60 protein-coding genes (1 of these 60 only partly in view) are annotated in these 55,462 nt (G+C 59.0%); 37 read left to right on the top strand and 23 right to left on the bottom strand.

Going from position 1 to position 55,462, the window contains the following annotated elements:
- The 9 genes from sucC to lpdA form a co-directional block, all read left to right on the top strand.
- Positions 1-328, top strand: partial view of an ADP-forming succinate--CoA ligase subunit beta gene (sucC, locus tag J1W56_RS14055; RefSeq protein ID WP_223613895.1) — the end only. It extends 866 nt beyond the left edge of the window; only the last 328 of its 1,194 coding nucleotides appear in the window; the start codon falls outside the window, past its left edge; the stop codon is at positions 326-328.
- 11 nt (positions 329-339) lie between these two features.
- Positions 340-825 (top strand): DUF1579 family protein, encoded by a 486-nt coding sequence (locus tag J1W56_RS14050; protein ID WP_223613894.1) that lies wholly within the window; start codon positions 340-342, stop codon positions 823-825.
- Positions 826-837: 12 nt separating this feature from the next.
- Positions 838-1,752, top strand: coding sequence for a succinate--CoA ligase subunit alpha (gene sucD, locus J1W56_RS14045; protein WP_105734202.1), 915 nt, complete (start codon positions 838-840; stop codon positions 1,750-1,752).
- A gap of 182 nt (positions 1,753-1,934) precedes the next feature.
- Positions 1,935-4,937, top strand: coding sequence for a 2-oxoglutarate dehydrogenase E1 component (locus tag J1W56_RS14040; RefSeq protein ID WP_223613893.1), 3,003 nt, complete (start codon positions 1,935-1,937; stop codon positions 4,935-4,937).
- Between the two features lie 47 nt (positions 4,938-4,984).
- Positions 4,985-6,265 (top strand): 2-oxoglutarate dehydrogenase complex dihydrolipoyllysine-residue succinyltransferase, encoded by a 1,281-nt coding sequence (gene odhB / locus J1W56_RS14035; RefSeq protein ID WP_223613892.1) that lies wholly within the window; start codon positions 4,985-4,987, stop codon positions 6,263-6,265.
- 119 nt (positions 6,266-6,384) lie between these two features.
- On the top strand, positions 6,385-6,834 hold the full coding sequence (locus J1W56_RS14030) for a VOC family protein (protein ID WP_223613891.1): 450 nt from the start codon (positions 6,385-6,387) through the stop codon (positions 6,832-6,834).
- Between the two features lie 2 nt (positions 6,835-6,836).
- The gene (locus J1W56_RS14025; protein WP_223613890.1) at positions 6,837-7,487 is read left to right on the top strand and encodes a LysE family translocator; all 651 of its coding nucleotides are present in this window, start codon (positions 6,837-6,839) and stop codon (positions 7,485-7,487) included.
- Positions 7,488-7,495: 8 nt separating this feature from the next.
- On the top strand, positions 7,496-8,026 hold the full coding sequence (locus J1W56_RS14020; RefSeq protein ID WP_223613889.1) for a hypothetical protein: 531 nt from the start codon (positions 7,496-7,498) through the stop codon (positions 8,024-8,026).
- Positions 8,027-8,059: 33 nt separating this feature from the next.
- Entirely contained in the window at positions 8,060-9,466 is a 1,407-nt protein-coding gene (gene lpdA, locus J1W56_RS14015) for a dihydrolipoyl dehydrogenase (RefSeq protein ID WP_223613888.1), read from the top strand.
- Between the two features lie 68 nt (positions 9,467-9,534).
- Here lpdA and J1W56_RS14010 read toward each other — a convergent pair whose 3' ends face one another.
- The 3 genes from J1W56_RS14010 to J1W56_RS14000 form a co-directional block, all read right to left on the bottom strand.
- Entirely contained in the window at positions 9,535-9,780 is a 246-nt protein-coding gene (locus J1W56_RS14010) for a hypothetical protein (RefSeq protein WP_223613887.1), read from the bottom strand.
- Between the two features lie 139 nt (positions 9,781-9,919).
- Entirely contained in the window at positions 9,920-10,987 is a 1,068-nt protein-coding gene (locus J1W56_RS14005; RefSeq protein ID WP_223613886.1) for a TraB/GumN family protein, read from the bottom strand.
- Between the two features lie 245 nt (positions 10,988-11,232).
- Complete coding sequence (locus J1W56_RS14000) at positions 11,233-12,189, bottom strand: tyrosine recombinase XerC (RefSeq protein WP_223613885.1); 957 nt, start codon at positions 12,187-12,189, stop codon at positions 11,233-11,235.
- A gap of 154 nt (positions 12,190-12,343) precedes the next feature.
- Between J1W56_RS14000 and rimM the strand changes: the two genes are divergently transcribed.
- The 7 genes from rimM to leuC all read left to right on the top strand — a co-directional run bounded on the left by rimM (position 12,344) and on the right by leuC (position 18,243).
- Entirely contained in the window at positions 12,344-12,922 is a 579-nt protein-coding gene (gene rimM, locus J1W56_RS13995; RefSeq protein ID WP_223613884.1) for a ribosome maturation factor RimM, read from the top strand.
- Positions 12,919-13,635, top strand: coding sequence for a tRNA (guanosine(37)-N1)-methyltransferase TrmD (trmD, locus tag J1W56_RS13990; protein WP_223613883.1), 717 nt, complete (start codon positions 12,919-12,921; stop codon positions 13,633-13,635). The genes rimM and trmD overlap by 4 nt, the downstream gene beginning before the upstream one ends.
- Positions 13,636-13,648: 13 nt before the next feature.
- Entirely contained in the window at positions 13,649-14,176 is a 528-nt protein-coding gene (locus J1W56_RS13985) for a GNAT family N-acetyltransferase (protein ID WP_223613882.1), read from the top strand.
- A gap of 193 nt (positions 14,177-14,369) precedes the next feature.
- Entirely contained in the window at positions 14,370-14,822 is a 453-nt protein-coding gene (gene rplS / locus J1W56_RS13980) for a 50S ribosomal protein L19 (protein ID WP_223613881.1), read from the top strand.
- 248 nt (positions 14,823-15,070) lie between these two features.
- Positions 15,071-15,823 (top strand): transporter substrate-binding domain-containing protein, encoded by a 753-nt coding sequence (locus J1W56_RS13975; RefSeq protein ID WP_404928140.1) that lies wholly within the window; start codon positions 15,071-15,073, stop codon positions 15,821-15,823.
- Positions 15,824-15,831: 8 nt separating this feature from the next.
- The gene (locus J1W56_RS13970) at positions 15,832-16,650 is read left to right on the top strand and encodes an amino acid ABC transporter permease (RefSeq protein WP_223613879.1); all 819 of its coding nucleotides are present in this window, start codon (positions 15,832-15,834) and stop codon (positions 16,648-16,650) included.
- 183 nt (positions 16,651-16,833) lie between these two features.
- Entirely contained in the window at positions 16,834-18,243 is a 1,410-nt protein-coding gene (gene leuC, locus J1W56_RS13965; protein WP_223613878.1) for a 3-isopropylmalate dehydratase large subunit, read from the top strand.
- Positions 18,244-18,339: 96 nt separating this feature from the next.
- Here leuC and J1W56_RS13960 read toward each other — a convergent pair whose 3' ends face one another.
- From J1W56_RS13960 to J1W56_RS13935, 6 genes are all read right to left on the bottom strand, one after another.
- Positions 18,340-18,765 (bottom strand): OsmC family protein, encoded by a 426-nt coding sequence (locus J1W56_RS13960; protein WP_223613877.1) that lies wholly within the window; start codon positions 18,763-18,765, stop codon positions 18,340-18,342.
- A gap of 25 nt (positions 18,766-18,790) precedes the next feature.
- Positions 18,791-19,225: a preQ(1) synthase gene (gene queF, locus J1W56_RS13955; RefSeq protein ID WP_374042705.1), complete on the bottom strand. Its 435-nt coding sequence runs from the start codon at positions 19,223-19,225 to the stop codon at positions 18,791-18,793.
- 23 nt (positions 19,226-19,248) lie between these two features.
- Positions 19,249-19,635 carry a 6-pyruvoyl trahydropterin synthase family protein gene (locus J1W56_RS13950; protein WP_223613875.1) on the bottom strand — a complete coding sequence of 129 codons (387 nt, stop codon included), beginning with the start codon at positions 19,633-19,635 and terminating at the stop codon, positions 19,249-19,251.
- 54 nt (positions 19,636-19,689) lie between these two features.
- Positions 19,690-20,349, bottom strand: coding sequence for a 7-carboxy-7-deazaguanine synthase (gene queE, locus J1W56_RS13945; RefSeq protein WP_223613874.1), 660 nt, complete (start codon positions 20,347-20,349; stop codon positions 19,690-19,692).
- Positions 20,346-21,056: a 7-cyano-7-deazaguanine synthase QueC gene (queC, locus tag J1W56_RS13940; RefSeq protein WP_223613873.1), complete on the bottom strand. Its 711-nt coding sequence runs from the start codon at positions 21,054-21,056 to the stop codon at positions 20,346-20,348. Before queC ends, queE begins: the two co-directional genes overlap by 4 nt.
- A gap of 67 nt (positions 21,057-21,123) precedes the next feature.
- Complete coding sequence (locus J1W56_RS13935) at positions 21,124-21,528, bottom strand: hypothetical protein (protein ID WP_223613872.1); 405 nt, start codon at positions 21,526-21,528, stop codon at positions 21,124-21,126.
- 192 nt (positions 21,529-21,720) lie between these two features.
- On the opposite strand from J1W56_RS13935, the gene J1W56_RS13930 reads away from it, so the two are divergent.
- From J1W56_RS13930 to J1W56_RS13910, 5 genes are all read left to right on the top strand, one after another.
- Positions 21,721-22,194 carry a GNAT family N-acetyltransferase gene (locus tag J1W56_RS13930; RefSeq protein WP_105734225.1) on the top strand — a complete coding sequence of 158 codons (474 nt, stop codon included), beginning with the start codon at positions 21,721-21,723 and terminating at the stop codon, positions 22,192-22,194.
- A gap of 381 nt (positions 22,195-22,575) precedes the next feature.
- Positions 22,576-22,974: a succinate dehydrogenase, cytochrome b556 subunit gene (gene sdhC, locus J1W56_RS13925; RefSeq protein WP_223613871.1), complete on the top strand. Its 399-nt coding sequence runs from the start codon at positions 22,576-22,578 to the stop codon at positions 22,972-22,974.
- A 13-nt stretch (positions 22,975-22,987) separates the two neighbouring features.
- Positions 22,988-23,371: a succinate dehydrogenase, hydrophobic membrane anchor protein gene (sdhD, locus tag J1W56_RS13920; RefSeq protein ID WP_223613870.1), complete on the top strand. Its 384-nt coding sequence runs from the start codon at positions 22,988-22,990 to the stop codon at positions 23,369-23,371.
- A 2-nt stretch (positions 23,372-23,373) separates the two neighbouring features.
- Positions 23,374-25,221 carry a succinate dehydrogenase flavoprotein subunit gene (sdhA, locus tag J1W56_RS13915; RefSeq protein WP_223613869.1) on the top strand — a complete coding sequence of 616 codons (1,848 nt, stop codon included), beginning with the start codon at positions 23,374-23,376 and terminating at the stop codon, positions 25,219-25,221.
- 14 nt (positions 25,222-25,235) lie between these two features.
- Entirely contained in the window at positions 25,236-26,015 is a 780-nt protein-coding gene (locus J1W56_RS13910; RefSeq protein ID WP_105734229.1) for a succinate dehydrogenase iron-sulfur subunit, read from the top strand.
- A 78-nt stretch (positions 26,016-26,093) separates the two neighbouring features.
- Here J1W56_RS13910 and J1W56_RS13905 read toward each other — a convergent pair whose 3' ends face one another.
- A complete protein-coding gene (locus J1W56_RS13905; RefSeq protein WP_223613868.1) occupies positions 26,094-26,531 on the bottom strand; it encodes an OsmC family protein in 438 nt (145 codons plus the stop codon).
- 291 nt (positions 26,532-26,822) lie between these two features.
- Between J1W56_RS13905 and J1W56_RS13900 the strand changes: the two genes are divergently transcribed.
- Positions 26,823-27,860 carry an aldo/keto reductase gene (locus tag J1W56_RS13900; protein ID WP_223613867.1) on the top strand — a complete coding sequence of 346 codons (1,038 nt, stop codon included), beginning with the start codon at positions 26,823-26,825 and terminating at the stop codon, positions 27,858-27,860.
- A gap of 15 nt (positions 27,861-27,875) precedes the next feature.
- Here J1W56_RS13900 and J1W56_RS13895 read toward each other — a convergent pair whose 3' ends face one another.
- Positions 27,876-29,129 carry a ubiquinone biosynthesis hydroxylase gene (locus J1W56_RS13895; RefSeq protein WP_223613866.1) on the bottom strand — a complete coding sequence of 418 codons (1,254 nt, stop codon included), beginning with the start codon at positions 29,127-29,129 and terminating at the stop codon, positions 27,876-27,878.
- Between the two features lie 121 nt (positions 29,130-29,250).
- Between J1W56_RS13895 and tesB the strand changes: the two genes are divergently transcribed.
- The 6 genes from tesB (at position 29,251) to J1W56_RS13865 (ending at position 36,776) form a co-directional block, all read left to right on the top strand.
- Positions 29,251-30,120, top strand: coding sequence for an acyl-CoA thioesterase II (gene tesB, locus J1W56_RS13890; protein WP_223613865.1), 870 nt, complete (start codon positions 29,251-29,253; stop codon positions 30,118-30,120).
- A 253-nt stretch (positions 30,121-30,373) separates the two neighbouring features.
- Positions 30,374-30,712 (top strand): P-II family nitrogen regulator, encoded by a 339-nt coding sequence (locus J1W56_RS13885; protein ID WP_105734234.1) that lies wholly within the window; start codon positions 30,374-30,376, stop codon positions 30,710-30,712.
- Between the two features lie 26 nt (positions 30,713-30,738).
- Positions 30,739-32,115: an ammonium transporter gene (locus J1W56_RS13880; RefSeq protein ID WP_223613864.1), complete on the top strand. Its 1,377-nt coding sequence runs from the start codon at positions 30,739-30,741 to the stop codon at positions 32,113-32,115.
- A gap of 218 nt (positions 32,116-32,333) precedes the next feature.
- Positions 32,334-34,961 carry a DNA translocase FtsK gene (locus J1W56_RS13875; protein WP_223613863.1) on the top strand — a complete coding sequence of 876 codons (2,628 nt, stop codon included), beginning with the start codon at positions 32,334-32,336 and terminating at the stop codon, positions 34,959-34,961.
- A gap of 210 nt (positions 34,962-35,171) precedes the next feature.
- Positions 35,172-35,840 carry an outer membrane lipoprotein carrier protein LolA gene (locus J1W56_RS13870; protein ID WP_223613862.1) on the top strand — a complete coding sequence of 223 codons (669 nt, stop codon included), beginning with the start codon at positions 35,172-35,174 and terminating at the stop codon, positions 35,838-35,840.
- Between the two features lie 129 nt (positions 35,841-35,969).
- Positions 35,970-36,776 carry an exodeoxyribonuclease III gene (locus J1W56_RS13865; RefSeq protein WP_223613861.1) on the top strand — a complete coding sequence of 269 codons (807 nt, stop codon included), beginning with the start codon at positions 35,970-35,972 and terminating at the stop codon, positions 36,774-36,776.
- A gap of 15 nt (positions 36,777-36,791) precedes the next feature.
- On the opposite strand, the gene J1W56_RS13860 is transcribed toward J1W56_RS13865, so the two are convergent.
- Together J1W56_RS13860 and J1W56_RS13855 are read right to left on the bottom strand one after the other, a co-directional pair.
- Positions 36,792-37,250, bottom strand: a complete 459-nt coding sequence (locus tag J1W56_RS13860) for a cyclic nucleotide-binding domain-containing protein (protein WP_223613860.1) — start codon at positions 37,248-37,250, stop codon at positions 36,792-36,794.
- A gap of 38 nt (positions 37,251-37,288) precedes the next feature.
- On the bottom strand, positions 37,289-37,972 hold the full coding sequence (locus J1W56_RS13855) for a response regulator transcription factor (RefSeq protein ID WP_091879514.1): 684 nt from the start codon (positions 37,970-37,972) through the stop codon (positions 37,289-37,291).
- 129 nt (positions 37,973-38,101) lie between these two features.
- Between J1W56_RS13855 and J1W56_RS13850 the strand changes: the two genes are divergently transcribed.
- Entirely contained in the window at positions 38,102-38,635 is a 534-nt protein-coding gene (locus tag J1W56_RS13850) for a L,D-transpeptidase family protein (RefSeq protein WP_223613859.1), read from the top strand.
- 7 nt (positions 38,636-38,642) lie between these two features.
- Here J1W56_RS13850 and J1W56_RS13845 read toward each other — a convergent pair whose 3' ends face one another.
- Genes J1W56_RS13845 through tsaD form a run of 5 tightly spaced genes read right to left on the bottom strand, consistent with a single transcriptional unit; the run spans position 38,643 to position 42,144 of the window.
- Positions 38,643-39,314 carry a class I SAM-dependent methyltransferase gene (locus tag J1W56_RS13845; protein WP_223613858.1) on the bottom strand — a complete coding sequence of 224 codons (672 nt, stop codon included), beginning with the start codon at positions 39,312-39,314 and terminating at the stop codon, positions 38,643-38,645.
- 9 nt (positions 39,315-39,323) lie between these two features.
- The gene (locus J1W56_RS13840) at positions 39,324-39,752 is read right to left on the bottom strand and encodes an EVE domain-containing protein (RefSeq protein ID WP_223613857.1); all 429 of its coding nucleotides are present in this window, start codon (positions 39,750-39,752) and stop codon (positions 39,324-39,326) included.
- A gap of 8 nt (positions 39,753-39,760) precedes the next feature.
- Positions 39,761-40,051, bottom strand: coding sequence for a YciI-like protein (locus J1W56_RS13835; protein WP_223613856.1), 291 nt, complete (start codon positions 40,049-40,051; stop codon positions 39,761-39,763).
- A 30-nt stretch (positions 40,052-40,081) separates the two neighbouring features.
- Complete coding sequence (locus tag J1W56_RS13830; protein WP_223613855.1) at positions 40,082-41,068, bottom strand: NAD(P)H-dependent glycerol-3-phosphate dehydrogenase; 987 nt, start codon at positions 41,066-41,068, stop codon at positions 40,082-40,084.
- Positions 41,065-42,144 carry a tRNA (adenosine(37)-N6)-threonylcarbamoyltransferase complex transferase subunit TsaD gene (gene tsaD / locus J1W56_RS13825; protein ID WP_223613854.1) on the bottom strand — a complete coding sequence of 360 codons (1,080 nt, stop codon included), beginning with the start codon at positions 42,142-42,144 and terminating at the stop codon, positions 41,065-41,067. Before tsaD ends, J1W56_RS13830 begins: the two co-directional genes overlap by 4 nt.
- A gap of 96 nt (positions 42,145-42,240) precedes the next feature.
- Here tsaD and hemC point away from each other — a divergent pair, with 96 nt between their 5' ends.
- The 6 genes from hemC to J1W56_RS13795 all read left to right on the top strand — a co-directional run bounded on the left by hemC (position 42,241) and on the right by J1W56_RS13795 (position 48,403).
- Positions 42,241-43,170 carry a hydroxymethylbilane synthase gene (hemC, locus tag J1W56_RS13820; protein ID WP_223613853.1) on the top strand — a complete coding sequence of 310 codons (930 nt, stop codon included), beginning with the start codon at positions 42,241-42,243 and terminating at the stop codon, positions 43,168-43,170.
- Positions 43,170-43,895: a uroporphyrinogen-III synthase gene (locus J1W56_RS13815; protein WP_223613852.1), complete on the top strand. Its 726-nt coding sequence runs from the start codon at positions 43,170-43,172 to the stop codon at positions 43,893-43,895. The genes hemC and J1W56_RS13815 overlap by 1 nt, the downstream gene beginning before the upstream one ends.
- Before the next feature lie 91 nt (positions 43,896-43,986).
- Entirely contained in the window at positions 43,987-45,321 is a 1,335-nt protein-coding gene (locus J1W56_RS13810; RefSeq protein ID WP_223613851.1) for a COG4223 family protein, read from the top strand.
- Positions 45,322-45,327: 6 nt separating this feature from the next.
- Complete coding sequence (locus J1W56_RS13805) at positions 45,328-47,019, top strand: heme biosynthesis protein HemY (RefSeq protein ID WP_223613850.1); 1,692 nt, start codon at positions 45,328-45,330, stop codon at positions 47,017-47,019.
- Between the two features lie 162 nt (positions 47,020-47,181).
- Positions 47,182-47,658 carry a tellurite resistance TerB family protein gene (locus tag J1W56_RS13800; RefSeq protein WP_105734250.1) on the top strand — a complete coding sequence of 159 codons (477 nt, stop codon included), beginning with the start codon at positions 47,182-47,184 and terminating at the stop codon, positions 47,656-47,658.
- A 10-nt stretch (positions 47,659-47,668) separates the two neighbouring features.
- The gene (locus J1W56_RS13795; protein WP_223613849.1) at positions 47,669-48,403 is read left to right on the top strand and encodes a glutamine amidotransferase; all 735 of its coding nucleotides are present in this window, start codon (positions 47,669-47,671) and stop codon (positions 48,401-48,403) included.
- A 4-nt stretch (positions 48,404-48,407) separates the two neighbouring features.
- Here J1W56_RS13795 and J1W56_RS13790 read toward each other — a convergent pair whose 3' ends face one another.
- On the bottom strand, positions 48,408-49,649 hold the full coding sequence (locus J1W56_RS13790) for an MFS transporter (RefSeq protein WP_223613848.1): 1,242 nt from the start codon (positions 49,647-49,649) through the stop codon (positions 48,408-48,410).
- Positions 49,650-49,963: 314 nt separating this feature from the next.
- Here J1W56_RS13790 and J1W56_RS13785 point away from each other — a divergent pair, with 314 nt between their 5' ends.
- Together J1W56_RS13785 and J1W56_RS13780 are read left to right on the top strand one after the other, a co-directional pair.
- Positions 49,964-50,254, top strand: a complete 291-nt coding sequence (locus J1W56_RS13785; protein WP_223613847.1) for a YggT family protein — start codon at positions 49,964-49,966, stop codon at positions 50,252-50,254.
- A 15-nt stretch (positions 50,255-50,269) separates the two neighbouring features.
- Positions 50,270-50,593 (top strand): DUF167 family protein, encoded by a 324-nt coding sequence (locus J1W56_RS13780; RefSeq protein ID WP_223614132.1) that lies wholly within the window; start codon positions 50,270-50,272, stop codon positions 50,591-50,593.
- Position 50,594: 1 nt separating this feature from the next.
- On the opposite strand, the gene ppa is transcribed toward J1W56_RS13780, so the two are convergent.
- The 4 genes from ppa to mgtE form a co-directional block, all read right to left on the bottom strand.
- A complete protein-coding gene (gene ppa / locus J1W56_RS13775; protein ID WP_105734254.1) occupies positions 50,595-51,131 on the bottom strand; it encodes an inorganic diphosphatase in 537 nt (178 codons plus the stop codon).
- Between the two features lie 221 nt (positions 51,132-51,352).
- On the bottom strand, positions 51,353-51,859 hold the full coding sequence (locus tag J1W56_RS13770; protein WP_223613846.1) for a GNAT family N-acetyltransferase: 507 nt from the start codon (positions 51,857-51,859) through the stop codon (positions 51,353-51,355).
- A 134-nt stretch (positions 51,860-51,993) separates the two neighbouring features.
- Positions 51,994-53,823: a translational GTPase TypA gene (gene typA / locus J1W56_RS13765; RefSeq protein ID WP_223613845.1), complete on the bottom strand. Its 1,830-nt coding sequence runs from the start codon at positions 53,821-53,823 to the stop codon at positions 51,994-51,996.
- A gap of 198 nt (positions 53,824-54,021) precedes the next feature.
- Entirely contained in the window at positions 54,022-55,407 is a 1,386-nt protein-coding gene (mgtE, locus tag J1W56_RS13760) for a magnesium transporter (RefSeq protein ID WP_223613844.1), read from the bottom strand.
- Positions 55,408-55,462 lie beyond the last annotated feature (55 nt).

Raw genomic sequence — 55,462 nt, 5'->3', positions numbered from 1 at the left:
TGGTGCAGAGCCTGCGAACTTCCTCGACGTTGGCGGCGGCGCCAGCAAGGAGAAGGTGACGGCCGCATTCAAGATCATCACGGCCGATCCTGCGGTTGAAGGCATCCTGATCAACATTTTCGGCGGCATCATGAAATGCGATGTGATTGCCGAGGGTGTGATTGCCGCGGTCAAGGAAGTGGGCCTGAAGGTTCCGCTGGTTGTCCGTCTTGAAGGCACCAATGCCGAGCTCGGCAAGAAGATCATCAATGAAAGCGGCCTCAATGTCGTTTCCGCCGATGATCTCGATGACGCCGCTCAGAAGATCGTCAAGGCAGTCAAGGGCTAAAGAGCACGCCGATGACCACCCCATCGCCCCTTCGACCGGAGCATCAACGCTTTCAGGCCCTTCTGGGTTCGTTTGAAGGCGAAGAGCAGGTTTCGGCGACGCCCTGGACACGTGCCGGGGCGGCCAAGGGATATCTTTCCGCCGAGACCGATCTCGGCGGATTGTTTCTGAACCAGACCTATCGTCAGGTTCGCGATGGCCAGACGACATTCGAAGCCCGGAACATTTTCGGCTTCGATGTCAATGACGGCACCTATAAGCTGTATCAGTTCGATACCGTCGGCTTTGTCCCGCCCGCTCCGGCGACGGGGACTTGGTCCGGCGACGAACTGGTTCTGGAAAAGTCGTCACCGCGCGGCAGGGCCCGCAGCCGCTATCAATTCGAAGATCAAGACCGGTTCCGGTTGCGTGTGGAATTTGCACCGGCCGGAAGCGACATCTGGCAGGACGTTGTCAGCGGTGTTTACCGCCGCATCGTGCCTGTCGATCACCAATAGAAAAGGTCTCGTATGTCCATTCTCGTCAACAAAGACACCAAGGTTCTCGTGCAGGGCCTGACCGGCAAGACCGGAACATTCCACACCGAACAGGCTCTGGCCTACTACGGTACCCAGATGGTTGGTGGTATCCACCCGAAAAAGGGCGGCGAGACCTGGGAAGGCAAGTTGCCGACCGGTGCCGGTGCCCAGCTGCCGATCTTTGCGTCGGTTGCCGAAGGCAAGGATCGCACCGGTGCCAACGCCTCGGTCATCTATGTGCCGCCGGCAGGTGCTGCCGAAGCCATCATCGAAGCGATCGATGCGGAAATCCCGCTGATCATCTGCATCACCGAAGGCATTCCGGTCATCGACATGGTTCGCGTCAAGGCCCGCCTCGAGCGTTCCGCCTCACGCCTGATCGGCCCGAACTGCCCTGGTGTCCTTACCCCGGAAGAATGCAAGATCGGCATCATGCCGGGCAATATCTTCCAGAAGGGTTCGGTGGGTGTTGTATCGCGCTCCGGCACACTTACCTATGAGGCAGTGTTCCAGACAACGAATGAAGGCCTTGGCCAGACAACCGCAGTCGGTATCGGCGGCGATCCTGTAAAGGGCACCGAGTTCATCGACATCCTGGAAATGTTCCTGGCTGACGAAGCCACCAAGTCGATCATCATGATCGGCGAGATCGGCGGCTCGGCCGAGGAAGACGCAGCCCAGTTCATCGCGGATGAAGCCAAGCGCGGCCGCAAGAAGCCGATGGCCGGTTTCATTGCCGGGCGTACGGCTCCTCCCGGACGCACCATGGGCCATGCCGGCGCGGTTATCTCCGGCGGCAAGGGCGGTGCGGAAGACAAGATCGCAGCCATGGAAGCGGCTGGCATTCGTGTTTCGCCATCGCCGGCACAGCTCGGCAAGACATTGGTTGAAGTCCTCAAGGGCTAAAACCCAAGCGGGCGGATTTCCGCCTGCAGCAAAGACCAAGACGGATCGGGGCGGCTGTTCGCCCTGATCAATTCAGGGGGATTTCCCGGCAAGGGCCGGAAACCTCAACCCAGAGTGTTCCGGGGCACGATCTCCTGGACGCTCTCATCAAGGGAGACGGAGCGGGTGCTCCGGTCACACACATGGCACGTCAAGAACAGGCCAACGACATTTTCGCGCTCACATCATTTCTCTATGGTGGCAATGCTCACTATATCGAGGAGCTGCACGCGCAGTATGAGCAGGACCCGGGTTCGGTTGGTCCCGAGTGGCAGGAATTCTTTGCCAATCTCAATGACAGCAAGGCCGATGTCATCAAGAACGCGCAGGGCGCGTCCTGGGAGAAGCCGAACTGGCCGATTGCCGGCAACGGCGAACTGGTTTCGGCGCTTGACGGCAACTGGGGTGAAGTCGAAAAGCACATCACCGACAAGCTGAAGGCAAAGTCGGCCAACGGCGCGGCTGCACCTGTTGCCAAGGCTGCTTCCGATGCGGACATCATTCACGCCGCCCGCGACTCGGTGCGCGCCATCATGATGATCCGCGCCTATCGCATGCGCGGCCACCTGCATGCCAAACTTGATCCGCTGGGCCTGGCCGAGGTCAAGGAAGATTACAACGAGCTTTCGCCCGAGAGCTACGGTTTCTCGCCGGCCGACTATGACCGCAAGATCTTCATCGACAATGTGCTGGGGCTCGAATATGCGACGATCCCGCAGATGCTCGACATCCTGCAGCGCACCTATTGCTCGACCATCGGCGTCGAGTTCATGCACATTTCCGATCCCGTGGAAAAGTCATGGATTCAGGAACGCATCGAAGGCCCGGACAAGGGCGTCGCATTCACGCCCGAAGGCAAGAAGGCCATCCTTTCCAAGCTGGTCGAGGCTGAAGGTTTCGAACAGTTCATCGACGTCAAGTACAAGGGCACGAAGCGTTTCGGCCTTGATGGCGGCGAATCGCTGATTCCGGCCCTCGAACAGATCGTCAAGCGTGGCGGATCGATGGGCCTCAAGGAAATCGTTCTCGGCATGGCGCATCGTGGCCGCCTGAACGTGCTCAGCCAGTTCATGGCCAAGCCCCACCGCGCCATTTTCCATGAATTCAAGGGCGGCTCCTATACGCCTGACGATGTCGAAGGTTCGGGCGACGTGAAGTACCATCTGGGTGCGTCGTCGGACCGCGAATTCGATGGTAACAAGGTGCATTTGTCGCTGACCGCAAATCCATCGCACCTCGAAATCGTCAATCCGGTTGTCATGGGCAAGGCGCGTGCCAAGCAGGATCTCCTTGCCGGCCGCGAACGTGATGACATGGTGCCTTTGTCCGAGCGCGCCAAGATCATGCCGCTGCTGCTGCATGGTGATGCTGCCTTTGCCGGCCAGGGTGTGGTTGCGGAATGTCTTGGCCTTTCCGGCCTGCGCGGGCACCGCGTTGCCGGTACGGTGCATTTCATCATCAACAACCAGATCGGCTTCACCACCAATCCGCGCCTGTCGCGTTCCTCGCCCTATCCGTCCGATGTGGCGAAGATGATCGAGGCGCCGATTTTCCACGTGAATGGCGATGATCCGGAAGCCGTGGTCTACGTGGCAAAGATTGCTACGGAGTATCGCATGACGTTCCACAAGCCCGTGGTCATAGACATGTTCTGCTACCGCCGCTTCGGCCACAATGAGGGCGACGAGCCTGCGTTCACGCAGCCGCTGATGTACAAGACGATCCGCGGCCAGAAGACCACCGTACAGCTCTATTCGCAGAAGCTGATCGATGAAGGTCTGGTCAATCCGGCGGAAGTCGATGCCATGCGTTCCGCTTGGCGCGAAAAGCTCGAACAGGAATTCGAAGCCGGACAACACTACAAGCCCAACAAGGCCGACTGGCTGGATGGCGCCTGGAGCGGTCTGCGCACGGCCGACAATGCCGACGAGCAGCGCCGCGGCAAGACCGGGCTCCCGTTGAAGACAGTCAAGGAAATCGGCAAGAAACTGTCCGAGGTTCCCGGCGGTTTCAATGTGCACCGGACGATCCAGCGTTTCCAGGACAACCGCGCCAAGATGATCGAGTCGGGCGAAGGGTTCGACTGGGCAATGGCCGAGGCTCTTGCCTTTGGCTCGCTGGTTATCGAAGGCCACCCGATCCGCCTTTCCGGCCAGGATGTGGAACGCGGTACGTTCAGCCAACGTCATTCGGTTCTCTATGATCAGGAAACCGAGCAGCGCTACATCCCGCTCAACAACCTGCAGAAGGGTCAGGCCATCTACGAAGTCATCAATTCGATGCTTTCGGAAGAGGCCGTGCTTGGTTTCGAATACGGCTATTCGCTGTCCGATCCGCGCGCACTGACCCTGTGGGAAGCCCAGTTCGGCGATTTCGCCAACGGTGCGCAGGTGGTGTTCGATCAGTTCATCTCCTCGGGTGAGCGCAAGTGGCTGCGCATGTCCGGTCTCGTCTGCCTGCTGCCACATGGCTACGAAGGCCAGGGTCCGGAACATTCGTCGGCCCGCCTCGAGCGTTATCTGCAGCTCTGTGCGGAAGACAATATGCAGGTGGCGAACTGCACCACGCCTGCCAATTACTTCCACATCCTGCGCCGCCAGATGAAGCGTGACTTCCGCAAGCCGCTGATCCTGATGACGCCGAAGTCGCTGCTGCGCCACAAGCGTGCCGTGTCTTCCATCAGCGATTTCACCGGCGATTCTTCGTTCCACCGTCTGCTGTGGGACGATGCGCAGCTGCTGAAGGATCAGCCGATCAAGCTGCAGAAGGACTCCAAGATCCGCCGTGTCGTGCTCTGCTCGGGCAAGGTCTACTACGACCTCTACGAAGAACGCGAAAAGCGCGGCATCGATGATGTCTACCTGCTGCGCGTGGAACAGCTGTATCCGTTCCCGGCCAAGGCGCTGATCACGGAACTGTCCCGCTTCCGCAATGCGGAGATGGTCTGGTGTCAGGAAGAACCCAAGAACATGGGTGCCTGGGCCTTCATCGACCCCTATCTGGAATGGGTTCTGGCGCATATCGATGCCAAGCATCAGCGTGTCCGCTATACCGGACGTCCTGCCGCTGCATCGCCTGCAACGGGCCTCATGTCCAAACACCTTGCACAGCTCGAAGCATTCCTTGAAGATGCCCTCGGCGCCTAAACCACAACAAACAGAAGTCATCTGAAGATCAACGGAAGAGCAAGATCATGGCAACCGAAATCCGCGTCCCAACGCTGGGCGAATCCGTTTCCGAAGCAACCATTGGCAAATGGTTCAAGAAAGTCGGCGATGCGATTGCCGTCGACGAGCCTTTGGTGGAACTCGAGACCGATAAGGTAACAATCGAAGTTCCGGCCTCCGCTGCCGGTTCCCTCGAGGAAATCACCGCCAAGGAAGGCGATACGGTCGAAGTTGGCGCCTTGCTCGGCATGATTGGCGGCGCCGGTGCCGCTTCTGTGAAAAAGGAAGAGGCCAAGCCCGAAGCCATCGCCCAGGCATCGGGTGCCGCCGGTGCGTCGTCAACGGCAGAAGCCGAGGACAAGGCTGCTCAGGTTGCCGGCAACACGCCGATCACGGAACGCAAGGAGAGCGAGATGCCCGCGTCCCCCGCAGCATCAAAGCTGCTGGCGGAAAAGGGCGTTTCGGTCTCGCAGGTCGAGGGTTCGGGCAAGCGCGGCCAGGTTCTCAAGGGCGATGTCCTTGATGCTGTCGCCAAGGGCATTGCCGCACAGCCTGCCGCTGCTCCGGCCCCGCAGGCAGCGCGTCCCGCCTCTTCGGCTGATGACGCATCGCGCGAAGAACGCGTGAAAATGACCCGCCTGCGCCAGACCATTGCGCGCCGCCTCAAGGATGCCCAGAGCACGGCAGCGATGCTGACCACTTACAATGAAGTGGACATGTCGGCCGTGATGGACCTTCGTAACCGCTACAAGGAAATCTTCGAGAAGAAGCACGGCGTCAAGCTCGGCTTCATGGGTTTCTTCACCAAGGCGGTCACCCACGCACTGAAGGAAATCCCGGCGGTCAATGCCGAGATCGATGGCACTGACATCATCTACAAGAACTTTGCCCATGTCGGCGTTGCCGTTGGTACCGACAAGGGCCTCGTCGTGCCGGTCGTGCGCAATGCCGACCAGATGTCGATTGCGGAAATCGAGAAGGACATCGGCCGTCTCGGCAGAGCTGCCCGCGATGGCGCGCTGTCCATGGCCGATATGCAGGGCGGTACGTTCACGATTTCCAATGGCGGCGTCTACGGTTCGCTGATGTCTTCGCCGATCCTCAATGCGCCGCAGTCCGGCATTCTCGGCATGCACAAGATCCAGGATCGTCCGGTTGTCGTTGGCGGCCAGATCGTTATCCGTCCGATGATGTATCTTGCCCTCAGCTACGATCATCGCATCGTTGACGGCAAGGAAGCCGTGACCTTCCTCGTGCGGGTCAAGGAAAGCCTGGAAGATCCGGAACGCCTGGTTCTCGACCTGTAAGATTGCGAAGAGCGGCCTTGCCGGCAAAGCGAGGCCGTTTTTGCAGTGTGGTGAATTGCACCGGATTGACTTAGTCTTGCGGCCCAATCACAAAATGACGTGATGAAAGGCGATTCAAAATGGCTTTTGCACCGAATTTCCCACCTGTCGAACCCCATATCTGCGTGAAAGGCGGCCTCGAAGCGATCGCCTTCTACGAAAAGGCCTTTGGTGCCGAAAATACCTTCAAGCAGCTGGCCGAGGATGGCAAACGCGTGCTGCATGCCAATCTGTCGCTGTTTGGCGGCTCGATCATGCTGCACGACGAATTCCCCGAGTACAAAAACCCGGACGGTGAGAACGATGTCATGTCGCCGGTCACCCGCGGCGGGGCGAGCATTGCGCTGAACCTCAATCTCGCAAGGCCCGCCGATGTCGATGCGGCGGTGAACCGTGCGGTGGCGGCTGGTGCGGCACTGATCATGCCCGTCGAGGATACGTTCTGGAATGCCCGCTATGGCCGTATTCGTGATCCCTTCGGTCATGTCTGGGCTTTCAACGCCGCGCTTGAAGCGCCTGCCGGAGAATAGGCATGTCACATTACATGTATGAGTTCCTCGGCCTGATGGCCGTCTTCTCGATCATGATCGTCTCGCCGGGTGCTGACTTTGCCATTGTTGTGCGGCAGAGCATCGTGCATGGCCGCCGCAGTGCAATCATGACCAGCTTCGGCATCGGCGCCTCTTTGCTCTTCCATATCAGCTATACCATTCTTGGCCTTGGCCTCCTGGTGTCCAAATCGCTGTTTCTCTTCGGCATGCTGAAATGGGCCGGCGCTGCCTATCTCTTTTATCTGGGTATCAAGGCTCTGCGCGCTCCCGGCATGGAAGCATCTGGGGAAGCACCTGGAGATATCGTCGATGACACCTTGGAAAAGAATATTTCCGACTGGCGTTGCTTTCTCATGGGATTTGTCACCAATGCGCTCAATCCCAAGCCGGTTCTTTTCTTCCTGTCGCTTTTTTCAGCTCTGGTCAGCCATGAAACCCCGGCGCTGGTGCAGGCAACCTATGGCCTGTTCATGGCAACCGCGCTGATTGCCTGGTTTGTTGCCGTATCGACGTTCTTCACCATGCAATCCGTACGGGATCGCTTTGTTGCGTGGGGACGCTGGTTCAACCGCGTGACCGGTGTGGTTTTCATCGGCCTCGGTATCAAGCTTGCAACGCAGCAGGCGAGCTAGGAATACCGATGACCGCGTTGCTTCGCCTCCGTCCCGCAAAAAGTGTCGCCCTGCTTGCAGCACTCAGCATCATCCTGTCGTCGCCAGCTTTCGCGGCGTGTTTGCAGGACCATGCGGTCTATACGGATCGGGACGATGATTACACGCTGACCTTCAAAAGCGTTCCCGACGATGGCGCGGCGGTCACCTCCGATGAATTCACGATTAAGATGAATGACAGCGATCTGAAGATGGATGGTGTTGTCATGTGGAACATGGATGGCGGTAGGCCCAATGCCACCATCAGATACAAATGCCCGGCGGGCGATGCGACAGGTGCAGAGCTGCAACAATGCACTGTCTGGAAAGGCGTGGTTTATGCCTTGAAGGAAGGTGCTGATGCCGAGCTCCTGCCAAAGGCCAAGGAGCCTTCGGCCCAGGCACTGCTCTTGCCGGATTTTTCCGGCGCCATGAGCAGCTTCAATTTCAAACTTGAAAAACCCTTGGAGGCTTTCCCGTGGGAAGTCTTCCGTTTCAAAGAATGCGTGCCCGAACAATAGTTTCGCGTTGCGTCAGAACAGAAGGATTGAATCATGTCATATGACGTCGTCATCATCGGAACAGGCCCTGGCGGCTATGTCTGTGCGATCAAGGCTGCACAGCTCGGCCTGAAGACCGCGGTGATCGAAAAGCGCGATACATTTGGCGGCACCTGCCTCAATATCGGTTGCATTCCCTCCAAGGCATTGCTGCATGCTTCGGAAGTCTTCCATGAGGCTGGCCACACCCATGCAAAACTGGGCGTCGAGGTTGGCACGCCAAAGCTCAACTTGAAGGCGATGCTTGCCCATAAGGACGCAACGGTTGAGTCCAATGTCAGCGGCGTGGCCTTCCTGTTCAAAAAGAACAAGATCGACACTTTCAAGGGAACCGGCAAGGTTGTGGCAGCCGGTAAGGTGTCCGTCACCGGCGACGATGGTAAGGTGCAGGAAATCGAGGCGAAGAACATTGTCATCGCCACCGGTTCCGATGTCGCCGGCATTCCGGGTGTCGATGTCAAGTTCGATGAAAAAATCATTGTATCTTCGACCGGCGCACTGGATTTCGACAAGGTTCCGGAAAATCTGATTGTTGTTGGCGGCGGCGTCATCGGGCTTGAGCTGGGCTCGGTCTGGGCACGCCTCGGCGCCAAGGTTACCGTTGTCGAATATCTCGACAAGATTCTTGGACCGATGGATGGTGAAGTATCGCGCCAGTTCCAGCGCATGCTGGAGAAACAGGGAATCGCATTCAAGCTTGGCGCCAAGGTGACGGGCGTCGAAAAGTCCGGCAAGGGAGCCAAGGTAACGTTCGAGCCGGTCAAGGGCGGTGAAGCCCAGACCATTGCGGCTGATGCCGTTCTCGTATCCACCGGTCGCCGCCCCTACACGGACGGTCTCGGGCTCAAGGAAGCAGGTGTTGCCGTTGATGATCGCGGACGGGTGGCAATCAATGACCATTGGCAGACCAACGTCGCGGGTATCTACGCGATCGGCGACGTCGTCCAGGGCCCGATGCTGGCACACAAGGCCGAAGACGAAGGCATTGCCGTTGCCGAGATTCTGGCCGGACAGGCGGGACATGTGAATTTCGATGCCATTCCGAGTGTCGTCTATACGCAACCGGAAGTGGCTTCGGTCGGAAAAACCGAAGAAGAGTTGAAGGCAGCCGGCATCGAGTACAAGGCCGGAAAGTTTCCGTTCACAGCCAATGGCCGTGCCCGCGCCATGCTGCAGACTGATGGCTTTGTCAAAATCCTCGCGGACAAGGCGAGCGATCGTGTGCTCGGCGTTCACATTGTCGGTTTTGGCGCCGGCGAGATGATCCACGAAGCAACGGTCCTGATGGAATTTGGCGGTTCGTCAGAGGATCTGGCACGGACAACCCATGCCCATCCGACAATGTCCGAAGCCGTCCGCGAAGCTGCCCTGGCAACCTTCGCCAAGCCAATTCATATGTAATCTCCAAGCACGAAATGAGAAAAAGGCCCGAAATTTCGGGCCTTTTTGGTTTCCAAAGGACTTTGGAACTAATTGTTGCTTGGGGCCGAATTGGCGGGAGCGGGCGCTGCAGGTGCAGGTGCCTGCGTTGTTGGTGCTGCCGGTTCCGGGCCATCCATGGTCGAACTGTTGTTCAGATAATAATAACCGCCGATAATCAGCGCTGCGATCAGAATACCTGCGATCAGAAAGCCGCTGCCGCCTGAGGGAGCCGCGTTGGGCTCATGATCGGACTGCGTATCCACTGGACGCCGCAAATTAGGATCATAGGTCATCATGTCCTCCGTCACACTCTTTGCATTCAGAATAATAAACGGCTCAGAACAGCCTAGGTTCCGAAATCGCCCGTCATCTGGCTGACCAGGCTTATATAAGGGCTTGGAATCACTCTGCCAGATGTGACAAAATTTAAGGTTATTGCGCCTCGACCGTAAAGCCCTTGCTGCGCAGCAGAGCCACCAGCCCCTTTTCTCCGGGAAGATGCAAGGCTCCCACCGCTATAAAGGCATTGCCCTTGTCGATGATTGGAACCGCATGTTCCGCCATGACGCGGTTGCGAGCATTGACCATCTTTTCCTCGAACGCGGCATAGTTTTCACCGCTCGCCGTGCCATCGGGAGAGATGGACCGTATCACCGGGAAAATCATGGCTACGTCGCCTCGGGTGTAAAGCAGGGTCATGGTTTCAAACATGTCGGGTAGTTTCGGCGCAAGTGTCAGTGTCTCGACAAGTCCCTCGACATGGAATTTCAGCGGCAGGGATGCCATGGCGCTGAGCTGATCCTTGATGGTTTCAAGCCCCGTGACCGTCTTGCCCTGTGCCTTGGCGTCCTGGGCGAGCTTGACGTCGAGGAAGGCCGTGCCGCTTTTGCTGCGCGTCAGCTCGCAGGGAGGCATGGCCAGCATGCTCGTCACGATCCATGGCTGCATCTTGTTGAGCGCCGTCAACGACAGGCCGCGTGCGGCAAGGCTCGCTTTTACACCCTCGAGCTTGTCAGCTGGAATGAGCTTCTCCAGCGTGTTCTCGTCGGTGAACATCATCAATCCCGGATCCTGCGCCATGACTTTCAAGGGCGCTTTCGGATCAAGCACCTCGTCGGTTTCAATGACGACCGTTGCCGCCCCCTGATAGGCTGTTTGAGCCGCGTCTGAAAGCTTGAGCACGCGCGGATCTGTCAAATGCATGGTGCCAAAGAGCCAGGAAGGCTTGGTTCCCGGCTTTCCAATCTTCCAAAGGATGCCTTTGCCGTTCACCGTTGCGGCTGCTTCCTTGCGCAAGGCGGCCAGCTTGGCAGGCTCCGACTTGGCCATTTCGGCGACGAGATCGCGTCCGCCACAGGAGGCATCCTCAGCACGGGCGCGGGTTGCGCCAAACGCCACGACAAGAAATGAGGTGAGCAGAATCCAGCTCAGAAAAGCCAGGAGCCTCAGTGCGCTCTCAGCAATGCGATCAAGAGAAGTGGTGGGGCCGGAATGGGTCATCATCAATGCATATATGGGGTTTGACAAAAAGGCGTTAAAGCTAGTGGAACGAATTTGACATTCGCATCTCATTTGACATCACGCGCAACAAGCGAATGTCAAATTCAAAGTTCCACTAGAATTATATGCTTGCTAGTGGTCCTTTGATTCTGACATTTGCCTGAATGGCTTGTATCGAAGGGATGCAAATGTCAGAATCGGACCACTAGTCTGCAGATTGTTTGTAACAATCAATATGGGACCGTTCAGGCGCGGGGATGTGCCTTGTCGTAGATTTCCATCAGTCTGTCGGTATCAACGCCGGTATAGACCTGCGTCGTTGACAGGCTTGCATGGCCGAGCAGTTCCTGGATCGTGCGCAAATCGCCGCCGCGCCCGAGCAAATGGGTCGCGAAGGAATGGCGCAGGGCATGCGGCGTCGCGGTCACCGGCAGGCCGAGCGCGCCGCGCATTTTCTGCATGTCGCGCTGGATGATGGCCGGATGCAGTTCCCCACCCCGCGCGCCGCGAAACAGCGGCTTGCCCGCTTCCAGTTCGTGGGGGCAGAGCGTGCGGTATTCCTCCACCGCCCGGTGGACTATGGGCAGGAGCGGCACCATGCGCGTCTTGCCGCCCTTGCCGGTGATGGGGATGGAACGCGCTGAGGCATCACGCAAGGCGGCGCCGTCCAGGTTGAGTGCTTCGGAAATGCGCAGGCCGCAACCGTAGAGCAGGGTCAGCACCGCCGCATTGCGCGCGGCAATCCAGGGTTCCTCATTGAGCTGTTCGCCTTTTTCCACCACGCGGCGCGCATCGATGGTCGTCAGCGGCTTTGGCAGGGATTTCGGCTGCTTCGGCGCGCGCATGGCAATGGAAGCTGCCGCATTGGCCATGCCCTGCTTTTCCAGATGGCGCAGAAACGAACGAATGCCCGCAAGACCGCGCCCGAGCGTGCGCGCACCGGCACCGTCATTCCGCCGCCGCGCCAGGTAGGATCGCAGATCGGCAATCCGCAGGGTTGCGACGTCCTTCAGGGATGGCGGCTCAGCGAGATGACCGGTGAGAAACTGGAAGAACTGACGGGTGTCGCGCTCATAGGCTTCCAGCGTGTTGGCCGCCAGACGCCGGGTGTTTTTCAGTGATCTGAGCCATTCTTCCCGCGCCGCGATGAGGTCTGGCCGGGCCGAAACAAGAAACTCGGCATTCTGGGGCTGCGCCACCATTGCCATACTCCTTACCGTGTATCGGGGTAGACCATGCCACGACAGTCCTTACGGAGTCGTTTCGCTTTCCCTTGAGGGCTGATCCTTCGCACTTGGCGTTTGATCAAAGACAGAGTAATTCGTCGGAAAGAGAAGATAGGAATGGAACAGCCCGATGGCAAAATTGAATGATCCAGTGCAACTCGCCGTTATCGGTGCAGCACACGGAACGCGTGGCGAAGTGCGGGTCAAGACGTTTACCGGCGACCCGCTGGCGCTGGCCGATTATGGCCTGCTTTACGATGTGACCGGCAGAAGCTTCGAGATTCTGGCTATCCGCCCGGCCAATACGGTTGTCGTTGTGCGGTTCCGCGGGGTCAATGACCGCAACATGGCTGAAGCGCTGAACGGCACGACGCTGTTTATCGACCGCTCGCAGCTGCCGGAAGAGCTTGAGGAAGACGAGTTCTATCATGCCGACCTGATCGGGCTCGATGCCATGGACGCAGCAGGCAATCCCTATGGCAAGGTCTCGGCCATGTTCAATTTCGGTGGCGGTGATCTCATCGAGTTGACGATACCGGGACGCCGGCCGATGCTGATTCCGTTCACCCAGGCCGCCGTGCCGCATATCGACATCAAGGCCGGACAGGTCGTTATCGATCCCGCGGCCGCCGGGCTTATTCCGGACGAGAACGAAGAAGAGGACCGGCGCAGGCAGCTGGGTGGTGATGGCGGGAAAGAGCGGCCATGAGCGGCCAGGCTGCCGGTTTCCGTGCGACGGTGCTGACGCTCTATCCGGAAATGTTCCCCGGGCCGCTCGGCGTCTCTCTCGCTGGAAAGGCATTGGCCGATACGGCATGGTCGCTTGAAACCGTACAGATTCGCGATTTCGCCACGGATCGGCACCGTATGGTTGACGACACGCCCGCTGGCGGCGGGGCTGGCATGGTGATGAAGGCAGATGTCCTGGCGCGTGCCGTCGATGCGGTGGCGGATGAGCGGCCGCGGCTCTTCATGAGCCCCCGCGGCAAGCCGCTGAGCCAGGAACGCGTGCGCGAACTTGCTGCGGGCCCCGGTGCAATCATTCTGTGCGGCCGGTTCGAAGGCGTCGACGAACGGTTGATCGAAGCGCGCGGCTTTGAAGAAGTTTCAATCGGCGATTACATCCTTTCCGGCGGCGAGACGGCAGCTATCGTTGTTCTCGATGCGATCGTTCGCCTTTTGCCCGGTGTGATGGGCAATGCCCAGTCGGGTGACACGGAAAGTTTTGAGACCGGGTTGCTGGAGCATCCGCAATACACCAAGCCGCAGGAGTGGGAAGGGCGCCGCATTCCCGACGTGCTTCTCTCCGGCAACCACGGGGCCATTGAGAAATGGCGCAGGGCTGAAGCGGAAAAACTGACGCAGGAACGGCGTCCAGACCTGTGGGATCGTTATCCGCAGGCCAGGAAGCCGCGTAAATAACAGGATCAGGACAATGCAGTTTCGCAGCGGTGATGCAGGGGATGTGCCTGCTGTCCAGGCCATTGAACGGGCCTCCGCGGTGCGGTTCCGCACGGTCGGCATGGAAGACATCGCCAATGACGATCCTACATCCGCGTCCCTTCTGCTTGAACGGATAAGTCAGAATCGCCTTCTTGTTGCGGTTGACAATCGGCCGGTCGCCTTCGTGATTTTTGATGTGGTTGATGATCATCTCTATATCGAACAGATCGATGTGGATCCGGCCCATGCCGGCAGACGCATCGGATCGGCACTGATCGGGCTGGTGGAGGATCGTGCCCGGAAAGAGGCCAGGATGGGGCTGTTGTTGTCCACATTCCGGGATGTTCCGTGGAATGCGCCCTATTACCTGCGGCTTGGATTCACCGATATTCCCGACGATGCTCTCAGTGCTGCGCTGGTGCATATCCGCCGGGATCACATTGAAAGGGGCCTTGACGAGACACAACGGGTTTTCATGCGGAAACCGCTTCGGCTCGACTCGGGTGGCAATCAGCGCTAAAAAGAATCGCTGCCAGAGGTGACAAACGGACTTTTATGGTGTATCTGGCCGCGAACTCGGGAAAATCCCAAGTCCGATAATCAATGGATGGTGAATTCGCTCCTGCCTCCTCAGAGGCATAGACATGCGGCCAGGATGCTGCATTGCAAGTGTTGAGCGCTCTGGCTGTTTGAAAAAGAAAAGGATGAAGACGATGACCGTCGATATTATTCGTCAGCTCGATCTCGAACAGAGAGCAAAAATCGAAGCCAAGCGCGTGCTTCCGGATTTCAAGCCAGGCGACACAGTCCGCGTTAATGTTCGCGTGACGGAAGGTACACGTACCCGCGTTCAGGCTTATGAAGGCGTCTGCATTGCCCGCAACGGCGCTGGCATCAACGAGAACTTCACAGTTCGCAAGATTTCCTACGGCGAAGGCGTTGAACGCGTATTCCCGATCATTTCCCCGCTGGTTGAAGGCGTAGAGATCGTCCGTCGCGGCAAGGTTCGCCGCGCGAAGCTCTACTACCTGCGCGGCCTGACCGGTAAGGCTGCCCGCATTGTCGAAAAGAAAGACAACCGCAAGGGCAAAGCCGCTGTTCCGGTCACCGGTGCAGCCGAAAAGGTAACGGAAGAAACCGTTGCCAAGGCACCCGCTGCTGAATAAGCGCGATTGTTTTGAGTTTGAAAAGGCGGTCTTCGGACCGCCTTTTTTGTTTCCGGCAAGGCTGTTTCCGTTTCCTTGCCCGGTTGAAAAAATCGTGCTTGCGCGATAGCGAATAAAGCAGTTGCATGCCGTTCGGGGATTGACGGGGCCTTCATAAAATGAAATTTGTGCTTCGCTTGATCAAAACGCAATATTAGAGGTCTGACATGAACTTGCGATCCGTTTTTCTGGCGGGGATAGCACTCGCCATGGTTCCATTTTCCACACTGGCGGCTCCCCTTCCCGACCTTGGCGGCAAGAAAGTTGCTGTTGTGACGGAGAATGCCTATCCGCCGCTGCAGTTTGTCGATCCCAAAACCGGCAAGCCGGTCGGCTGGGAATATGATGCCATGAATGAAATCGCCAAACGGTTGAATTTCAAAGTGGAATATCTGAATACCAGCTGGGATGCGATGATTCAGGCCGTGGCCGACAATCAGTACCAGATCGGCATGACCGGCATCACCATCAATGATGAGCGCAAGCAGAAGGTGGATTTTTCCGAACCCTACATGCGTTCAGAGCAATTCATGCTGGTTCGCGCTGATGAAAAGCGCTTTTCCGATGCAAAGACCTTTGGCGAAATTAAAGACGGTCTCGTCGGCGCCCAGCCGGGTACAACCAATTTCTACGTGGCCGTCTACAATCTGCTTGACGGTAACGAGCAAAATCCGCGTATCAAGCTGTTCGAAACGTTTGGCGCGACGATCCAGGCTCTCAAGACCGGCGACGTTGACGTGGTCTTGACTGACAGTACGGCGGGCAAGGGCTATGTGGATGCGTCCGGCGGCGCGCTGAAGCTCGTTGGCGGCCCGTTGGGTGCTGAGGATTTCGGCTTCATCTTCGCCAAGGGCTCGGATCTCGTTGGTCCGGTAAATGCGGCCATCGAAGTCTTGAAGGCCGACGGCACGTTCGACGCCCTCAACAAAAAGTGGTTCCTCGACTACAAGCTTGGCCAGTAGGCGGCCGGTTGTCAGTTCCCTCACAGAACAGAAGTCCTTTCGTCAGGAAGGACTTCCCCTGGTGGCTGGCCGTTGCCGCGGCCATCGCTGTTGTGCTCGGCATAGCCATCCTGGTCAGCGATATCTACGGGCAGGTGTTCTCCACGGTCTCGCAGGGCATCTGGATCACCGTCTGGGTCTCGCTCCTGGCATTCCTGCTCGCATCTGGGCTCGGCCTTCTGCTCGCGCTGATGAGCCTCTCGGAACATATCGTCCTGCGGCAGACCGCCCGGTTCTACGTCGAAATCGTTCGCGGAATTCCTCTGTTGGTTCTCCTGTTCTACATCGCCTTTGTTGGTGCGCCGGCAGTTGTCGCCCTGTGGAATTTCCTCACCCATCCGCTTCAGAGCGCCGGCCTGTTCGAGCCCTTGCAGGTGCGGGATTTTTCACTTCTGTGGCGGGCGATCATTGCCCTGACACTTGCCTATGCGGCATTTTTGGCAGAAATTTTTCGCGCCGGGATCCAGGCCGTCGACGCGGGACAGATCGAGGCGGCCAAGTCACTCGGGCTGAAACGATTCCAGCGCTTCCGGCTGATCGTGATGCCCCAGGCATTGCGTACCATCCTGCCGCCCTATGGCAACGACTTCATCTCGATGGTGAAGGACTCGTCGCTTGTATCGGTGCTTGGCGTCGTCGACGTGACGCAAATGGGCAAGGTCTATGCCTCGGGTTCATTCCGCTTTTTTGAAACCTATTCCGTCGTTGCCTATGTCTACCTGATCCTGACGATCAGCCTGTCCCTTGGCCTGCGTTGGCTTGAAGTGCGGCTGAATGATCGGACCTGAGCTGCGCGTGACTCATAACGATGCCGGGAGAATCGTTTCAAAATCATGGAGAATCGGGCGCCGGTCGCGGCGCTTTGTCGCCGAAATATTACTTTTATCGCTTGTTTCTTGACGTAAGTGGGTACCGAGTGCATATGTCCACGACATAATCTTACAGCACCTACCATTGCCGAGGATATCGCGATGACTGCGCCACGTACACTCTATGACAAGATCTGGGATGATCATCTGGTTGATCAGCAGGACGATGGCACCTGCCTTCTCTATATTGATCGTCACCTTGTGCATGAAGTGACCAGCCCGCAGGCTTTCGAAGGCTTGCGCCTTACCAACCGCAAGGTTCGCCACCCGGAAAAGACACTGGCTGTCGTCGACCATAATGTGCCGACCTCGCCGGATCGCGTCAACGGCATCAAGAACGAGGAAAGCCGTATCCAGGTCGAAGCATTGGCCAAGAATGCTGCGGATTTCGGCGTTGAATATTATTCTGAGAAGGACATCCGCCAAGGCATCGTCCACATCATCGGACCGGAGCAGGGGTTCACGCTTCCGGGCATGACCATCGTGTGCGGCGACAGCCATACATCGACGCATGGTGCCTTCGGTGCGCTTGCCCATGGCATCGGCACGTCGGAAGTCGAGCACGTGCTGGCAACGCAGACGCTGATCCAGTCAAAGGCCAAGAACATGCTGGTGCGTGTTGATGGCGTTCTGCCGGCCGGCGTCACCGCCAAGGACATCATCCTTGCTATCATCGGCGAGATCGGCACCGCTGGCGGCACCGGCTATGTCATCGAGTATGCCGGCGAAGCCATCCGCGCGCTGTCGATGGAAGGCCGCATGACGATCTGCAACATGTCGATCGAAGGCGGTGCCCGCGCAGGCCTGATTGCGCCTGACGAAACAACCTTTGCCTATGTGAAGGACAAGCCGCGCGCGCCGAAGGGTGAAGCGTTCGATCAGGCGGTCGAGTACTGGAAGACACTGAAGTCCGACGAGGGCGCCCATTTCGACAAGGTGGTCGTGCTCAATGCCGCCGACCTGCCGCCCATCGTTTCCTGGGGCTCGTCGCCGGAAGATGTGATCTCGATTACCGGTGCGGTGCCTAATCCTGACGAAATCACCGACGAGAACAAGCGTACGTCGAAGTGGCGTGCACTGGACTACATGGGTCTGAAGCCGGGCACACCGATGACCGAGATCAAGCTTGATCGGGTCTTTATCGGCTCGTGCACCAACGGCCGTATCGAGGATCTGCGTGCTGTCGCCAAGGTTGTCGAAGGCCGCAAGGTTGCGGAAACGGTCGATGCCATGATCGTTCCGGGTTCGGGTCTGGTCAAGGAGCAGGCGGAAGCGGAAGGCCTCGACAAGATTTTCAGGGCTGCCGGTTTTGACTGGCGCGAGCCGGGCTGCTCGATGTGTCTTGCCATGAATGACGACCGGCTGAAGCCGGGCGAGCGCTGTGCGTCCACGTCGAACCGGAATTTCGAGGGCCGTCAGGGTTTCAAGGGCCGTACGCATCTCGTTTCGCCGGCCATGGCCGCCGCCGCCGCAATCGCCGGTCATTTCGTCGATATTCGCGAGTGGAAATAGGCTTCGCGCCATCTCCTGTGTAACTCCATAAAAAACGGGGCCACTGGCCCCGTTTTTTATAACCTTTTTTACCGCGCATTCTCGCCGGATGGCGGATTAGCTCAGTGTTGTCGTGAAGGCCGGATCGCCGCGCAGCGTGTTGCTTACGGTGCAAATCTCGTTTTCCGCGGCCTCGACGATCGCATGCTTTGTCGCGTCATCAATATCGCCGGTGATGGTGAAGGCTATATGGAAACGGTCAACGCGCGAAAGACCGTCCTTGGCCTTGTCGCCCGTAACATGCGCTTGAACTGCCTCCAGCTTGTCGGCAACGCCGAGCCGCGACGCCGCCATTTTGGCGCTGAGCACCAGGCAGGCGGAAAGCGATGCGTAGAGCAGATCAAGCGGCGCAAAACCCTGCTCCGAAACCGCGTGAGCGACGTTCAGTACGCCGCCCGTATGGGATGTGACAACGGGTTGACCGCCTCGCTCCAGAACGGCCGTGGCGCCGACATCCCGTGTTCTTACCCTGAGTTCAGCCATTGGATCGTCTCCCTTTATATCCTGGTCAGCCGCGGCCGCGATAGGTGGGAACGCCCTGGTCCGGCAGCCACAGACCCTCCGGTACCGGCCCGGTCTGCCAGAAGACATCGATGGGGATACCGCCGCGCGGATACCAGTAACCGCCGATGCGCAGCCAGAGCGGCTTGACCGCTTCCACGATGCGTTTGCCGATATTCACGGTGCAATCCTCGTGAAAGGCGCCGTGGTTGCGGAAGCTGGTCAGAAAAAGCTTCAGCGACTTGGATTCGACCAGGGCCTGGTCCGGCGCGTAATCGATAACCAGATGGCCGAAATCCGGCTGGCCGGTCACGGGGCACAGCGAGGTGAATTCCGGGCAGGTGAAGCGTGCCAGAAACAGCGTCCCCGCTTGCGGGTTGGGGACAGCGTCGAGCAAGGCTTCATCGGGATGATGCGGGATGGGAACATCCTTGCCCAGCATCGTTGCCTGTTCTGCGTAATGACTCATGCCGCTTCCTCCACTGTTTCAAACTCGCCCTGATATTCACAGCCTTCACCGCAGCTGTCGCGGTAAATGCCGATCTCGGCCAGCGCCGGAAGGTCCGGAGCAATACGCCGCCACAGCCATATGGCGATGGTTTCAAGCGTCGGCAACTCCAGTCCGGCAATTTCGTTGAGATAGCGATGATCCAATGCGTCTTTTGCGCTGTCGACCGTGGTCTTGACGGCGCCAAGATCGGCGATCAGCCCGGTTTTGGGGTCCGGCCGGCCCTGCAGGCTGACGCGGACGCGAAAACTATGTCCGTGCAGGCGCTGGTTGACATGCCCGTCCGGAAAAGAGTGCGGCAGATGGTGAGCCGCTTCAAAATTGAAGTCGATAAAGATTCTCATGGTTCTTCCCGTCAGCTCTGGCGCAATACAGGCGCCCGCCAAAAAAGCCTGCCCTCAGGGCAAGCCGATCAGTTTATGTGTCTGCGTGCTCAGCCGCCAAAGCGGATGGGCGAGGCAATAGGCCGCTGCAGATGCCACATGCCGGGCGGTTTGCGCCGGATCACCGATGACGTCAAGAGGCTGCAAATAGAAATGCTGAAAGGAAAGGCGTTCGAAACGGGCCGGATCGGTCCGGGCTTCCGCCTGGGGATAGACAAGCTTGAGCTCGTGACCGCTGGTCTGGACGAGTGTGGTATCGGCCTTTGGCGACACGCAAATCCAGTCAATGCCATCAGGCGCTGCAATCGTGCCGTTGGTCTCGACGCCGACTTCGAAGCCTCTCGCGTGGAAGGCGTCGATCAACGGCTTGTCCAGCTGCAGCAGCGGTTCGCCGCCGGTGCAGATGACATAGGGCTTGCCCTTTGAGCGAGCGGTTTTTGGCCAGGCGTCGGCAACGGCATCGGCAAGCGCGTCGGCGGTTTTGAACTTGCCGCCGCCGGGACCATCCACGCCAACGAAATCCGTATCGCAGAACCGGCACTGGGCGTCCGCCCGGTCGCGTTCAAGCCCGGACCAGAGATTGCATCCGGCAAAGCGCATGAACACCGCGGCGCGGCCGGTATGGTTGCCCTCGCCCTGCAGCGTCAGATAAATTTCCTTGACGGCGTAAGTCATGCGGCTTCCGCCTTGAATTTGGACCAGCCGCCGGAACGCAGGGCGCAGGCCGGGCAGGTGCCGCAGCCATAGCCCCAGGCATGGCGGGCCGAGCGGTCGCCGAGATAGCAGGTGTGGGTGTTTTCAATGATCATATCGAGCAGCGGTTCGCCACCTATGTCGCGAGCCAGTGCGAAGGTTTCAGCCTTGTCCAGCCACATCAGCGGGGTTTCGATGGTGATGCGGCGGTCCAGTCCCAGTGAAAGGGCGACCTGTTGCGCCTTGAGCGTGTCGTCGCGGCAGTCGGGATAGCCGGAATAGTCCGTCTCGCACATGCCGCCGACGATGACGCGCAATCCGCGCCGGTAGGCGAGGGCAGCGGCAAGCGTGAAAAACAAAAGGTTGCGGCCCGGCACGAATGTGTTGGGCAGGCCGTTCTCTGCCATCTCGATGGCAATGTCTTCGGTCATCCCAGTGGCGCCGAGCTGGCCGATGACGCCGGCATCGAGCCGGTGATCGTCGCCAAGGCGTTCCGCCCAATCGGGAAACCGGTGGATCACTTCGGCGCGGAAATCATTGCGCACGTCCAGTTCCACCCTGTGGCGTTGGCCATAGTCGAAGCCGACCGTCTCCACCCGGTCAAACCGGGAGAGCGCCCAGGCAAGACAGGTTGCAGAATCCTGCCCGCCGGAAAAAAGGACGAGTGCGCCATCAGCATTACGAGCCATGAATGAACCTCTTCAATGAAGCGGCCCCCTTACAGGGCGCGGACCAGCGAGGCAAATCAAATGTGGGCTATTGGCAGCCTGGAAGCCCGAGAATGGGCGTTTCGCCACGGTTGATACCATACATGTAGCCGCGACCGCGCACGACAATCGGGCCATCACAGCGTGTGTTGGGTGGCGGAATAACCCCCACGACATAGGGATCGCCGGGTGGAGAGATGATCGCCGGTCCCTTGGCCCGCTTGTAGACGGCAACCTTCTTGCGGAGTTCGCGGGCGAGCCTGTCCGATTTGGCGGCTGTCGCGCCGACAAAGATCATCTTCGGTCCATTGGGGTCCTGCACGATGATGTTGCCATATTCGTCGCCATAGGCATCACGCAGGTTGATGTCGTAGGCAGCAGCGCTGTGCGTGGCTGCGACAACAGTCAGGCCCGACAACAAAAGCGCGGCCGTGTGTTTGCGGAAGGCGAACATGGACAAGCTCCTTGGTTGAATGGGCTGCAGCAGTCCAAGCATTAACCTTTTATTAACGCTTGTCATCCGTCAAAACGCCTTTGAATCGATTTTTGCTGCGGTCCGCCGGTTGACGTGCGGTGCGCAATCAACCAATCCTCATCACAGCGAGGCAGCCGGAAGTGCTGCCGGAGTGAAAGGGATGATGCGACCATGACGACAAAGAGCCCGGATGAACACGCCGTCGACATTTCTCTGCTGCATCTGAACGATGCCCACGAGTTCGCACCTCTTCTGGCCAGCTATGCCCAGGCGCTGAAGCGCGGCGCACCCCGCCGCCCGGACGATTACTACGCGGAAAACCTGTTGCGGGACCGTGCCGCGGAGATCGCCGGAGCGCGACTCGACGGCCATCTGGTGGGCTTTGTGATTTTCTATGATCTGCCCGAGCCTGTCTCCGGCATGCGTGCCGGGCAGGTGGATCATATCTATGTGCATCATGACCATCGCGGTAAGGGTATCGCCAAAGCGCTGATCGATGTTCTCGCCGACAAGGCGGAAGAACGCGGCTGGACAAAACTGTCACTCAATGCGCCGCGTCTGCCGGAAGATGGCCGCAAACTGTACGAACAGATTGCGGCGCCTGCCGACTGGACCAGTTTCATCATCCGTTTTGGCAATCAGTAGAACGGGCCTGCCCCAGCGCCCTGAAGATGCGCGGGACATCCTGGGAACGACTCGGAATGTCCCGTTCGCGTTGCACAATTGAGGGGCGCGACACGCTGAAACCGGTTAAACCGGACAGACTCACTCAAATAAAATTGATTGCCGATTTGACGTGAAATACGGGCCTTTGGGGCTCTCTGTGGCGCTTTAAACGATTGAATTTTCTAAAGAAACCTTATGGACTTGCGTTTGTTGCCAATTCGCCGCATGAGGGGGGTGAATGGGCCTTTGACGCAGTGCAAAAACGGGACTAAAACCCTTCTAAATTTGCCTCTATCCAGCCTTTCGGCCCTGCCCGTCAATCAAGGTTCAAATGGCGCGGCGCTTATCATTGGGGACGCTATGAGCAAGACAAACCTGCATGCAAACCGGCCGCTGTCGCCGCATTTGCAAATCTACAAACCAATTCCCACCATGGTCATGTCCATCGTTCACCGCATCACCGGCGGCGCGCTGTATTTCGGCACGCTGCTGGTTGCCTGGTGGTTGATCGCGACCGCGACCAGCGAGAGCCAGTTCAACGTTGTCAGCTGGGTGTTCGGTTCGTGGATCGGTCTTCTCGTCCTGCTCGGCTACACCTGGGCGCTTGTTCATCACATGATCGGCGGTATTCGCCATCTCATCTGGGATACCGGCCGCGGACTCGACAAGAACACCACCACGAAGATGGCCATCGCCTCACTCGTTCTCTCCATCGCGTTGACGATCCTGATCTGGATCGCGGCGTTCACGGTTTTGTAAAGGAGGCGGGACAATGAGTGAAATGCGTACACCGCTCAAGAAAGTCCGCGGACTGGGTTCCGCACACGAAGGGACCGAGCATTTCTGGCGCCAGCGGCTGACAGCCGTTGCCAACGTGCCGCTTATGCTGTTTTTCATCGGCCTGATCATTTACCTGCATCGCGCAAGCTATGCGGAAACCCGGGCTGCTCTTTCCCACCCGCTGACCGGGCTGGTGCTGTTGATGGTGATCATTTCGGGTCTCTATCATATGCGCCTCGGCATGCAGGTCATCATCGAAGACTACGTAACCAGCGAAGGCAAGAAGATCGCCTGTCTGATGCTCAATACGTTTTTCACCCTTGTGGTGGGCGTTGCCTGCGTCTTTGCGATCATCAAGCTGAGCTTCGGAGGCTAATCTTGGCAACTACAGACAAGAACGGGACCGCCGGCAAAGACGGCAAGGCCTATACATTCGTTGACCACAAATTCGATGTGGTTGTGGTGGGCGCCGGCGGCGCCGGTCTGCGCGCGACGCTGGGTATGGCCGAGCAAGGCTTGAAGACAGCCTGCATCACCAAGGTTTTCCCGACCCGCTCGCACACCGTTGCGGCACAGGGTGGTATCGCTGCTTCCCTGAGCAATATGGGCCCCGACTCGTGGCAGTGGCACATGTACGACACCGTCAAGGGGTCGGACTGGCTCGGTGATACGGACGCCATGGAATATCTCGCGCGTGAAGCACCGGCTGCGGTCTATGAGCTTGAGCATTACGGCGTGCCGTTCTCGCGCACCGAAGCGGGCAAGATTTACCAGCGGCCCTTCGGCGGCCACATGATGAACTATGGCGATGGTCCGCCCGTGCAGCGCACCTGCGCGGCAGCTGACCGTACCGGCCATGCGATCCTGCATACGCTGTATGGCCAGAGCCTGCGCCACAATGCGCAGTTCTTCATCGAATATTTTGCGCTGGATCTCATCCAGGATGCGGATGGCACGATCACCGGTGTCATCGCCTGGAACCTCGATGACGGCACGATCCATCGTTTTGCCGCCAAGATGGTGGTGCTGGCAACGGGCGGCTACGGCCGGTCCTACTTCTCGGCAACGTCAGCCCATACCTGTACCGGTGACGGTGGCGGCATGGTGGCGCGCGCCGGTCTGCCCCTGCAGGATATGGAATTCGTTCAGTTCCATCCAACCGGCATTTACGGTGCCGGCTGCCTGATTACCGAAGGCGCACGCGGCGAAGGCGGCTATCTCGTCAATTCCGAGGGCGAGCGCTTCATGGAGCGCTATGCGCCATCAGCCAAGGATCTGGCGTCACGCGACGTGGTTTCGCGCTGCATGACCCTGGAAATCCGCGAAGGCCGCGGTGTTGGCAAGAACAAGGATCACATCTTCCTGCATCTCGACCATCTCGATCCGGCCGTGCTGCACGAGCGTCTGCCGGGTATTTCCGAATCGGCCAAGATTTTTGCCGGTGTGGATCTGACCAAGGAACCGATTCCGGTTCTGCCGACGGTTCACTACAACATGGGCGGCATTCCAACCAACTACTGGGGTGAAGCGCTCAATCCGACCAAGGATAATCCGGACCGCATCCAGCCGGGCCTGATGGCTGTCGGTGAAGCGGGCTGTGCTTCGGTGCATGGCGCCAACCGGCTTGGTTCGAACTCGCTGATCGATCTGGTGGTCTTCGGCCGGGCGGCTGCCATTCGTGCCGGTCAGGTTATCGATCGCAATGCCAAGATCCCGACGATCAACGAGGCATCGGTTGAGAAGATCATGGAGCGCTTCGACCGCCTGCGCCATGCCAATGGCAGCACGCCGACAGCGGTCCTGCGTGAAAAGATGCAGAAGACAATGCAGGAGGACGCTGCTGTGTTCCGCACGTCGGAATCGCTGAAGTCAGGTGTCGAGCGCATGGAGAAAATCTGGAGCGAACTGCCGGACATCAAGGTCACGGACCGCTCGATGATCTGGAATTCCGACCTGGTGGAAACACTGGAGCTGGAAAACCTGATGGCCAACGCGCTGACCACGGTGGTTGCCGCCGAAGCGCGCAAGGAAAGCCGCGGCGCCCACGCCCATGAGGATTTCCCCAACCGTGACGACATCAACTGGCGCAAGCACAGCCTTGCCTGGCTCTCGCCCGAAGGTGAGGTCAAGCTTGACTACCGTCCGGTTCATCTTGACCCGCTGGTCAAGGAAGAGGACGGCGGCATCAGCCTCGCCAAGATCGCGCCGAAAGCGCGTGTGTACTAAGGGATCAGAGCATCATGGTTGAACTTGCACTTCCCAAGAACTCGAAGATGCGTCCCGGCAAGACCTGGGACCGCCCGCAGGGTGCCAACAATCTTCGGGAATACCGCATCTATCGCTGGTCGCCTGATGATGGCGAGAATCCGCGGATCGATACCTATTACGTCGATCTCGACGATTGCGGACCGATGGTTCTCGATGGCCTGTTGTGGATCAAGAACAAGATCGATCCGACGCTGACACTGCGCCGCTCCTGCCGTGAAGGCATTTGCGGTTCCTGCGCGATGAACATTGACGGAACCAACACGCTCGCCTGCACCAAGGGCATGGACGAGATCAAGGGCGCGGTCAAAATCTATCCCTTGCCGCATCTTCCCGTGGTCAAGGACCTGGTGCCGGACCTGTCGAACTTCTATGCCCAGCACCGTTCCATCGAGCCTTGGCTCAAGACGGTTTCGCCGGAACCGGCAAAGGAATGGCTGCAAAGTCACGATGATCGCGCCAAGCTTGATGGTCTCTACGAGTGCATCCTGTGCGCCTGCTGCTCGACCTCCTGCCCGAGCTATTGGTGGAATGGCGATCGCTATCTCGGACCGGCGGTTCTGCTGCAGGCCTATCGCTGGCTAATCGACAGCCGCGACGAGGCAACGGGTGAGCGCCTCGACAATCTGGAAGATCCCTTCCGGCTTTATCGCTGCCATACGATCATGAATTGCGCGCAGACCTGCCCGAAGGGATTGAACCCCGCCAAGGCAATCGCCGAGATCAAGAAGATGATGGTCGAACGCCGGGTCTAGGCGATTGGTCACGCAAGATGATTGCATAAAAACGGGCGCTTCGAGCGCCCGTTTTGTTTGGTACGTTTGACGTGTTGCTCAGGCCAGCTTTGCGTCGAGTGTGACCTGAATGGCGCCGAGTGCCTTTGACAACGGGCAGGACGCCTTTGCCTGCTCAGCAAGTTTTGAAAAGGTCGCGGCGTCGATACCGGGCACATCGCCAATGAGCGTGATGGCGCTTTTGGTGATTTCGAAACCGCCACCTGCGGCCGGGTTGATGCTGACGGTTGCCTTGGCATCAAGTTTCGTGGCCGGTGTGCCGTTTTCAGCCAGGAAATGCGAAAGCTGCATGGCGAAGCAACCGGCGTGGGCGGCGGCGAGAAGTTCCTCCGGATTGGTACCCGCTGTGCCGCTTGCGTCCTCGAAACGGGCCTTGAAATTATAGGGAAGCCCCTTCAGTGCGCCGCTTTGCGTATCAAGGGTACCACCACCGTCTTTCAAGGCGCCCTTCCAGATTGCAGTTGCCTGTCTGTCCATTGAATACTCTCCCTCGGTTGATTGGTTGGTTAAGGCTGCTTGCACCCTGTCCGTAACGCCGCAGGGTTGCAGCAGTTCCGCATCATAGGCTTGGCGGCGGAATTTGCCAGAATTGATCGTTTTGTCGTGCTGTCTGCGAAACGATATGGAAAAGCGGGATTTGATTGCTATGGTGGCGATGTCCACTGGCGCCGCTCAAACCTCCCTTGCTGCGGCCAGTGTGTCCGAAAGCTGCAGCAGAAGCTCGGCTTCGAAATCGAACATTCGTGAATTCAAAACAGGAAAATCCCCGTGAAACTGAAAAAGCTTGGCCGGACGGATATTGACGTCACGGAAATTTGCCTTGGTACCATGACCTGGGGCGTGCAGAACACCGAAGCGGATGCCCATGCGCAGATCGATCATGCGCTGGAAGCCGGAATCAATTTCATGGATACGGCCGAGATTTATGCGGTTCCGCCGACCGCCGAAACCTATGGCAAGACCGAAACCTATATCGGCAATTGGTTTGAGAAGACCGGCAAGCGCGACCGCTTTGTGCTGGCAACGAAAATTGCCGGCGGCGGACGCAACAGCTGGATTCGCGGCGGCAGTCTGATGAGCAAGACCACCATCGCGGAAGCGGTCGAAGGTAGTCTGAAACGTCTGCAGACGGACTATATCGACCTTTACCAGGTGCATTGGCCGGTTCGCGGGCATTATCACTTTGGCAACGGCTGGGAATATGCGCCGCATCAGCAGAACCGGGCCGAGGTGGTTCAACAGATCGAGGAAGCGCTCGATGGCCTTGGTGACATGGTGAAGGCGGGCAAGATCCGCCATATCGGCCTCTCCAATGAAACGGCCTGGGGAATTGCGCAATGGTTGAAGCTTGCTGAGCGCAACGACCTGCCGCGTGTTGTCTCGGTTCAGAATGAATACAGCCTCTTGCAGCGGGCATTCGACCTGGATCTGGCGGAAGTCAGCCACCATGAAGACGTCGGGCTCCTTGCCTATTCATCCCTGGCCTCAGGTGTCCTTACCGGCAAATATCTGGATGGAAAGGTGCCGGCGGGAACCCGCGGTGCGCTGCAGGATCTTTGGCGGAACAACGTGCATGCCGATCCGGCCGTCAGGGCCTATATTGCGCTTGCGCGGAAGCACGGTCTTGATGTTGCGCAACTCGCGATTGCCTTTGCATTGAGCCGACCGTTCGTCACGTCGGTCATCATTGGTGCAACATCGCTTGAACAGCTGAAGACCGATATCGGCGCTGCGGATGTGACGCTGACACCGGACGTCCTTGGTGAAATCCAGGCTATCCATCGCACCTATCCCCGCCCGCTCTGAGCGGGGAAAGCTGCTTCAGATCGGTTGACCCTGAAGCAGCTTCGGCGATGTGGTCGACAATCCCGCGGCTTGACGGATGAAAAATCCTTTGAGCCGCGGCATGCGCTCGACAAGGCCCAGTCCGAAGTCGCGCAGGGCGCGCACCGGCACATTGTCGTTGGAGAACAAACGGTTGAGGACGTCGGTGGTCACGCCCATCTGCACCGTGTCGAACCGGCGCCATGTCTGGTAGCGCTCGAGCACCGCGATGGAGCCGATGTCGAGACCGAGGCGGTCGGCATCGACAATGGTCTCGGCGATCGCCGCCGCGTCCTTGAAGCCAAGATTGAGGCCCTGACCGGCAATGGGATGGATGCCATGGGCCGCATCGCCGATGAGCGCAAAGCGCGGTTTGACGAAATCACGCGCCAGCGTCAGGCCAAGCGGGAAGGCCTTGCGCGGTCCTTCGACCCGCAATTCTCCCAGTTTCAGGCCAAAACGCTGTTCGAGCTCGGCTTCGAACACGAAATCATCTTCCCTGATCAACCGCTCCGCGTCCGCAGTGCGCTCGGTCCAGACAAGCGAGGAGCGGTTGCCGCTGAGCGGCAGAATGGCAAACGGGCCCGCGGGGAGAAAATGCTCTTCCGCGCGACCGTTGTGCGGCCGTGCATGGGCGACCGTGCAGACGATACCCGACTGGCCGTATTCCCAGTTCACGGTTTTGATACCCGCCATATCGCGCAGCCGCGATTTGACGCCGTCGGCCGCCAGCAGCAGGCGCGTGCGCAGCATCTTGTCATCGCCGTAACGCACGGTGAGGTGCACGTCGCCATTGTCAAAACCATGGACGGGTGTCCCCTCGACAAAGGTGACGCCGATCTGTTCGGCTTTCGAACGCAAGGCGGCGTTGAGGTCGCGGTTTTCCACCATATGGGCGAAGGGTTCACCAGGCTCGACTTCGCCATTGAAGGTCAGGAAGACCGGGCGGACCGGATCGGAGGTGCGCGAATCCGTGACGATCATCTCGTTGATCGGTTGTGCCTTCGGCAGGATTTCCTCCCAGCAGCCGAGCCGGTCGAGCATGCGGCTCGCAGCGGCGGCAATGGCCGAGGCGCGGGTGTCTTTGCGCCAGACACCAGCTGGTGCCGCGTCGATCACCGTGACAGCCAGGTGCGGCGCAGACGATTTCAGTGCAACGGCGGTCGCCATGCCGACATAACCGGCGCCCGCAATCACGATATCGGTGCTGCCAGGGACTTCTGATGTATGTGTACGGGTTCTTTCAGCCATGATTGCCTCCGGTTTCCCTTTGCTCTTGCGCCGACGTGGCGCTTGACTTGTTCACCTGTTCCTGTTGCAAGCGGATTCAGGCACTATTATGCCGACCGTACGAACAGGAGTCGCGCCCGTCATGTCTGATGCCATGAAAGAGCTTTTGTCCATACTCGACCTTGAGACACTTGAACACAACCTGTTTCGAGGTCGCAGCCCGCAGGTCGGCTGGCAGCGGGTGTTTGGCGGTCAGGTCATCGGCCAGGCTTTGGTGGCGGCGCAGCGCACGGTCGATCCCGAGCGTCACGTCCACTCCCTGCACAGCTATTTCATGCGTGCGGGCGATCCGAAAGTGCCGATCATCTACGAGGTGGATCGCATCCGCGACGGCGCGAGTTTCACCACCCGGCGCGTGGTGGCGATCCAGCACGGGCATGCGATTTTTTCGCTGGAGGCGTCATTCCAGATCGAGGAAAAAGGACTTGAGCACCAAAAGCCGATACCCCTCGATGTTCTCGCGCCGGAAAAGCTGATGAGCGACAAGGACCTCAAGGAGCAGTATCTGCAGAATGCGCCAGCCAATGTGCGCAAATATTGGGAGCAGGACCGTCCCATCGAGATGAAGCCGCTGTCCCTGACCCATTACTTCACGCGGGAAAAGCTGCCGCCGGAGCAGAACGTCTGGATCAGGACAACGGGCCCGGTTCCAGATGACCGCGCTCTGCGGGCGGCGGTTCTGGCCTATCTCTCGGATATGACATTGCTGGATACCTCGCTCTATGCCCATGGCCGCTCGATTTTCGATAAAGATTTGCAGGTCGCAAGCCTGGATCACGCCATGTGGTTCCACCGCCCCTTCAATTTCGACGATTGGCTGCTTTATACGGCAGACAGCCCGAGCGCTGCCGGTGCCCGTGGCTTCAATCGAGGCGCCTTGTACAGCCGCGATGGCACTCTGATTGCCTCGACGGCTCAGGAAGGCCTAATTCGTGTGCATCCGGCCGAGTGAAAATCGACCACGCAGATTGAAATGCCTAATTTTTAGGCACGTTGCCGGATAATGTATTGTGCACTGCCGAACTGATAAAAATATCCATATATAATCAATGCCTTAGTATTATTTTTCGAGTCTGGCACGGAACTTGAATACTCCTCACCAGTCGCCAAGGGCCATCAAGGCTTAGGGGATGGGTTCAACGCGGGTTGCTGCCGTTCAGGTAATTCCACCTGAGGGGTGCCGCGCTAGCGCAGGGGTATAGTCAATGAAAATTGTGATGGCCATCATCAAGCCGTTCAAGCTGGACGAAGTGCGCGAAGCACTTACCGCTGTCGGCATCCAGGGCCTGACCGTCACCGAGGTGAAGGGTTATGGCCGCCAGAAAGGACACACCGAGATTTATCGTGGCGCGGAATATGCCGTCAGCTTTCTTCCCAAACTGAAAGTGGAAGTGGCTGTCGCGTCAGAGCTCGTCGACACCGCCGTTGAAGCCATCACCACGGCCGCCAAAACCGGCCAGATCGGTGACGGGAAGATTTTCGTTCTCAGCATTGATCAGGCCGTCCGTATCCGTACGGGCGAAACTGACACCGATGCGCTTTGAGTCATTTGGGGTTTAAGGAGAAAATAATGAAAATTCCAACCAGTCTGACATCCGCGGTGCGCAGTACCCTTCTGGGTTCGCTGGCGCTGACCGCATTCGGTTCGCTGGCCGCACTCGCTCAGGAAGCGGCGCCTGCGGTAGCGGATGCCGCCGCAGCCGCTGCGCCGACTGTCAACAAAGGGGATACCGCCTGGATGATGATCTCCAGCGTCCTCGTCCTGTTCATGATCGTTCCGGGCCTTGCGCTGTTCTACGGCGGTCTCGTCCGTGCCAAGAACGTGCTTTCCGTTCTGATGCAGTGCACCGGCATTGCTGCCGTCGTCATGATCATCTGGGTTTTCTACGGTTACTCCTTCGCCTTCGGCGGCGGCACCAGCCCTTACTGGGGCGGTCTTGGCAAGGTTTTCCTTTCCGGCGTGACGCCGGCTTCGGTTGCGGCAACCTTTACCAAAGGCGTTGGTATTCCCGAGTATGTGTTCATCTGCTTCCAGATGACCTTTGCCGCCATTACGCCGGCACTGATCATCGGTGCTTTTGCCGAACGCATCAAATTCTCGGCAACGATCCTGTTTGTCATCCTCTGGGTCACGTTCGTCTACTTCCCGATCGCCCATATGGTCTGGGATTCCAATGGCCTGATCTATGGCTGGGGCGCGCTTGATTTTGCCGGCGGCACCGTCGTTCACATCAATGCCGGTATTGCTGGTCTCGTCGGTGCTCTCGTCATCGGCAAGCGTGCCGGTCTTGGCCGTGACATGATGGCGCCGCACTCCATGCCGCTCACCATGATCGGTGCCTCGATCCTGTGGGTCGGCTGGTTCGGCTTCAACGCCGGTTCGGCTCTCGAGGCCAACGGCATCGCGACGCTGGCGATGATCAACACCTTCACGGCAACGGCCGGTGCGATCATTGCATGGGTTGTGATCGAAGCACTCGCCCGCAAGACGGCTTCGATGCTGGGTGCCGCATCCGGCGTTGTTGCCGGTCTGGTTGCAGTAACGCCTGCTGCCGGAACCATCGGTCCGGTTGGCGCTATCTTCCTTGGCGCCATTGCCAGCATCATCTGCTACTACATGGTGGCCGTGGTGAAGCCGAAGCTCGGCTATGACGACAGCCTCGATGTCTTCGGTGTGCATGGTATTGGCGGTATCATCGGCGCCATCGGCACCGGCTTCCTCACCAGCACGGCGCTTGGCGGCGTCGGTTATGCGGAAGGCGTCACCATGGGCGCGCAGGTGTTCGTGCAGATCAAGGCCGTGCTCGTCACGCTGGTCTGGAGCGGCATCGGTTCGCTGATCCTCTACAAGATCGTCGATGTCGTTGTTGGCCTGCGTCCGACCGCTGAAGCCGAATCCATCGGTCTCGACCTCACCTCCCACGGTGAAGCGGCCTACCACAATTAATGGACGGCTTTTGACAGGAACTGAAAAGGGCCCGGTTTTCCGGGCCTTTTTTGTTGCGGCAGGCCAGCTTGTCGAACCCGGGACGGCAACTCCGCCAATGTAATTTCGCTCGGGCTCGCCATGGTTAATGCCCCCTTAACCATCCGCGCCGTAACGTGGGAATCGAATCTGCGGTTACTCACGACCGCCGTGCGTGCGTTTACTTAGGGCGAGATTTCATGCGTCAAGGATATTCAGCCTCCTATGCGATCGAAGAAAACCGGCACGGGTTGACGACCCTTTTCCGCAGACAGATCCAGATTGTCTGGGGATTGGCGCTGTTTTGCTTCGTTGCCTTTGCCATTGGCAGCCTTGCGACCTGGAACGTGATCGATCCGAGCTTCAGCCACGCCACTTCCAATCCGGTTCGCAATGCCCTTGGCTATGCCGGCGCGGTCTTTGCCGACCTCGGCATGCAGTTCTTCGGCCTTTCGACGGTTGTCGCGCTCATGCCGGCCCTGTTCTGGGGTGGTCTGATGCTGACCGGCCGTGGCGTCGACCGTTTGCCGCGGCGGGCGATTGCCTGGTTCGGCGCATCGCTGATGGCGGCGGCCATTGCCGGCTGCTTCACCATCCCCGCAAGCTGGCCGATGCCGATCGGGCTGGGCGGTGTTTTTGGCGACATGGTTCTCAAAATACCGGCAATCTTCACCGGAACATTCCCGCGCGGCGGTCTGGCCATGATCCTGGTCGCCGTTCTCGCTTTGCCGACGCTGTGGGTTTTCGGCTTTGCCAGCGGTCTGACCTATCGCGACAGCGAACCGGTCGTCGCCAAGAAGTCCGGCCGTCACGTGGCGCAGGAAGAGGACTTTGACGAAGAGGACGAGGATGACGAGGAAAGCGAAGGCGGCCGCTGGCTGGCGCTCGGCGCACTGACCCACTGGTTCCTCAGCATCAAGGCGCTCTTCCGCCGTCTGTTCGGGCGCAGCGCCGGGCTTTACAGCAGTGCGCGCAGTGCGGCGGCACGGCACAATGACGACGATCTCTTCGCCGATGCCCCGACTGCACGGCAGAACGGGGCACGCCGCGAGCCAGGTTTCTATGACGAAGCGCCGCGCATTGAGGCGCCGTCAATCGACATCGGCAATGATGGTTTCGGCCACGAACCCGATGACTACGATCCGATCGCTTTCAGCGAAGACGATGAAGTGGATGATTGGGCGCCGCAGGCAGCGCCCGCGCGCCCGACAGCAATACCCGGCGGCAAGGCGCGGATCGCCACCCCAGCCCCGGCCCCTCGGACCGGCGCGCGCGTGCAGCGCGAAGCCCAGACATCCCTGATCAAATCCGACGAATTTGAAATGCCGCCGCTGCATTTCCTCAGCGAACCGAAGAACGTGGTCCGCAACCCGAGCCTTTCGAAGGAAGCGCTTGAGCAGAATGCGCGGCTGCTGGAAGGCGTGCTTGAAGATTTTGGCGTCAGGGGTGAAATCATCCATGTGCGCCCGGGTCCTGTCGTAACGCTGTATGAGCTGGAACCGGCTCCGGGCATCAAGTCGTCGCGTGTCATCACGCTGGCCGATGACATTGCCCGCTCGATGAGTGCCATTGCAGCGCGTGTTGCCGTCGTGCCGGGCCGTAATGCCATCGGTATCGAACTGCCAAACCAGACCCGCGAAATGGTTTTTCTGCGGGAATTGCTGGCCAGCCGCGATTTTGAGCAGACCAAGACCAAGCTGGCGCTGGCGCTGGGCAAGACCATCAATGGCGAGGCCGTCATCGCCGATCTGGCGAAGATGCCGCATCTGCTCGTTGCCGGTACCACCGGCTCGGGTAAATCCGTTGCCATCAACACCATGATCCTGTCGCTGCTTTACCGCATGACCCCGGAACAGTGCCGGCTGATCATGATCGATCCGAAGATGCTGGAACTGTCGATCTATGACGGCATTCCGCATCTGCTCACGCCCGTCGTGACCGATCCGAAGAAGGCCGTCGTAGCGCTGAAATGGACCGTCAAGGAGATGGAAGACCGCTACCGCAAGATGTCCAAGGTCGGCGTGCGCAACATCGACGGCTTCAACCAGCGGGTTGAACAGGCGCAGAAGAAGGGCGAGCGGATTGCCCGGACCGTGCAGACCGGCTTCGACCGGGCAACGGGCGAGGCGGTCTACGAGACCGAAGAGCTGGATCTGCAGCCCATGCCCTATATCGTCGTGATCATCGACGAAATGGCCGATCTGATGATGGTGGCCGGCAAGGACATCGAAGGCGCTGTCCAGCGTCTGGCGCAAATGGCGCGTGCTGCCGGTATTCACGTGATCATGGCGACACAGCGTCCGTCGGTCGACGTCATTACCGGCACGATCAAGGCGAACTTTCCGACCCGCATTTCCTTCCAGGTCACATCCAAGATCGATTCGCGCACCATTCTGGGTGAGCAGGGCGGGGAACAACTGCTCGGCATGGGCGACATGCTCTACATGGCGGGCGGCGGGCGTATCCAGCGGGTGCACGGACCGTTTGTCGGTGACGACGAAGTAGAAAAGATCGTCAATCATCTGAAACTGCAGGGTGTCCCCGAATATCTCGATGCGATCACGGAAGAGGACGACGAAGACGATATGGGCGGTGGCCCGGCCGGGACATCCAATCTTGAAGATTCGGATGATCCTTACGATCAGGCTGTTGCCGTGGTGCTGCGCGACAAGAAGGCGTCCACCAGTTACATCCAGCGCCGCCTCGGCATCGGTTATAACAGAGCAGCCTCGATCATCGAGCGCATGGAGCAGGAGGGCATCGTCGGCCCTGCCAACCATGCGGGCAAGCGCGACATTCTCGTGCCGACACAGGACGATGATTTTTAAGCGCCGTTACGTAGCATTTTCGCCTGCGCGTCCTGTAACGGGCGCAATGAATGACTACATAACAGCATGATCCAGCGTTACGTAACCGGTGTTTATGCCGATGCGTCACGAATTTGAGGAACAAGTTGCGGTTTCCCGCCGTTTCTCGGCCATAGTCAGGTCAAACTGACCGGGTATACAGCAAGAGAATAAGACAGGAGACATAACACCATGACAACGACCAAAGCTTCGTTTCGCACGATTGGCACCTTTGCCCGGACATGTGCTGCGGCTTCCGTGGTTGGCATGGGGCTGCTTCTTGGCGCGGCTGGCATTTCCGGACAGGCAAACGCTCAGGCGGCACCTGCCGCCATCAATGGCGCACAGCAGATCGCCAACCAGTTTTCCAGCGTGAAGACGATGACCGGTGACTTTGTTCAGTTCGGTCCGCGCGGTGAGCAAACCGAAGGCACGTTCTATATCGAGCGTCCAGGCAAGATTCGCTTCACCTACAACAAGCCATCGCCGATCCGTGTCATTTCCGATGGTGAATCCGTCGTGATCAACAACCGCAAGCTCGACACGTGGGATCTCTATCCCCTGTCGAAGACACCGTTGAAGCTGCTCCTCGCCGACCAGATCGACCTGACCGGCGATCGGGTGAAATCCGTGAAGGAAGAGCCCGACATGACCACGATCGTCCTCGGTGACAAATCTGTCTTCGGCAACTCGACCATCAAGATGATGTTCGATCCGAAGACCTATGAACTGCGCCAGTGGACGATCACCGATGCGCAGGGCCTTGATACGACGGTTATGATCACCAATGTCCGCAAGGACGTGAAGTTCGCCAAGGACATGTTCACAATCGACTACACGCGCATCGCCATGAAGCGCTGACCGCATTCATCGTTCCCAGGGCCGCATCGTTGCACCAATCGCGTGTGGACGAGCGGCCTTTCGATTTTCAATCGCAGCAGAGATGGTCTAGTCTCGCGTCAATCCATTCTGTCGCGAGATCCCTCCCCCATGCCTTTCTCCGTTGCCACCTGGAACATCAATTCCGTGCGCCTGCGTCTTGATCTGGTCCTGCAATTCCTGCGGGATTACCAGCCGGATGTCCTGTGTCTGCAGGAGACGAAATGTCCCGATGATCTCTTCCCGCGTGAGGCCTTCCATATGGCCGGCTATGAACATATCGAGATCAGCGGCCAGAAGGGATATCACGGCGTTGCCACGCTCTCACGGCGGCCGTTGTCGGAGCCGGCGCGGGTGGGTTTCTGCAACATTGCCGATTGCCGTCATCTGAGCACGATTGTCACGGCCGGAGCGAAGCGGCTACGCATCCATAATTTCTACGTGCCTGCGGGCGGTGACGAGCCGGATCCGGTCATCAATCCGAAATTCGCGCACAAGCTCGGCTTTCTCGAAGAAATGAAGGCGATGAATGCCGTTTATGGTGATGGCCATGCCTCGTTGCTCGTCGGTGATCTGAACATTGCGCCGCTCGAAACCGACGTGTGGTCGCACAAGCAGCTGCTGAAAGTGGTCAGCCATACGCCAATCGAGACGGAAACCTTTGAGGCCCTGCGCAAGAACGGCGGCTGGAGCGATCTGATGCGCCATTACATTCCGCCGCACGAAAAGATCTATACGTGGTGGAGCTACCGCGCCGCTGATTGGGCCGCGGCTGATCGCGGTCGCCGTCTCGATCACATCTGGGGGTCACCGGATCTGGAAAATGATCTTGCCAGCATCACCGTCCTGCGCGAAGCGCGCGGCTGGGATCGTCCGTCCGATCATGTGCCGGTCATTGCCCGGTTCAATCTGGATTAAGGATCGCTTGAGCCGTTACTGGCTGCCGAACAGATGCTCATATCTGCTGATTGCCGCGATCATCTCGCTCAGGTCTGCGGAAATCTGGGTATGGAGCGCGGCGGCAATTTCCGGGTACTCCTCAAGAATACGCCGGAACAGCGAGCGATTGAGACGGATGACTTCGGTTTCCGTGTCCGCCATGGCGCTGGTGAGGCGTTTTGTCTGGGCGATGATCGCCATTTCGCCGAGAACCGCGCCGGCGCCCACACTCTTGAGCACGACACGCCCCGACTGGCCTTCGCGGAACAGCGAAATGGTTCCTCGATCGATCACATAGGCGCAATCGGCGGACTGGCCTTCGCGGTAGAGTTCGCGGCCTTCCCTCAGGACGAGGCGCTCTGTCCCAAAGGCAAGCAGACGCAACTGGTCGCGGGTGAATGTCCCGAACAGTCCCACTGTTTCCAGAATGCGAATATCATCTTCAATTGCCATGTAAGAACAGACATATACCTAGATTGACCTGATCGGCATCAAGGAATGAGTTTGTATCCCCCGCTTTCGGTAACAAGTATGCTTGAATTCGACGGGTCGTGCTCGATTTTTTGTCGTAACCGGTAGACGTGGGTCTCCAGCGTGTGGGTCGTCACACCGGAATTGTAGCCCCAGACCTCTTCCAGCAGCACATCACGGGTGATGACCTTGCCGCCGGCACGGTAAAGATACTTGATAATCGCGACTTCTTTTTCCGTCAGCCTGATCTTGCCGCCCTTGGCGTCGATCAGCATTTTCTGGCCGGGTTTGAAAGTGTACGGGCCGACAACGAAGGTCGCGTCCTCGCTCTGTTCGTGCTGGCGCAATTGCGCGCGGATGCGTGCCAGCAGCACGGCAAAGCGGAATGGCTTGGTGACATAGTCGTTGGCGCCTGATTCGAGGCCGAGAATCGTATCCGAATCAGTGTCGTGGCCCGTGAGCATGATCACGGGTGCCTTGAACCCGCCTTTGCGCAGAAGCTTGACCGCTTCCCGCCCGTCCATGTCGGGAAGGCCCACATCCATGATCAGGAGATCAACGACGCCATTGCGCGCGGACTGGATACCCTTGGTCGCATTGTCTTCCTCGATGATCTGGAACTCTTCATAGAGGCTCAGCTGCTCGACCAGGATGGCGCGAAGATCAGTATCATCATCGACGATAAGAATGGTGCGTGCTGTCATATGGTTTCCCGCCCGTGCAAAGAAGTGGTTGGAATTTAAGTCGAATTGTTCCGGAAAGAAAGAGGACTGGCTTGATATTGCTTATGCGGCGCATCAGTCTGACATAAAAATGCTTTTTATGAGGCAAGTATGAGTCGCACCGCGTTGAAAATGATCGATGTTCGCCGCAAACCCGGCCACCGCAGCCGCGGGCAATTGATCGCTGGCCAGATGGTTTTGCATTGCGCCCTGGGAAAGGGCGGGATCACCGCCTTCAAACGCGAGGGCGACGGGGGAACGCCATTGGCGCGCATGCGGCTGCTCTATGGCTTCAAACGCCCCGACAAACGGGTGATCGCACCGACTGGCCTCAACTTGCGCGCATTGCGCCGCACCGACGGCTGGTGCGAAGTGGGTGATGACCGCAATTACAATCGCAAGGTACGCATTCCCTACGACGCCAGCCATGAAACCATGTGGCGCAAGGACGATCTCTATGACGTCTGCATCGTCATGGACTGGAACATCAGGCCAAGGCGGCGTTCCGGCGGCAGTGCCATTTTCTTTCATCTGGCACGGCCCGGCTATACCCATACGGAAGGCTGCATCGCCCTGAATCGGCTGGATATGGACCGGTTGCTGCCATTTCTGTCACCGGAAACGGTTATCCGGGTCTTGCGCTAGAGCCCTGCTAGCGGCGGAATCGCCAGACAGTGGTGCGTTTCACTTCCGAATCTTCGAGAATGCGCGTGACCGGCACCGCATAGACCGCCAGTTCTTCCAGCAGGTTTTTCGGGAAATATGAGCGGCCGGGATCGCCGACAATCACGCTCGCCCCGCGCGCGGCGAGCGCCGTGAACCATGGGACGAGCCGTTCCGCCAGCGGCTTTTCATAGAAGACGTCGCCGGCCAGGACGATGTCCCAATCATGGTCCGTATCGATCAGGTCGTGAATGAGGGTTTCGACCGCGACGCCGTTGGCATCGGCGTTGAGAAGGATGGCCGGGCGGGTAAAGGGGTCGATGTCGCAGGAGGTGACACGTGCCGCACCGGCCATTGCAGCGGCGATGCCGACAAGACCGGAACCGGAAGCGAAATCGAGAACGGTCCTGTTCTTCACCGTATCAGGATGATCGAGGACGTAACGTGCAACGCCCTGGCCGCCAGCCCAGGCAAACGCCCAGAAGGGTGGCGGCAGGCCAATGGTCGCCAGTTCCTCTTCCGTCTTGTGCCAGAGATCATGGGCTTCATCGGCCAGATACAGGTTTATCTCCGGCACATGCGGCGGCGCCTGCAGCGTGGTGTTCGCCCGAACAAAGCGCCGGTAGCGTTCGCTGTTGGGATCAAGCGCCTGCTCATCCATGACGGGCAATCATTGGGGCGCGGGAACAAGCCCGGCCATACGGCAGACTTCCTCCCATTCGTCCGGAGTGACCGGCTGCACGGAAAGGCGCATCGAGGTGACGAGGGCCATTTTTTCCAGCGTGGGGTTTGCCTTGACGTCCTTGAGCGTCACCGGTTTCGGCACGTCCCTGACCGCACGGATGTCAACGCACTCCCAGCGGGGATCGTCCGTGGTCGAATCATGATGCACCAGCGCGCAGACCTCGACGATGCCGACGACTTCGAGACCTTCATTGGAATGGTAGAAGAAACCCTTATCGCCCAACTGCATGGCGCGCATATTGTTGCGCGCGAGATAATTGCGCACGCCGGTCCATTCGGTGCCCTTGGCGCCCGCTTCCTTCTGTTTCTCCCAGGACCATGCATCGGGTTCGGATTTGAAAAGCCAGAATGCCATGTTTGAACCTATTTGCTGTCTGGATTCTTGATTGCCCAATTCCATGGGCGGATATCGACCGATGCAAACAGACCAGCCTTGGCATAGGGGTCGTTTGCGGCGATTTCCCGGGCACCGGCGACATCAGAAGCTTCGATCACAACCAGACTGCCGTTGGGCTTGGAATCTTCCCCGAGGAAAGGCCCTGCGAATTTCAGGCGGTCGCCAAGACCGTTGAGATAGTCAAGATGCGCGGCGCGGGTATCGAGGCGCACCTGCAGATGGCCGGGCTTGTCGTTGCAAAGTAGAGCATAGAGCATTCGGTTTCTCCGATACGGACAATCAGATTTCTAATCTTCGTTTTTCAGTGGTCTTGCAAGCAGGGCTTCGACCGCCTCGTCAATGGTAATACTGCGGTCCAGAATGCGCGCAACCGCTTCGATGATCGGAGCTTCGATAGAGTGCCGGGCGACCAGCTCCGCGGCAATAGCCGCCGTCGCCACGCCTTCCGCCAGCGGTCTGCCGGTCAGGTCATCGCCCCGCCCGAGGGCAAGGCCGTAGGAATAGTTGCGTGACTGGGAGGTCGAGCAGGAGAGCAGCAGATCGCCGAGGCCGGAAAGGCCCATGATCGTCTCGGGCCGGGCACCCAGTGCGTGACCCACCCGCCGCAGTTCGACAAACCCACGCGTGACAAGCGCCGCCTGTGCGCTGGCGCCAAAACCCCGGCCAATGGCTGCACCGGCGGCAATGGCAAGCACGTTCTTCAGGGAGCCGCCGATCTCGACGCCGACAAGGTCGTCCGTCGAGTAACAGCGAAACGTTGGGCCTGAGAGGGCCAGCGCAATACGGTCTGCCACGGCCTGGCTTTCCGCGGCAACGGTCACGGCGGTTGGCAGGCCTCTTGCCACGTCGCTGGCAAAGCTGGGCCCGGACAGCGCCGCGATCAGCTGATCCGGGATGATTTCCCTGACCAGACTGGACATCAGCAGACCGCGTTTGCGATCAATGCCCTTGGCGCAGATGATCAGCGGTACTGCCCTCGGGATCAGGGGCTTCAACTCCTCGAGAGCGCCCGCCATGGCCTGCGCCGGAATGACGCAAAGAATGAAATCGCTGCCCGAAAGAACGCTCGCTGCGTCTGTGCTGGCGGTCAATGGCGCTGGCAGGTCAATGCCCGGCAGGTAGGTTTCATTGCGGTGAAGCGTGTTGATGGAATGCACACTGGCGGCGTCGCGGGCGTAAAGGCGCACATCATGTCCATTGTGCGCCGCCATGGCGCCAAGAGCCGTGCCCCAGGCACCACCACCAAGAACTGCAATCTGATGTCTGGGATTCATGCCTTGGCTCCCCGGCGTCCGGCGCCGATCAGGGGGGCGGATTGCATGTCCAGCGGCCAGCGCGAACGCGGCGCGATATCGAGCGAATCGGCGGCCATATGCCCGGCCCGTTCCACCCCGGCCCAGGCGATCATCGCCGCATTATCGGTGCACAGCGTCATGGGCGGCGCAATGAAGCGGAAGCCGTTGCCGGAGCACAGATCCTGCAGGCAGGTCCGCAGGACCTTGTTGGCAGCAACACCACCGGCGACGACCAGCGCGGGTTCCTTCACATCAGGAAATCTGGCGCGGAAACGAGCAAGCGAGCGCGATACGCGGTCATTCAGCGTATCGGCAACGGCAGCCTGAAACGCGGCGCAGATATCGTTCACATCCGTCTGCGACAGCGGTTCCAGCGTGGTTGCCAGCTGGCGCACGGCTGTCTTCAGGCCGGAGAAGGAGAAGTCGAGCCGCTCCTCGCCCTTGAGCGGCCTTGGCAGGGAAAAGCGGCTGGAATCGCCGGATTGCGCCGCCTTTTCCACTTCGGGACCGCCGGGATAGGGCAAGCCAAGCAGTTTTGCTGTTTTGTCAAAGGCTTCGCCGAGGGCATCGTCGATGGTCGTGCCAAGCCGTTCATAATCGCCGAGGCCCTTGACCAGCACCATCTGGGTATGGCCGCCGGAAACAAGGAGAAGCAGATAGGGAAAATCGATCTGGTCGGTCAGACGGGGCGTCAGGGCATGACCTTCGAGATGATTGATGGCGTAAAACGGCTTTTGCGCGGCCATGGCAATGGCCTTGCCGGTCATGAGGCCGACGATCAGCCCGCCGATCAGGCCGGGACCAGCGGTTGCTGCCACCGCATCAACCTCATCCAGGGTCATGTGGGCCTCATGCAGCGCCTGTCCGATCAGCCGGTCGAGCACTTCCACATGGGCACGTGCGGCAATCTCCGGCACGACGCCGCCATAGGGTGCGTGGTCGTCAATCTGGCTCAGAACCACATTGGAGAGAATCCGTCCGTGACCTTTGTGGTCGCGCTCAACGACCGCAGCAGCCGTTTCGTCACAGCTTGTTTCTATGCCCAAAACCCGCATCGATGACCCTGACATCCTTCGCCGCATTGCCCGTTGCACAAAAGCCCGTTAGTTAGGGCCGGATAATTCAAACTCGCGTAACACGGACTGCGACTAATGCAAACAAAAACGCTCAAGATCGGTACACGTGGGAGTGCGCTTGCACTCGCACAAGCCCGTGAGACGTGTGATCGGCTGGTTAAAGCCCATGGTCTGCGCGAAGACGACATCGAAATTGTGGTGATTTCGACCAGCGGCGACCGGATTCAGGATCGCCCGCTGTCGGAGGTTGGCGGCAAGGGGCTGTTTACCCTTGAAATCGAAGAGCAACTGGCGGATGGCCGCATTGATCTGGCCGTGCACTCCTCCAAGGATATGCCGACTTTCCTGCCCGAGGGCCTGCATCTCTCGGTTTTTCTGGAGCGCGAAGATCCGCGCGATGCCTTCATCGGTCGTACCGTGAAAACGCTGACGGAATTGCCTTCGGGTGCGGTTGTCGGTTCCGCCTCGCTGCGGCGCCAAGCCTTGATTCTCAAATCGCGGCCGGATCTGAAGGTTGTAAACTTTCGCGGCAATGTGGAAACGCGCCTTCGCAAGCTGGCCGATGGTGATGTGGATGCCACTTTCCTGGCCTATGCGGGTCTGCGCCGCCTTGGTCTTGGCGATGTGGCGACCGCCCTGATGGATGTAGCAAGCTTTCCGCCGGCACCCGGACAGGGAGCGATCACGCTGGAAACCCGAATCGGCGATGCGCGAATTGACGCACTGGTTGCGCCGCTCAATCATTTTGCAACCTCGACGGCGCTGGCCTGTGAACGCGCCTTCCTCGGCACGCTCGATGGTTCGTGCCGCACACCCATCGCCGGTCTTGCGACGATTTCCGGCAACACCCTGACCTTCCACGGCATGATCCTGCTGCCGGATGGTACGGAAGCCCATGAAGTGGCCGGCGAGGGCGATGTGGCGGATGCAGCCGCCATCGGGCGGGATGCGGCCGCCCGCGTCAGGGCAAAGGCTGGAGCGCATTTCTTTACGGATTGGCTCTGATGGAAAAAACTGTTCTGGTTACACGGCCCCTGCCAGCTGCGACCAGAACCGCCGACCGGCTGCGCGTGCAGGGCTATGTACCCCTGCTGTTGCCGCTCACGGAGATTGTTCCCCTGAACCCGGCCGTGCCTGAAGGCACCTTCAATGCGTTTGTCGCCACAAGCGCCAATGCGCTGGTCCACGCCAGCGAAGCCCTGCTTGCGCCTTATCTCCAGTTGCCCTGTTTCACCGTGGGTGAGGCAACCGCGGATGCGGCACGCGCCCGCGGCTTTGAGACGGTGACAACGGGCGATGGCGATGGAGAATCGCTGGCGGAAACGATCATTGAAGAGCTGTGTTCAAGTGACTCTCTGCTTTATCTGACCGGCCACGTCAGGTCGCCGGGCTTTGAGCGCGCCGTGGCGAAAGCAGGGTTCCGTTGCTCTTCCATATCGGTCTACGACACAATTTCAGTCAGTTATACAACTGAGTTTCTGACCAAAATGCTCGGGTCAAGAAATATTGATTGCTGTCTGCTGTATTCGCGCATGAGCTCAGGCGTCCTGTCAACTCTGGCCGAGGCCGCAGGATTGACGCATCTCTTTGATAAGACGCTCTTTTTATGCCTTTCTCAGCGTATCGCCGATGATCTCAAGGGCTTCAACAAACCGTCGGTCAGGATCGCCCGCAGGCCGGATGAAGATGCGCTGTTTGACCTCCTGGAAGGGACGCAGGACGATAGGTGAATGGCATTCGTCGCTGCATGACGTTTCCGAAGCGGAACTTCCCTGCTAGCTTGGGGTTTCAGTCAACCTAATTGTTCTGAAGAGAGTGTCCATGGCCAAATCATCCGTTCCCCGTCATTCCAAGTCAGCCCGGAAGCCTGTGACGATAGAACTGGAGCCATCGGATATTGTGAAAAGTGCCCCGGCCGGTGTGAGCGTACCGCAACCGGAGCCGGTCGGCTTCAGCCCGAAGATGGATACCAAGCCACAGCCGCCGAAAGACGAGCCGGTAAAAGCGGCCTCTGCGGCCAGCGCTGAAACGGCGATGGCAGAAGAGACATTACAACAGGGCACGTCGTTTGGCCGGTCGCCATCTGGCGAAGCGTCAACACCAGCGGCTCCGGCATCTGTTGCTGCTGCGCCCAAGACAGGCGATCCGCTTGGACGTTTGACGGCCGGACTCATCGGCGGCGTGGTGGCATTGCTTGGTGCGACCGCGCTGCAATGGGCTGGCGTATTGCCATCGCCCAAAGCCGACCTTTCAGCCGTGCAGCAACAGATTGCCGAATTGCGCGCCGCCGCTCCGGCGAAGACCAGTCTCGACGAGGGCGCACAGGTTGCATTGAACGGCGCCGTGGAAAACGCCAAGCAGGCCTTGGGTCAAGTGTCCGGCATTGCCGCCGACGTAAAAGCTCTGAAGCAAACCCTGGCGGATGCCCAGACCAAGGCCGCCGGCACAGGAGGTTCTGTTGATACCGGTGCCATCGATGCGCGTATCGCATCGCTCGAAACGCAACTGACCGCCAGTCAGCAGAAAGTGGATCAAGCCGCCGGCGCACTTGCGGGGGAGGCACAGACGTCAGCAGCCTTGCAGACGCGGCTCGATGCGCTGGAAACGAAAGTGCAGGACAATGCCGGCCAGAACACCATGGCACTGGCCATCGCCGCCACCGGCCTGAAGTCGGCGATCGACCGGGGCGGGCCCTTTGCGGCGGAACTCGACACATATCTTGCTGTCGCGCCGGCCTCGGCTGACGCCGAGGGGCTGCGTACTGCCGCTTCGGCCGGTGTTCCGACTGTCAGCATGCTGGCGAGCCAGTTCGCCGACGTGGCGACAAAAATCATTGCGACGACGCGAACGGTTGATCCCAATGCGGGTATTGTCGACCGGCTATGGGCAAGCGCCAGCGCACTGGTGGAATCGCGCCCCGTGGGCCTTGTCGAGGGTGAAGGCGTTGCTGCCATCACCGCACGCATAGAGGCGCATCTCAATGGCGGTGATCTGCCTGCCGCCATTGCCGAATGGGACAAGCTGCCCGAATCGGCCAAAGCCGTCTCGACCGATTTCGCCAATGCCATGCGCACCCGTCAGAAGGCAGGCGAGATCGTTTCCAAGGCGCTCTCCAATGCATTGACCGGCATGAAGACGCCGGCTGCAGCGCAGTAAGGGAAGATGACCATGATCAAAGTTCTGTCCTTCCTTGTCGTCGTTCTGGTGCTGGGGTTTGGTTTTGCATGGCTCGCCGACCGGCCCGGCGATCTCGTCGTCACCTTTGCCGGGATGCAGCACAAGGTCAGCCTCATGGTGGCCGCGTCCGCCATCGTGGCGCTTGTGGCCGCTGTCATGCTGGTCTGGTGGATCATCAAGAGCGTTATTGGCTCGCCCTATGCCCTGCGCCGCCATTTCCGGGCCCGCAAGCGTGATCGCGGCTATCAATCCCTGTCCACAGGTCTGATTGCCGCGGGTGCGGGGGACGGGCAAACGGCCCGGCGCATGATCAAACAGGCGGAAAAACTCCTCAATGTCGATCAGGAGCCGCTGATCAAGCTTCTGGACGCGCAGGCAGCCATGCTGGAAGGCCGTTCGGACGATGCCAGGGCGAAATTCCAGGCGATGCTGGATGATCCGGAGACCAAGCTGCTCGGCCTGCGCGGGCTTTATCTCGAAGCGCAACGCCTTGGTGCGCGGGATGCGTCGCTGCAATATGCCGAACAGGCAGCGCTTCTGGCACCCAACGTCGAATGGGCCTCTACGGCGGCCCTTGGCCAAAAAACCGCCCATGGCGATTGGGATGGCGCGCTGGAATTGCTGGAGAGGCAGAAAACCGCCAAGCAGATCGACAAGGACACGGCAAAGCGGGAACGTGCCGTTCTCCTGACCGCCAAGGCGCTCGATACGTTCGAAAGTGATCCGGTCGGATCGAAACCCATTGCCATCGAGGCGAACAAGCTCGCGCCTGATCTGATCCCGGCCGCCATTATCGCGGCAAAGGTGCTGTTCCAGCAGGCCGATCTGCGCAAGGGCTCGAAAATTCTGGAGCATGTGTGGAAGAAGCAGCCACACCCGGAAGTGGCGGAAACCTATGTGCATGCGCGCCTGGGAGATTCCGTGTTCGATCGTCTGAAACGCGCCCGCCATCTGGCTTCGCTCTATCCGCACCATGCGGAATCGAACCTCGCCATAGCCCATGCGGCGCTGGCTGCCGGTGAATTGAAGGAAGCGCGCGAGGCTGCCGAGACCGTGTTGCGCACGGCGCCGCGCGAAAGTGCCTATCTGCTGCTGGCCGATATCGAGGAGGCGCAGACGGGCGATCAGGGCCGGGTGCGCCAGTGGCTGTCACGGGCCGTCAAGGCGCCCCGCGATCCCGCCTGGACCGCTGACGGCTATGTTTCCGAGCGCTGGGCTCCCGCTTCGCCGGTCACCGGCAAGCTGAATGCGTTCGAGTGGAAGGTTCCCGTCGAGCAATTGGGAACGGTAATCGATGCGCGCGATGATTTTGACAGTGCGCTGGCAGCCAAACCCATCCAGTCTGCGCCCGGGCGCGAGCCCGCCGAGCCATTGATCCCGGCGAAGTCCATGGTGGTATCTGCCGAAAAACCGGCGGCACGTGTTGTTGAAGCGGATGCCGATATTGCGGACGCGGAAATTGTACCCGCAGAGCCTGCGGTGAAGCCCGTGGCGGCAAAACCGGAAGAGCCCCATGCCCATGAACGCATTGCGTCCGTCCTGCCGTCTCTGGCGGAAACGGCGCCTGCGGCGGTGCAGAACGCGGAAGAAAAACTGGTCATTCCGGTGCCGGATGACCCGGGCGTGCTGGCTGACGACGAGGAAGATCGGCCCAACAAGAAGTTCCGTCTTTTCTAGAGCTTTTTCCGGTCGGTGTGGCCGGAAATGCTCCGGTGTGGCGATCCTAACACATTAATTTCAATAGCGGTCTTTGCGGCAAGATGCACAATGGCAGGGCCGTGTCAGCCAAGCTATCAGTTGATTCGGCTCATTGATAACAACGTTGAGAGATCCGTATTGATGCTGGACCGCCTTGTCACCTTCTTCAAAGCTTTGCCTTCAGGCGAAAGCGGGAAAGGCCATTTTTCCAGGAATGATCCGCGCCTTGCGGCGGCCGCGCTGATGTTTCATGTCATGGATGCGGATGGCGAGCGGCGCAAGGTGGAACGCAAGCGCCTGTCACAGCTGATTTCCGAAGCCTACGGGCTCAAAGGCGAAGCCTTGAAGCGTCTGCTCGAGGACAGTGAGCAGGCGGATCAGGAAGCCGTCGATCTCTACAGCTTTACCAGTGTGCTCAAACGCAATCTTGACGAAGCGGCGCGAATTCACTTCATTGAACTGATGTGGGACGTGGTTTTCGCCGACGGCTCTGCGCATGAGCTGGAAGAAAATGTTGTCTGGCGGGTTGCGGAACTGATCGGAGTCTCGTCCCGTGACCGGGTCACGATGAAGCAGAAGGCAGCCCTGCGCGCCAAACAGGCGGTGCAAGAGGAATAGGATCAGAAGCATGTTCCAGACAGACTGGATGGAGAACAGGCAAGTGAAGCGCCCGAAAATCCTCACGGTACTGCATCAGGAACGTTCAAGTCCCGGTCGCGTCGGCCAGCTGCTGCTGCAATCCGGCTTTGATCTGGATATTCGCCGCCCGCCGCTTGGCGATGAGCTGCCCGAGACGCTGGAGGACCATGCGGGCGCTGTCATCTTTGGCGGCCCCATGAGCGCCAATGACCCCGATGAATTCGTTGACCGGGAAACCGACTGGCTGTCCGTGCCGCTTGCGGAAAACAAGCCCTTTCTTGGCATTTGTCTTGGTGCGCAGATGCTCGCCAAGCATCTTGGAGGCACGGTCGGTCCGCATCCGGAAGGACTGGTGGAAATCGGCTGGTATGAACTCGAAGCCACTGAGGCCGGCAAGGCTCTGATGGAGTGGCCGCCCATGGTGTATCATTTTCACCGCGAGGGCTTTGACCTGCCGCGCAGCGCCACGCTTCTGGCAACGGCCAAGGCCTATCACAACCAGGCGTTTCGCTATGGCGAAAATGCCTGGGGGGTGCAGTTTCACGCGGAATTGACCCGCGCCATGATGCAGCGCTGGGTGGTGCGCGGCTCGGAACGCTTCACCATGAACAATGCCCAGCACGGCCGCCAGCATCTGGAAGGCCGACTGGTCTATGACGCGGTGCTGAAAGCCTGGCTCCAGCGTTTTCTTGGCACGATCTTCGGCGCGCCGGTTCCGGCTTAGCCGTCTATGTCCGGCCCTGCAGGTTGCGTGCCTTGCGCAATTGCGGGAACCGGTAAGCCCACAGGCCCGCGACGGCAATCGTACCGACACCGCCGAAGACGACGGCAGGGATGGTGCCGATCAGCGATGCCATGATACCGGCGCGGAACTCACCCAACTCATTCGACGCGCCGACAAAGACCATGTTGACCGCATTGACGCGGCCGCGGACGTGGTCTGGTGTCCAGAGTTGCAGGAGGGTTTCCCGGATATAGACGCTGATCATGTCAGCCGCGCCCATCAGGGCCAGCAGGGCGATGGAGAGCCATGCGAGGTTGGATATGCCGAACATGACGGTGAGCAAGCCGAACAGCGCGACAAACAGGAACATGATCATGCCGGCATGGTCGCGAATGGGATGGCCGGCCAGCCAGAGCGCAGTCAGAATGGCACCGATGCCTGGCGCTGCCCGCAGCATTCCAAGCCCCCAGGGGCCGAGCTGCAGGATATCCCGGGCATAGACCGGCAGGAGCGCTACGGCGCCGCCGAGCAGGACGGCAAACAGATCGAGCGAAATCGCGCCGAGAACGACTTTCTCTTTCCAGATGTAGTGAAAGCCTGCCAGCAGCGTCTGAAGCGATTTTTTCTCGGTAAGCGTATGCTGGGCGGGTTTGGGGATGGAGAAAATGCAGATCGTGGCGGCAGCCAGCAGGACCGTCGCTATGCCGTAGGCGATGGCGGGCGACAGGCCGTAGAGCAGGCCGCCTGCCACAGGGCCCACAATCGTGGCGATCTGCCAGGCGGAGGAGTTCCACGATACGGCGTTCGAAAATACTTCGGTTGGCACCAGATTGACGACCAGTGAGGCGGAAGCCGGTCCAAGAAAAGCGCGCCCCACGCCGAAGCCGGCGAGAATGGCAAAGACGGTGAGCGGGGTGAACGTGTGGGTGAGGGTCAGCAGCAACAGCAGCGCGGCGCAGATCACTTCCGCACCCAGTGCAAGCCCCATGATGAAGCGGCGGCCAAACCGGTCTGCGGCGGCACCGGTGACGAGAACCAGCAGCAGTGAGGGGGCGAACTGGACGAGCCCGACGAGGCCGAGATCAAAGGGATCGCGCGTCAGATCGTAAATCTGCCAGCCGACGGACACGCTGATGATCTGGATGGCAAAGGAGCCGAAGAAGCGCGCCAGCCAGTATCGTGTGAAGGATGAATGGCGAAAGGCGGCATAGCGATCATGCGCCGCGTTCGTTTCTGAGAGGGACATTGCGATGAAAGGCTCCGGAATCTGGAAACCTCTTCTAGAACAAATCCGGCCGAAGGGGGATCAATAAATATGAATTATTATATCGTTTGAGCAGGGCGAAAAAATGCGCCGGATCAACCGGCCCGAAATCACGCTTGGGGGGATTGAGAATTCAGTCCTTGCCGGGAATACCCTTCCGGGTGATTGCCGGACAACAGCGCTGCCGGCGTCAGCCATGGTTGGGACAGCAAGACCAAACGCAACTCCAAGAGAGCAGCTGCCTCTTGCTCGAAAGCACGCCAATCGCTACATGTCGTTATTATCAGGAGAAACCCATGCTCGCCCTTCTCGAAACCATCAATCTGGCGCTAACGCTCTATTCCTACGTCATCATTGCCAGCGCAATTTTCTCATGGCTCCATGCGTTCAACGTGATCAACTCAAGCAATCACTTTGTCGCTTCGATTGGTGAGTTTCTGTATCGCGTGACGGAACCAGCGCTGCGCCCCATACGCAGGTTCATTCCGGATCTGGGCGGCATCGATATCTCGCCCATCATCCTCCTGCTGATCATTTTCTTCCTTCAGCGGTTTCTCGCAACGACGATTGCGCCAGCGCTGCTTTAAGTCAGCGCCTTGGCTTTGCGCGCGGGCTTCTTTCGCAAAGAGCGCGATGGCGTCACGCTCTTTGTCCGGTTGACGCCAAAGTCAGCCAAAGACGCGGTGGAAGGTGTTGAAGCAACGGATGACGGCAGAGCGCATCTGAAAGCGCGCGTGCGGGCGGTACCGGAAGATGGAAAGGCCAATGCGGCGCTGGAAAAGCTGCTGGCAAAATGGCTTGGCATTGCAGCACGGGATGTTTCCATTGGCGCAGGCGCCACATCGCGGCTGAAGCAGGTAAAGATTTCGGGCGATCCGCAGGCGCTGGCAATGAAGCTGGCCGCACTTGGATCGCCCGAGGAATAAATCAGGCCTTCTTGGCGTTGTGACGCTCGATGGCTTCGGTGATCAGCTTGCGGGCCGCATCTTCATCGCCCCAGTCACCGATCTTCACCCACTTGCCGGGTTCCAGATCCTTGTAGTGTTCGAAGAAATGCTGGATCTGCTTCAGGGTGATGTCGGGCAGGTCCGTGTAGTTGTGGACCTTCTCGTAACGCAGTGTCAGGTGCGGCGACGGCACGGCGATGATCTTTTCATCCTGGCCCTTGTTGTCTTCCATAACCAGAACACCAATGGGGCGCACGTTGATCACGCTCGTGGGCATCAGGGCGCGGGTGTTGCAGATCAGAACGTCAATCGGATCGCCATCATCCGACAGGGTGTGCGGCACGAAACCGTAATTGCCGGGATAGGTCATCGGGGTGTGCAGGAACCGGTCGACAAACAGGGCGCCGGAATCCTTGTCGAGTTCGTATTTGATCGGCTGGCCGCCGACTGGAACCTCGATGATTACGTTGACATCTTCAGGAGGATTATTGCCGACCGAAATGGCATCAATGCGCATATTTTCAGAGTCCTTGTTGGTTTGGGAGTGCTGTAAAGATTTTTACGGCCTGGCGCAAGAATTGCATCGCATATCTACGTCCCGAAAACGCGGGAGCAGGCCGAATTGACCGAAATAAGCGCTGGCAAGGCCACGAAGCGGCAGACAGCACAACAAATAGTGCGCTTCGAAATGACGGGATGACCCGCCGCTTCGCGGGTGGGGGAAAGCATTTCCGGTGATCAATTCCAGACGAAGGCGATTTTCTTCAGTGTCTTGCCTTCGAAACATTCGACGCCTTCGGCCACATCCTTGCCGCCTGCGCTGGCATAGAAGCTGACCGCAAGATCATTGTCCTCGAGCGCCCAGACGACCATGCCCTTCAGCCCCTGATCGATGAGGCTGCGGCGCGAGGCGCCCAGGAGCCGCGTCCCCAGACCCAGTCCCTGATACTCGGGACGGATGTAGAGTTCATAGACTTCGCCTTTCTGCGGCAGCTGCCGCGCCCGGTTGGGGCCCAGCGTGGCATAGCCGGCGACAACGCCGCCAATGTCGGCGACGAGAATTTGCGTGGAGCGGCGAATGGCTCTTGCCCACCAGTCGGCACCGCGGCGATGCAGCATTGTATTGAGCGAACGATGTGGAATGATACCCGTATAGGCACCTTGCCAGGCAGCCAGATGCACGGCGGAAATTGCGCCCGCATCGGCCAGTTCTGCACGTCTGATCTCGGTCACATGGGTGTTCATGATTTCTTAACCATAGACCCGGGCGCTGGGATTTCGCAACTGGCTTTCAAAACGATTTTTCGTGTCGTGCACCAAAAAGAAAAAGCGGCGAAAATCGCCGCTTTCTCCGATTGTTAAGCCGTCACATCTTCGCCTTATGCGGCGCCGGCTGTCTTGTTGCTCTTTTCAAAACGCTTGCGTTCGTTTGGATCGAGGTAGAGCTTGCGCAGGCGGATGGACTTCGGCGTGACTTCCACCAATTCGTCATCCTGAATCCACGACAGGGCGCGTTCCAGCGTCATGCGGATCGGTGGTGTCAGCTTGACGGCTTCATCCTTGCCGGCAGCGCGGATGTTGGTGAGCTTCTTGCCCTTGAGCACGTTCACTTCCAGGTCGTTGTCGCGCGAGTGGATGCCGATGATCATGCCGGCATAGACCTTGACGCCGGCTTCGATAACCATCGGGCCGCGATCTTCAAGGTTCCACATGGCGAAGGCAACGGATTCACCCTGGTCGTTGGAGATCAGAACGCCGTTGTTGCGACCGGAGATTTCGCCTTTGAAGGGCTCATAGGCGCGGAACAGGCGGTTCATGATCGCCGTACCGCGTGTATCGGTCAGAAGTTCCGACTGATAACCGATGAGGCCGCGGGTCGGTGCGTAGAAAACCATGCGGACGCGATTGCCGCCGGATGGACGCAGTTCGACCATTTCGGCCTTGCGCTCGGACATCTTCTGCACGACCGTGCCGGAATATTCCTCGTCGACGTCGATCAGCACTTCCTCGATGGGCTCGAGCAAGTTGCCGTTCTCGTCCTTCTGCATGACGACGCGCGGACGCGATACGCCAAGCTCGAAACCTTCGCGGCGCATATTCTCGATGAGAACGGCGAGCTGCAATTCGCCGCGGCCCGATACGAAGAACGAATCCTTGTCGCCGGATTCCTCGACCTTCAGTGCAACATTGCCTTCAGCTTCCTTGAGGAGGCGGTCGCGGATGACGCGGCTGGTGACCTTGTCGCCTTCGGTGCCGGCCAGCGGAGAATCGTTGACGATGAACGACATGGTCACTGTCGGCGGATCGATCGGCTGGGCATGCAGGGGCTCGGTAACTTCCGTCGCGCAGAATGTATCGGCAACCGTGCCCTTCTGCAGGCCGGCAATGGCCACGATGTCGCCCGCATGGGCTTCGTCGATCGGCTGGCGCTCAAGACCGCGGAATGCGAGGATCTTGGAGATGCGGCCGGTTTCAAGCTGGGTGCCGTCGCCGTGCAGTACCTTGACCTGCTGGTTCGACTTGACCGTGCCGGAATGGATGCGGCCGGTGATGATGCGGCCAAGGAAAGGATCGGCTTCGAGAATCGTGCCGATCATCTTGAACGGGCCTTCGCCGACGGTTGGCGCTGGCACATGTTCGAGAACCATGTCGAAGAGGGCGGACAGACCCTGGTCCTGCGGACCTTCCGGGTTGCGTGCCATCCAGCCATTGCGGCCTGAACCGTAGAGGATCGGGAAGTCGAGCTGCTCGTCGGTGGCATCCAGAGCGGCAAAGAGATCAAAGACCTCGTTGACGACTTCCTCGTAACGCGCATCCGGGCGGTCGATCTTGTTGATCGCAACGATCGGGCGCAGGCCAACCTTGAGAGCCTTGCCGACCACGAACTTGGTCTGCGGCATCGGGCCTTCGGCCGCGTCAACGAGAACGATCGCGCCGTCCACCATGCTGAGGATACGTTCGACTTCGCCGCCGAAGTCGGCGTGGCCGGGCGTATCGACGATGTTGATGCGTGCGTCCTTCCAGACAACCGAAGTGGCCTTGGCGAGAATGGTGATCCCGCGTTCCTTTTCGATGTCGTTCGAATCCATCATGCGTTCGGCAACGCGCTGGTTGTCACGGAAATTGCCGGACTGTTTCAGAAGTTCGTCGACAAGCGTGGTTTTGCCATGGTCAACGTGTGCGATGATCGCGATGTTGCGCAGTTTCATGAGTTTCTCTTTTGGAGGATTGAGGACGCACACATGCTGGCGCCGCTTTGCATTTGCGCGCTCCTTACATGTTTTTTCGCAAATGCGAAAGGGGGGATGCGCGTTTGGATGGCCGCTGTCTGCATTACAGCTATGCGGATGTAACGGTTCTCGGGCGGTCCCGCGCGCGGCAAATCCGGGAATTTGCCGCGCGATTGGTCAAAGAAGGGTGCCGGAAAGAAAGACCAGCGCAATCGAGAAATAGATCACCAACCCGGTCACATCGACCAGCGTGGCCACGAAGGGTGCGGAGGCACTGGCAGGGTCGAACCCGATTTTCTGCAGGATGAAGGGCAGCATGGAGCCGACAAGCGAACCGAAGGTTACGATGCCGATCAGGGCGGCGCCGACTGTCGCTGCAATTAGCATCCAGTGCGGGCCGTAATTGTAAAGGCCGGCCATCTGCCATGTGGTGATGCGGACAACGCCGATCAGGCCGAGGAAAGACCCAAGCGCCAGGCCGGTCGGCAGTTCCCGCAGCGCAACGCGCCACCAATCCTTCAGGCGCAGTTCCTGCAATGCCAGAGCCCGGATCAGCAGGGATGTGGCCTGGGAGCCGGAATTGCCGCCCGAACTCATGATCAAAGGAATGAACAGGGTGAGAACCACGGCCTTTTCCAGTTCGCCCTCGAAATACTGCATGGCGCTGGCCGTCAGCATTTCGCTGAGAAACAGCACGCCAAGCCAGCCGGCGCGCTTGCGCAGCATCTGGACGAACCCGATCTGCATGTAGGGCTTGTTGAGCGCCTCCATACCACCGAATTTCAGGGTATCCTCGGTCATTTCCTGGGTCATGGCGTCGATCACATCATCGACGGTCACGATGCCGATGATGTGATTGTCGTCATTCACCACGGGAACAGCGAGCAGATCGTGCTTGCGGAACAGCCGGGCCACGTCTTCCTGATCGGTGAGCGGGCCAACCGTGACCGGTGCCACGTCGCGGCCGACGCTCATGATGGAGTCGTTCGGTTCGCTGGTGATCAGGCGGCGCAAGGCGACGGCGCGCTGCAGACCCTTGGTCTTCGGATCGGTCACATAGATCGCATAGATCGTTTCGCGCGAGCGTTCCACCTCACGAATGTGCTGAAGCGTTGCAGCGACGCTCCAGTTGGCGGGAACGCTGACGAATTCCGTCGTCATCAGGCTGCCGGCCGTATGGGGCGGGTAATGCAGGAGCTTGCGCAGTGCTGCCTTGGTTTCCTGGCCGAGGCTGGCGGCAAGACGAATGCGGGTTTCATCGTCGAACTGCTGGAAAATATCCGTCACGCGGTCTGCCGACATGGCATCGAGCAATTCCCGCGCAATGACGGGGGGAAGCGCGGTGATAATCTCGGCGGACGAATGGAGTTCCGGCTGATCCAGAATCAGAACCGCGTGATCCCGCGGCATTTCTGCCAGAATGCCGACTGCATCCTCGACATCGAGCTCATTGAGCAATTCGACAGCATCAGCAGCCTGCATGGACGCAAGCTGTTCAGCCACATTGGATGCCGTTGCCAAATCAGCATTGGCTGCATCCTGGTTTAAGCGAAGGTCGTTCATTTTAGCTCGCCTTTCCGTCGATCCGCCGTCATGGCTGATCGGGGCGAGCTGATCT

Origin of the sequence: Phyllobacterium calauticae, from assembly GCF_019991125.1 — a bacterium.
GTDB classification, from domain to species: Bacteria; Pseudomonadota; Alphaproteobacteria; order Rhizobiales; family Rhizobiaceae; genus Phyllobacterium; species Phyllobacterium calauticae.
This window is presented reverse-complemented; position numbering and strand designations above follow the sequence as displayed.

Coding starts and splice junctions, on each gene's coding strand:
- J1W56_RS13880 (WP_223613864.1), top strand. CDS start 30,739: ATGAAAATTCCAACCAGTCTGACATCCGCGGTGCGCAGTACCCTTCTG.
- tesB (WP_223613865.1), top strand. CDS start 29,251: ATGTCTGATGCCATGAAAGAGCTTTTGTCCATACTCGACCTTGAGACA.
- J1W56_RS13950 (WP_223613875.1), bottom strand. CDS start 19,635: ATGAGAATCTTTATCGACTTCAATTTTGAAGCGGCTCACCATCTGCCG.
- odhB (WP_223613892.1), top strand. CDS start 4,985: ATGGCAACCGAAATCCGCGTCCCAACGCTGGGCGAATCCGTTTCCGAA.
- mgtE (WP_223613844.1), bottom strand. CDS start 55,407: ATGAACGACCTTCGCTTAAACCAGGATGCAGCCAATGCTGATTTGGCA.
- J1W56_RS13840 (WP_223613857.1), bottom strand. CDS start 39,752: ATGGCATTCTGGCTTTTCAAATCCGAACCCGATGCATGGTCCTGGGAG.
- J1W56_RS14040 (WP_223613893.1), top strand. CDS start 1,935: ATGGCACGTCAAGAACAGGCCAACGACATTTTCGCGCTCACATCATTT.
- leuC (WP_223613878.1), top strand. CDS start 16,834: ATGACTGCGCCACGTACACTCTATGACAAGATCTGGGATGATCATCTG.
- J1W56_RS13810 (WP_223613851.1), top strand. CDS start 43,987: ATGGCCAAATCATCCGTTCCCCGTCATTCCAAGTCAGCCCGGAAGCCT.
- sdhD (WP_223613870.1), top strand. CDS start 22,988: ATGAGTGAAATGCGTACACCGCTCAAGAAAGTCCGCGGACTGGGTTCC.
- J1W56_RS13985 (WP_223613882.1), top strand. CDS start 13,649: ATGCAGTTTCGCAGCGGTGATGCAGGGGATGTGCCTGCTGTCCAGGCC.
- J1W56_RS14050 (WP_223613894.1), top strand. CDS start 340: ATGACCACCCCATCGCCCCTTCGACCGGAGCATCAACGCTTTCAGGCC.
- J1W56_RS13815 (WP_223613852.1), top strand. CDS start 43,170: ATGGAAAAAACTGTTCTGGTTACACGGCCCCTGCCAGCTGCGACCAGA.
- J1W56_RS13870 (WP_223613862.1), top strand. CDS start 35,172: ATGACAACGACCAAAGCTTCGTTTCGCACGATTGGCACCTTTGCCCGG.
- J1W56_RS13855 (WP_091879514.1), bottom strand. CDS start 37,972: ATGACAGCACGCACCATTCTTATCGTCGATGATGATACTGATCTTCGC.
- J1W56_RS13830 (WP_223613855.1), bottom strand. CDS start 41,068: ATGAATCCCAGACATCAGATTGCAGTTCTTGGTGGTGGTGCCTGGGGC.
- queE (WP_223613874.1), bottom strand. CDS start 20,349: ATGACTTACGCCGTCAAGGAAATTTATCTGACGCTGCAGGGCGAGGGC.
- J1W56_RS14030 (WP_223613891.1), top strand. CDS start 6,385: ATGGCTTTTGCACCGAATTTCCCACCTGTCGAACCCCATATCTGCGTG.
- J1W56_RS13895 (WP_223613866.1), bottom strand. CDS start 29,129: ATGGCTGAAAGAACCCGTACACATACATCAGAAGTCCCTGGCAGCACC.
- J1W56_RS13930 (WP_105734225.1), top strand. CDS start 21,721: ATGACGACAAAGAGCCCGGATGAACACGCCGTCGACATTTCTCTGCTG.
- J1W56_RS13795 (WP_223613849.1), top strand. CDS start 47,669: ATGTTCCAGACAGACTGGATGGAGAACAGGCAAGTGAAGCGCCCGAAA.
- sucD (WP_105734202.1), top strand. CDS start 838: ATGTCCATTCTCGTCAACAAAGACACCAAGGTTCTCGTGCAGGGCCTG.
- J1W56_RS13860 (WP_223613860.1), bottom strand. CDS start 37,250: ATGGCAATTGAAGATGATATTCGCATTCTGGAAACAGTGGGACTGTTC.
- sdhC (WP_223613871.1), top strand. CDS start 22,576: ATGAGCAAGACAAACCTGCATGCAAACCGGCCGCTGTCGCCGCATTTG.
- hemC (WP_223613853.1), top strand. CDS start 42,241: ATGCAAACAAAAACGCTCAAGATCGGTACACGTGGGAGTGCGCTTGCA.
- J1W56_RS13785 (WP_223613847.1), top strand. CDS start 49,964: ATGCTCGCCCTTCTCGAAACCATCAATCTGGCGCTAACGCTCTATTCC.
- J1W56_RS13770 (WP_223613846.1), bottom strand. CDS start 51,859: ATGAACACCCATGTGACCGAGATCAGACGTGCAGAACTGGCCGATGCG.
- rplS (WP_223613881.1), top strand. CDS start 14,370: ATGACCGTCGATATTATTCGTCAGCTCGATCTCGAACAGAGAGCAAAA.
- J1W56_RS13865 (WP_223613861.1), top strand. CDS start 35,970: ATGCCTTTCTCCGTTGCCACCTGGAACATCAATTCCGTGCGCCTGCGT.
- J1W56_RS13850 (WP_223613859.1), top strand. CDS start 38,102: ATGAGTCGCACCGCGTTGAAAATGATCGATGTTCGCCGCAAACCCGGC.
- J1W56_RS14000 (WP_223613885.1), bottom strand. CDS start 12,189: ATGGTGGCGCAGCCCCAGAATGCCGAGTTTCTTGTTTCGGCCCGGCCA.
- J1W56_RS13805 (WP_223613850.1), top strand. CDS start 45,328: ATGACCATGATCAAAGTTCTGTCCTTCCTTGTCGTCGTTCTGGTGCTG.
- J1W56_RS13975 (WP_404928140.1), top strand. CDS start 15,071: ATGGTTCCATTTTCCACACTGGCGGCTCCCCTTCCCGACCTTGGCGGC.
- J1W56_RS13935 (WP_223613872.1), bottom strand. CDS start 21,528: ATGTTCGCCTTCCGCAAACACACGGCCGCGCTTTTGTTGTCGGGCCTG.
- J1W56_RS14020 (WP_223613889.1), top strand. CDS start 7,496: ATGACCGCGTTGCTTCGCCTCCGTCCCGCAAAAAGTGTCGCCCTGCTT.
- J1W56_RS13910 (WP_105734229.1), top strand. CDS start 25,236: ATGGTTGAACTTGCACTTCCCAAGAACTCGAAGATGCGTCCCGGCAAG.
- J1W56_RS14005 (WP_223613886.1), bottom strand. CDS start 10,987: ATGACCCATTCCGGCCCCACCACTTCTCTTGATCGCATTGCTGAGAGC.
- J1W56_RS14010 (WP_223613887.1), bottom strand. CDS start 9,780: ATGACCTATGATCCTAATTTGCGGCGTCCAGTGGATACGCAGTCCGAT.
- J1W56_RS13835 (WP_223613856.1), bottom strand. CDS start 40,051: ATGCTCTATGCTCTACTTTGCAACGACAAGCCCGGCCATCTGCAGGTG.
- queF (WP_374042705.1), bottom strand. CDS start 19,225: ATGCTGGGCAAGGATGTTCCCATCCCGCATCATCCCGATGAAGCCTTG.
- J1W56_RS13905 (WP_223613868.1), bottom strand. CDS start 26,531: ATGGACAGACAGGCAACTGCAATCTGGAAGGGCGCCTTGAAAGACGGT.
- J1W56_RS13960 (WP_223613877.1), bottom strand. CDS start 18,765: ATGGCTGAACTCAGGGTAAGAACACGGGATGTCGGCGCCACGGCCGTT.
- rimM (WP_223613884.1), top strand. CDS start 12,344: ATGGCAAAATTGAATGATCCAGTGCAACTCGCCGTTATCGGTGCAGCA.
- tsaD (WP_223613854.1), bottom strand. CDS start 42,144: ATGCGGGTTTTGGGCATAGAAACAAGCTGTGACGAAACGGCTGCTGCG.
- ppa (WP_105734254.1), bottom strand. CDS start 51,131: ATGCGCATTGATGCCATTTCGGTCGGCAATAATCCTCCTGAAGATGTC.
- queC (WP_223613873.1), bottom strand. CDS start 21,056: ATGGCTCGTAATGCTGATGGCGCACTCGTCCTTTTTTCCGGCGGGCAG.
- trmD (WP_223613883.1), top strand. CDS start 12,919: ATGAGCGGCCAGGCTGCCGGTTTCCGTGCGACGGTGCTGACGCTCTAT.
- lpdA (WP_223613888.1), top strand. CDS start 8,060: ATGTCATATGACGTCGTCATCATCGGAACAGGCCCTGGCGGCTATGTC.
- J1W56_RS13845 (WP_223613858.1), bottom strand. CDS start 39,314: ATGGATGAGCAGGCGCTTGATCCCAACAGCGAACGCTACCGGCGCTTT.
- J1W56_RS13790 (WP_223613848.1), bottom strand. CDS start 49,649: ATGTCCCTCTCAGAAACGAACGCGGCGCATGATCGCTATGCCGCCTTT.
- typA (WP_223613845.1), bottom strand. CDS start 53,823: ATGAAACTGCGCAACATCGCGATCATCGCACACGTTGACCATGGCAAA.
- J1W56_RS13800 (WP_105734250.1), top strand. CDS start 47,182: ATGCTGGACCGCCTTGTCACCTTCTTCAAAGCTTTGCCTTCAGGCGAA.
- J1W56_RS13875 (WP_223613863.1), top strand. CDS start 32,334: ATGCGTCAAGGATATTCAGCCTCCTATGCGATCGAAGAAAACCGGCAC.
- J1W56_RS14025 (WP_223613890.1), top strand. CDS start 6,837: ATGTCACATTACATGTATGAGTTCCTCGGCCTGATGGCCGTCTTCTCG.
- J1W56_RS13885 (WP_105734234.1), top strand. CDS start 30,374: ATGAAAATTGTGATGGCCATCATCAAGCCGTTCAAGCTGGACGAAGTG.